Genomic DNA, 57,671 nt, shown 5'->3' with positions numbered 1-57,671 from the left:
TTCGTAAATTTATACTATGACAACGCAACAAGTTTGGAAAAAATACGCAGATGATGTAAAGCACTTTATTTTAAGTAAAGTGAAAGACACTACTGTGACTGATGATTTGCTACAAGAAACATTTATTAAAGTTCATACGAAACTTCATACCCTAAAGGATATTACTAAATTAAAACCGTGGATTTTTACAATTGCTCGTAATACTATGATGGATTACTTCAAAAGTACTAATCAAACTGTTGAATTAAACAATTTTGAAACTCAAATAGATGAAAAAGAGCACGAACATACCGAAAAAGATTGCTTACGCGGTATCTTACAAAGCTTACCCAAAAAATATAGAGATCCGCTATTTTTATCAGACATAAAAGGCTTAAAACAACAAGAAGTCGCTAATACTTTAAAACAAAATTTACCTACTACAAAATCTCAAATTCAACGTGCTCGAAAATTAATTGCACAAGGTTTTATGGATTGCTGTGGATTCTCACTTAACGAAGAAGGGAAATTAGTAGGTGAAATTCAAGATAAAGAAGACTGTAAAGTTTGTAAGTAAGTTATATATTAAGCCTTTCTTCTAACTTATTTTATTTCTATGATCTCATTCTTTATCAACTTTTATCGCTTTTGCAAACTTGTTTTTATAGGTATTAAAAAAGATACTGAATTTAGATATTTATTCTTTTTCCTTTCTATTCTACTAACGAGTTCTACCATATTTTATAACAAAATTGAACATTGGGAAGTTGTAGACTCCTTATACTTTTCTGTAATGACGATGGCTACCGTAGGTTATGGAGATTTTGTCCCTACTCATGATATTAGTAAAATATTTACAATAATATATACCTTTCTGTCTATCGGAACATTTGTAGCCTTTACTGCTAAAATTGTTCAATTTACCTTACAAAAAGACAATCAAAAAACACCTTTAGGTAAGCTAAAATCTAAGTTAAAAAATAAGGATGATTAGCCTTTATTTTGTCTTATTTAATTTTTTGAATATGTTTGAACAAAGAATCAACTAACTATGAAAAATAATCAATCTCGTTTTGAAATCCTCCAAGAAGAAATCGAGAAAATGTATCTATTAACTTCTTCTAGAAGTAAAGAAAATAAGAAAAAAGCTTTCAGAATATATATAACTATCGCTGTTTCTACAGCAATAGTCACCATTTTAGTTGCTATTGGTGATGACTTAACCAGCAACACTACAGCTATTAAAATACTAACGTTATTTTTTAGTGCTTTAAGTACTGTTTTAGCTGCTTGGGATGGTTTTTACAACCACAAGCAATTGTGGGTTAACTATGGTGAAAGTAGAGATAATTTAAAAGAACTTTTATTAAAAGTTAAATTAGTTTCTGACGAAGAAAAAAACAACACCGATTTCCTCATTAAAACTCATAAAGAATTTCAATCAATAATTGATAAGGGGAATTATAAATGGAAAGAACTTAGGCTTGATGAAACCAATGGCTAAATCCAATTTACAAACCTAAAAAACAACCAATTACAAAATAGTCAATTTGTTTAACTCTTGATTTTTTCATATATTATGAGAAATCAAAAATTAAAATTATGACAGATCAAGAACAAAAAAGACTCGATACGATGAACGCTGTTTTGGTAAAAATGGAAGACATTAAAAACACACAAAAAAGTTTAATCGAAAAAATCGGTGTGGTAGAAGTTCAATTATTTGACATACAATCAAAAGATCTTGATAAGGAACTAGAAAAAGTTATGGTAAGAGCTTCCGACACCTTAACTATTATAAAACAAGCTTCCGAAGCTTTTGAAATGAAAAGAAACCGTTTAGAAAACGAAGCATAAAAAAATCCGCTTTATAGCGGATTTTTCTTTTATCTTCTTTTCTTTTTAAAACCTTTGTTTTTTCTTCTCGAAGGCTTATCAGTCTTTTTATATGTTACTGTATCATCAAACGTATTTTTAGCTTTTCCTACTTTATTTTTACGCCAAGAAGTATCTTCTGGCAATAATTTTTTTAATAAATCGGTACGTCCAACTTTGCTCAAAGTATCTTTTATCCATTGCTTGTTTTCTTTTTTATACCAAAAGAAAAACTTGTGCTGATCTTCCTTCTCCTTTTTAGTTTTCGGAGTTTTTACTTCTTTTAAAGTATACGGATGGTATCCACTATAATAAATTACCGTAGCGACCGTCATAGGCGTTGGAGTGAACCCTTGAACTTGTTCTAACTGAAAGCCCATGTCTTTGGTTTCAGCTGCTAAATTTGCCATATCTTCTGCTTCACAAGCAGGGTGACTCGAAATAAAATACGGTATTAACTGAAGTTTTAATTTCTTTTTTACATTAATACGATCAAAACGTTCTTTAAATAAATGGAAGTATTTAAACGACGGTTTACGCATCAATTTTAATACTGGATCAGAAGTATGTTCTGGCGCAACTTTTAATCGCCCAGAAACGTGTTTGGTCATTACCTCTTCAGTATATGCGTCTAACTCTTTAGGATCTGCATTTTTATTGAATTCAGGAACTAACATATCGTGTCGAATTCCACTACCTATAAATGATTTTTTTACCTTCGGATGTGCATCAACAGCTTGATATAACTCCGTTAATGGTTTGTGTGATGTATCTAAATTGCTACAAATAACAGGTGATATACACGACGGTGCAACACATTTGTCACAAATCGATTGTACTTTACCTTTCATTTTGTACATATTCGCCGACGGTCCTCCAATATCTGATAAGTACCCTTTAAAGTCATCCATTTGGGCAACTTGATCCACTTCCTTTAAAACAGACTCTTGACTTCTACTTGCAATAAACTTTCCTTGATGAGCAGAAATAGTACAAAAGCTACAGCCTCCAAAACATCCACGGTGAATGTTGATAGAAAACTTAATCATTTCAAACGCAGGAATAGGCCCACGTTTGTTATATTTTGGATGTGGTAATCGTGTATAAGGTAAATCGAATGAAGCATCAATTTCTTCCTCCGTCATTGTTGGAAACGGCGGGTTGATCATCAACTTTTTATTTCCAACTTTTTGAAAAATACGACGTGCATATAGTTTGTTTGACTCCTGCTCTATCACTTTAAAGTTAGAAGCATACGCCTTCTTATCTTTCAAACAGGTTTCATGCGAACTAATTTCTACATCTTCCCAGTTCTTATTTTTTGGAGTCTTTTCATTACCATCTAATAAAACAGCTGTCTGCTTAATCGTTTTTAAACTCGAAAACGGAACACCTTTTTGTAATAGCTCTACAATTTCTCGCAACGGTTGCTCTCCCATTCCGTATACTAACATATCGGCTTTAGAAGTTTCTAAAATCGTTGGTAATAGTTTATCGGACCAGTAATCGTAATGTGTAACACGGCGAAGAGAAGCTTCAATTCCTCCAATTAATACTGGAACATCAGGAAACTTTTCTTTTAAAATTTTTGAATATACCGAAGTTGCATAATCAGGTCTGAACCCTTTATCTCCATTCGGAGTATAGGCATCTTTATCACGGCGACGTTTGCTTGCTGTATAATTACTTACCATCGGATCCATACAACCACCTGTTACCGCAAAGAATAACCTTGGCGTACCCAACTTCTCAAAATCTTGTAAATTATCATGTACACTTGGTTGCGGAACAATTGCCACACGCAAGCCGTAACTCTCTAAAATACGTCCAATTACTGCAGGTCCAAATGATGGATGATCTACATATGCATCTCCACTGAATAGAATTACATCCAATTCATCCCATCCACGTAACTTAACCTCCTTATTTGTAGTAGGTAACCAATCTGAAACTCGTCTTATTCTCATGCCGCTGCAAAGGTACGTTAATTATCAATTACTTTATATGTTTCACCTACAAACTCATCACAAGAAAATGCCCATTTTAGTTCATACAATCAAGTCAGTGGTATCCCAATTCCATCCTTTAACATATAATTAAGATTCATTAGGTAGCAATTTCACTAAATTTCGCTCTTTATCAATTAAATAACACACAATGACAAACAGATTACTCTCAACCTTATTAGTAATCTTTTTCTCTTTTGGAATTTCTTTAAATACTGAAGCTCAAAGAAAGAAGAAAAAAGACACTAAAAAAGAGGCTCCTAAAAAGAGTGAACCAAAAAAAGGAGAAATTCAACCTTACGAAAAAGTAGTTACTAAAGACCACAAAACTGACGAAGGTTTATTTAAAGTACACTCAAAAGACACTAACTTTTTATTTGAAATCCCAGATTCTTTATTAAATCGTGAAATGTTAATGGTTACCAGAATCGCCAAAACCGCTAGCGGAATTGGATTTGGTGGTGGTAAGCAAAACACACAAGTATTACGTTGGGTAAAAAACAAAAAACAAGTTTTATTAAAAGTTGTATCTCATAATGTTGTTGCAGATACTATTTTACCTGTGCACGAAGCTGTTGTAAACTCTAATTTTGAACCTATCTTATACGCTTTTCCAATCAAAGCATTTAGCAAAGACTCAACAGCTACTGTAATTGATGCTAGTCCTCTTTTTGAAGGTGATGTACAAGCAATCGGCTTCCCACAAAGAAGCAGAAAACAGTACAAAATTTCTAAAATGGATAAGACAAGATCTTATATAGATAGAATTAGCAGCTACCCTCAAAACATAGAAATTAGAAATGTTAAAACATATATTTCTGCAGCTCCTCCTTCTAATTCAAGTGTAGGTTCTGTTACTATGGAATTAAGTAACTCTATGATTTTACTTCCTAAAACACCTATGAAAAGACGCTATTTTGATGAGCGTGTTGGATGGTTTACAAGTTCTCAAACCGACTACGGATTAGATGCTCAAAAAAGCAAATCTGTTACCTATTTAGACAGATGGCGTTTAGAAGTAAAAGATGAAGATTTAGAAAAATTTAAAAGAGGTGAATTAGTAGAGCCTAAAAAACAAATCGTTTATTACATAGATAGAGCTACTCCTAAAAAGTGGCGTAAATACATAAAACAAGGTATTGAAGATTGGCAAGTTGCTTTTGAAGCTGCTGGATTTAAAAATGCTATCATCGCTAAAGATGCACCTACTAAAGAAGAAAACCCAGATTGGAGTCCTGAAGATGTACGTTATTCTGTAGTTCGCTACTTAGCTTCTCCAATTCCAAATGCAAACGGACCTCACGTTAGCGATCCTCGTTCAGGAGAAATTTTAGAATCAGATATTAACTGGTATCACAATGTAATGACTTTATTACACAACTGGTTTTTTGTACAAACAGCAGCTATCAATCCAGATGCAAGAAGTACTCAATTTAAAGATGAAGTTATGGGGCGCTTAATTCGTTTTGTTTCTTCTCACGAAGTTGGACATACTATCGGATTACCACACAACATGGGAAGTTCTGTTGCATATCCTGTAGATTCTTTACGTTCTGCTGAATTCACTAAAAAGAACGGAACCGCTCCTTCTATCATGGATTATGCTCGTTTTAACTACATAGCACAACCTGAAGATAAAGGTGTTGCTTTAATGCCTAATATTGGACCTTACGATAAATATGCTATCAATTGGGGATACAGACCCATCTTAGACAAATCGGCTAAGGATGAAAAAACTATCTTAAATCAATGGATTAAAGAAAAAGCTGGAGATCCAGTGTATAGATTCGGACATCAACAAGTTGGCAACATCATTGATCCTAGTTCTCAAACTGAAGATTTAGGTGATGACGCTATGAAAGCTAGTGCTTATGGTATTAAAAACTTACAACGCATTTTACCTCGTTTAGAAGAGTGGACTACTGAAGATGGTGAAACATATGAGGATTTAAAAACTATGTACGGACAAGTAGTTGGTCAGTTTAACAGATATATGGGACATGTAAGTTCAAACATTGGTGGTGTTTATGAGTATTTTAAAACTGCTGATCAAGATGGAGCTGTTTATGTACATGTGCCTAAAGAGCATCAAAAAAGAGCTTTACAATTTGTAAACAACGAATTATTTAAAACTCCTACTTGGTTAATTGATGAAAACATCATCAGTAAAACACAACATTCAGGAATTATTGAACGTATCAGAAGTTTACAAGTACAAACATTAAACAGAGTTTTAAAAACTGGAAGGTTAACTCGTATGATTGAGAATGAAACTTTAAACGGAACTAAAGCATACTCTCTTATTGAAATGATGGGTGATTTACGTAAAGGTATTTGGAGCGAAGTTTATGCTAACAAAACTATAGATCCTTACCGTAGAAACTTACAACGTGCTCATTTAGATCAATTAGACTTTTTATTAAATAAAGCGAAAGATCAAAAAGCACCAAGAAGTGATCGTGGTTATTTTAAACAAACCGCTGTTACAATTAATCAATCAGATATTAAACCTGTAGTTAGAGGAGAATTAAAACGTTTACAAAGAGATATTAAACGAAGTATTCCTTCTGCTCGTAACACGATAACTCGTTATCATTTACAAGATGCTGCTGACAGAATAGACAATATTCTGGAGCCAAACAAATAATACCTTCTTAATAACAGCAATCTACAATACTAGGTTGCTGTTATTTTTATATTTTTATTCGCTACATAATTAACTACCAACTATAATGAAAAAAGCTTTAGCCCTATTATTTATTGTCGTTTTTTCTTTTGCTAGTTGTAAAAAAACAACAACTAATAAAACTGCAACAACTGAAGACACGTATGTTAAAAATCATTACAACAAAAAAGAAGTAAAAATTACAATGAGAGATGGTGTTAAGTTACACGCTACCATATACTCACCAAAAGACACCAGTAAAACCTACCCTATTTTACTACAACGTACTCCGTATAGTTGTCAACCCTATGGAGAAGATAAATTCAGAAAAAAAATTGGACCAAATCCCGTTTTAATGAAAGAAGGAAATATTATTGTTTACCAAGATGTCCGCGGGCGTTGGATGAGTGAAGGTGTGTATGACAACATGCGTGCTTACATTCCTAACAAAACAGAAAAACAAACCGATGAAACTACCGATACTTACGATACGATTGATTGGTTAGTAAACAATGTACCTAACAATAATGGAAATGTAGGAACTTGGGGAATTTCATATCCTGGGCATTACGCTACTGTTTCTGCAATTGATGCACATCCAGCCTTAAAAGCAGCTTCTCCACAAGCATGTATCGGCGATTTCTTTTTTGACGATTTCCACCATAACGGAGCTTTTCTATTAAGCTATTTTAGAGCAATTTCTTTATTCGGAACTTATAAAGATCAACCTACCGATTCTGCTTGGTACTCATTTCCTGATATGAAAACTCAAGACCAATATCAATTTTTCTTAGATAAAGGTCCTTTAAAAAACTTAAACGAATATTTCCAGTACGATAAGTTAGATACTAAAGTTACTGAAAACAAAGAACGCATTGACGATTTCTTTTGGAAAGAAATTGTAGAGCATCCTAACTATGACTCAGTATGGCAAAGTAAAGGAATCATTCAACATTTAGATAAAGTTCCTTCTACCGTAGCAACAATGATTGTAGGTGGTTGGTTTGATGCTGAAGACCTATACGGACCGTTAGAAACTTACAAAGGGATTGAGAAAAATCAACCTAATAACTACAATACTATTGTGTTCGGTCCTTGGGATCATGGCGGATGGTCTAGAAATAAAGTAGCTAACAAAGTTGGTAACTATTACTTTGGAGATTCCATCTCTTTAAAATTCCAAAAAGAAGTAGAAACCAAATTCTTCAATCATTTCTTAAAAGAAGATGGAACTAAAAACTCTGGTTTACCAGAAGCTTATGTATTTGATACAGGTAAAAAAGCATGGAAATCATACGATGTATGGCCTCCTGAAAATGCTCAAAAACAAACGTTTTTCTTGTCTGAAAATCAAGAATTATCTACAGAGCAAAAAGGATATGATAAAATTAGTTTTATCAGTGATATTAAACGTCCAGTACCTTATTCAGAAGATATAAAAACGGTGTTTACGCCGCGTAAATATATGACTGATGACCAACGATTTGCCGCTCGTAGACCTGATGTATTAGTATTTGAAACTGATGTATTAGCTGAAGATTTCACACTTGCTGGTGATATTTTAGCAAAGCTACAAGTAGCAACTACAGGTTCAGCTGCCGATTGGATTGTTAAAGTTGTTGATGTACATCCACACGATTTGAAAAACGACAATAAAGAAATGCAAACACACTTAAAACTAAGCAACTATCATTTAATGGTACGTAGTGAGGTGATGCGTGGGCGTTTTAGAAACAGTTTTTCTAATCCAGAACCATTTACTCCAAATCAAAAAACAGCGGTAAATATTAAACTACAAGATGTTTTCCATACGTTTAAAAAAGGACACAAAGTACAAATACAAGTGCAAAGTACGTGGTTTCCTTTAATCGATTTGAATCCGCAAACCTACGTAGACAATATTTACAAAGCAGACGAAAAAGACTTTAAAACACAAACGCATTCGGTATTTACTGACTCTAGTATTGAGTTTACCGTGCTAAAATAAAAAACCTTTTTATCCATATAAAAACTCACAATACAACCTATGTCTTGTGAGTTTTTTGTTTTCCTTATTTATTTTACGCAACCTTTTTTCAATACATGCATCTATACTTTAAGTTGTATAACTTAAAATGATAAAAAGGCATCTACTTCTTCTAACCTTTGTTGAATTTTTGTCTTTAAAAACACGCAAAACAATAACATAAATTATCAAATGGTTTTCTCTACTTATTAAGTATTGAAATTCATCACTTTAAAATAAAACAGTATATTTAAGACACTGATAAACAAAAGTCTTAAATGAAAAAGAAAGCTAAAATTATTGGATTTTGTATTACTTGGTTTGCCATTATTACTCAGTTTGTTTTAATGATCATAAACAGACAAACTGATGTCCAAGAAGCAATTATTCGTTTTTTTAGCTTTTTAACCAACACACTAACCGCTTTATTCTTTATCTGTAAGATTACAAGAAAAATGAATATTTTCAATAATACTAATCGTTTCACTCATTCTTATGAGTTTTTTAATTTTAATCGAAAAAAAATAAATAAAACAATAAACCACTAATAATGAACAAAAACATTTTCATAGTACTACTTGTATTCTCTTTAATATCTTTTTCTTGCGCTTCGTTAAAAAATAAGAATAACAATAAACTTTACGAAGCTACTTGGGAGTTAGAATATATTTCAGGACCTCGAATTGCTTTTCAAGGGTTGTATCCAGACAAAAAACCTACCATTTCTTTTAACAAAGAAACTCAAAAGGTTGAAGGAAATAATAGCTGTAACGGATATTCAGCATCCTATACATTAGAGCGTGAATCTATTTCTTTCAGTGATCCAGGTCCAGCAACCATGATGTATTGTGGTCAAGGCGAACAAGTATTTTTAAATACTATTGAAAAAGTTAATAAATTTAGCATTGATGAAGAAGGAAAACTTAACTTACAAATTAATGAAGTACCAATAATGCGATTTAAAAAAACAGAATAACATGAAAAACTTCTTACCAATACTACTAAGTGTATGTTTAATAGCCGTCTCTTGTTCTAATAAAAAAGAGAAAAACAAAACACTAGAAAACACAGTATATTCCGATTCTGTAAACCAAGTAAAAGCTTCAAACAATAAGCAATTTGTAACTGATACTTACTTTAAAGCGTACGGAGTTGAACCTTTTTGGAATGTGACAATTTCTGACAAGATGATTACGTTCAAAACACCTACCGACTCTATTTTTACTCCGCATACAGAACCTATTTATGCGCAAGACAACAATGTAAAAATGTATTCTTTACACACAGAATTAGCTGCCATTAAAATAGAAATCATTCAAATGGAATGCATCAACGCTATGTCGGGTAAATCATTTCCTTATTCAGTAACTTTAAAATACAAAAAAGGCAATGAAACTGAGTTTACAACCTTAGAAGGATGCGGACAATACATTACCAATTATCGCCTACACGATATTTGGGCTTTAGAAGAATTGAATGGTGCAAAAGTTAACAAAGACGATTTTGGCAAAGAATTACCGTATATAGAAATAAATGCTGCTGAAAATAGCTTTATGGGAACTTCAGGTTGCAATAGAATTATGGGTAAACTGTTTTCAGAAAGAAATAAAATTAGATTTACAAATATTGCTTCAACAGAAATGTTATGTGCTAAGGGTAGCGATAAAGAACAAGAATTTACAAAAGCGTTGGCTAGTACTATTTCTTATACAATTAATAATAACCGCTTAACACTTTCTAATCCTGATAAAACATTATTAGTATTCAAAAAGGTTGATTAAGAATTACAAAAACTCTCAATAATTTATTGGGAGTTTTTTATTTTCTATATTTGAAATAAAAAGTGCTATTATACCTACCTTATAATTGTATAAAAACACCAAAAGTACTTATATAAACAAGTTGTACGCAATTTGAATAAAACGCAACTGATTAAAAACATTAATGGATAAAACTCTTAAAATTATTTCTCTGACTTCATATTCTCTCATAATTCTTATGGGACAAATGATTGGACTTCCATTTATTTTTTGGTTGATATTTACAAGTTTTGAATTTGGAAATAGCGACCAGATATTTGCGGTTTTTGGACTAATCGGGCTAGTCCTGAACTTTACCAAATATGGAAAATCGAGACTTGGAAAAATATTAAGTTTTATTCTTATGATTTTACCAATCGCAAGACGACTGACTGAAACATCGATTGAAAGATTTAATTATTGGGCTTTTCAGATTCCACTCTTGATTTTTGTAATTACTTATCTGATTTATATAATAAAACGGAATGAAAATAAAAAACTGCGTACAACAACGTGTAAGCGCAATAACGGCTGAATTTCCTAATAGGGAATTCGACTCGTTTTGCTAAATTAGTTGCGTCATTAACGGAAAAATGCGCGAGTATTTTCCCGTTAATAACACTTACACAAAACTGTTACAACCACTTCAAAAACTCCTCTCTAGGAATTTCTCTGGCACCTAAACTTGCTAGATGGTCGTTATACACTTGACAATCGATGAGTTTATAGCCTCCTTTTTGTGCTAAATGGATAAACGCTACTTTACTCATATTACTTACTTTGCTAAACATACTCTCACCACAAAACACCCCGTTTCCTAAATCTACTCCATACAAACCTGCAACTAATTTATCGTCCATCCATACCTCAATAGATTTTGCATAGCCTTTGTCGTGTAGGTTTATGTAAGCATCTTCCATTTCATCGGTAATCCAAGTACCTAATTGGTCAAAACGATCAATATGTCTGCAATTAAAAATAACATCGTCAAAAGCTTTGTTTTCCGTTATCGCAAAACCGCCTTTTCGCAATACCTGTTTCATCGATTTGGAAATCTTCACTTCCTCAGGAAACAACACCATACGCTCCCATGGAGAATACCAAACAATCGGTTCCCCTTCATTAAACCATGGAAAAATTCCATGTTGGTAGGCATACACCAATCGCTCAACTGACAAATCACCGCCCAAAGCCAGTAAACCATCATCAGTAGCCAACTCATACGGAGGAAACTCTATTTTTTCAGAAAGCCAAATCATTATTTTAGATAGTTAGATTATTGGATTATTAGAATAGTAATAATCCCAACAAATATATAGCACTTCCTACTACCATTGCAATAAGCGTATACGGTAAAATCTCTTTTGCTTTTAATTTTGTGATTCCCAGTAAAGGTAATGCCCAAAAAGGTTGTAACATGTTGGTTATTTGATCTCCATATGCCAGAGCCATAATTGCCTTAGGTAACGGAACCCCTAATTTTAACGCACTTTCTACCACAATAGGACCTTGTACAACCCATTGTCCTCCTCCACTCGGTACAAAAATATTGATCAAACCAGCACTAAAAAAAGTAAATATGGGTAAGGTAGTTGCGGTTGCTATCGACACAAAGAAGTCAGAAATTAAAGTAACCATTCCCGTACTTTTCATCACGCCCATAATACCAAAATATAACGGAAACTGAATTAAAATTCCAGATACATCACTAATTGACTCTCCCACAGCGTTGGTAAACTTTTTAAAACTTCCGTGTAGCATAATTCCCAACCCTAACATAAAAAAGTTGATTAGGTTAGGCGTAATTTTTAACTGCTGAATATCTGCCCAATAACGATAACCAAACGCTACTAAAATCAATACCCCAAAAGCAATAGCTAACCATTGAGAACTATCTAGTTTTTCTGCTTGGGTACTAACCTTTTCATCAGTATGCATTTTATATTCTGGTAAATTAATCGCTGTAGGAGTTGCTTTCTTCCCTAAAAAATAAAAGGTTGCCGATACCGCAGCTACTACCACGAAAAAAATCAGCAAATTCCACCAACTAAAAATCGTTTGAGAATAATCAATCACATCAGGTATTTGAGCTAAAACCTCATCTGAAGAAACCGATTGCATAATACTTTTTATATGCCCGCTCTCGTTAATTTTTATGGGTGCAGAACCTGAAATTCCACCATGCCAAACCATCAATCCCATATAACCCGCTGCTCCAATAATTGGATAGTTTAATTTGATATTATGTTGTTGCGCATGTTCTGCTACTTTACGTGCCAACAAAGCACCAAAAATGAGTCCTAATCCCCAATTAAAAAAAGCTACCAACATAGTAGTACAACTTACAATGGCTGCACTGTTTGCTGTGTTGGTACAGAATTTTGTTACTTTTAAAATTAAATTACTCACAGGCTTACTCAACACCAATACATGCCCTAATACCAAAATCAACATCATTTGGTAAGCAAAAACGAGTAATCCGTTAGACCAAATTCCATTTTCCCAAAATTGTAACACCTCTAAAGAATAGGTAACTACAGAGCTTTCTTCTGGTTTTGTGAAAAACAGTGCTAATAAAAGAGTTACCAGTGTTAATAATATAGCGATGGTAAAAGGTGAGGGTAAATATTTTTTAAAAACATTCTCTATAACCTGCGTAATTTTCATAGTATAGGGTTTGATTTGCTAAAATAATTAAATAGACTGAATCTTATTTTAACTAGTTTTGCAGTATGGTAAAAGAACTTCAATTACGTGTTAATTTAGTAGAAGAACGCAAAGACAATATTTTACAGCTAAAAGCTGCTAAGAAGCTAGGTATTAATATAGCTGATATTACTAGCGTAAAAGTGTTACGTAAATCGATAGATGCACGTAAAAAAGAAGTTATTTTTAACTATAAAGTAGCGGTATACATCAACGAACCGCAACCAAATACTCCTGATTATATTTTTGAGTATCAAGATGTATCGAATGCAAAAGAAATTCATATTGTAGGCTTTGGTCCTGCGGGAATGTATGCAGCACTTCGTTGTATTGAATTAGGATACAAACCTATCGTGTTAGAACGTGGTAAAAATGTACAAGATCGTCGTAGAGATTTACGTGCTATTAACCAGTTTCATGAAGTAAACCCTGACTCTAACTATTGTTTTGGTGAAGGTGGTGCCGGAACCTATTCTGACGGAAAGTTATATACAAGAAGTTTAAAGCGTGGTGATGTTCGTAAAATATTTGAAAACTTAGTATATCACGGTGCTACCGATCAAATTTTGGTAGATGCGCATCCACACATAGGAACTAACAAACTTCCGAAGATTATTCAAAATATTCGTGAAACGATTTTAAAACACGGTGGAGAAATTCATTTTGAAACTCGTGTTACTGATTTTATCGTTAAAAACAACAAGCTACAAGCTATACAACTCCAAAACGGAACGGAAATGGCTGTGAATGCTGTTGTTTTGGCTACAGGACATTCTGCAAGAGATATTTATGAACTGCTACATAAAAAAGATATTTTACTAAAAGCGAAATCGTTTGCTATGGGAGTTCGTGTAGAACACCCACAAGAAATTATCGATCAAATTCAATACAGTTGTTCAGGTCAACGTGATGAGTTACTGCCTGCTGCTGCGTATAGTTTAGTTCATCAAGTTGGAAATAGAGGAGTGTATTCTTTCTGTATGTGTCCTGGTGGGTTCATCGTTCCTGCGGCAACTGCCAATGGTGAGGTTGTGGTAAACGGAATGTCGCCTTCGCGTCGTAATAACAAGTTTGCCAACTCTGGTATTGTAGTTGAAATTAATGTAGATAAAGATTTACCAAAGTATGAGAAATATGGAGTTTTAAAAGGCTTACAATATCAAAAAGATTTAGAAAAGTTAGCATTTAACGCAGGCGGAAAAAGTCAAGTTGCCCCAGCGCAACGTTTAACTGATTTTGTTGAAGGTAGATTATCTTCTTCTTTAAATGATTGTTCATATCAACCAGGATTAAATTCTTCTCCGCTACACTCGTTACTTCCTAAATTAATTGGAGGTAAATTACGCAAAGGTTTTGCTGCTTTCGGGCAAAAAATGCATGGTTATTATACTGCAGAAGCCAATATTGTTGGAGTAGAATCTAGAACCTCATCACCTGTTAATATTCCAAGAAAAGAAAACCTTGAACATCCACAAATTGAAGGGCTCTTTCCTTGTGGTGAAGGTGGTGGTTATGCGGGTGGTATTATTTCGGCTGCTATGGACGGTGAACGCTGTGCTGAAGCTGCAATTGCTAACCTATAATAATTAACAAATATTTGTTGGCGTAATTTCTAATTACCTCGTACTTTTGCTATTCCTAAAAATTAGAGGCTTTTTAGCGATGAGTAAAAAAAGTAAAAGATATAATAAAAAGAAAATAAATAAGCCGCATTATAAACGTTTGCACAACTATTATAATCGCACTGGTTTTTACATGTTTATTTGGGTTAGCTTAAAAAAAGCTTTTTGGCCAATTGTTGGGGTGGTTATTGGATTATTATTATTTAATAAATACGTTTACAACATCAATGATGGTTTACAAACCATGACTGAAACCTTTTCTAGAACAGGGGTTTTAATTACTTTTTTCATATCTGAAACGATTTTAGGATTAATTCCGCCAGAAATTTTCATCGCTTGGTCTAAAAAAACAGAAGATCCTATTGTAAATATTTCTTTGTTAGCAACCCTTTCTTATCTGGGAGGTTTATGCGCTTATTTTATAGGAAGAACCTCTTTAAAAATTGATTCTGTAAGAAATTACTTAGAAGTTAAAATGGCTAAAAACCTTAAAAACACAAGTAAGTGGGGAGGTTTTTTAATTTTAGTAGGAGCTTTATTACCACTTCCTTTTGCTATTAGCTGTTTAACTGCTGGTATGATTAAATATCCATTTAAAAATGTAGTTTTTGTTGGCTTATTTCGTTTTGCACGTTTTGCCATTTATGCTTGGGCTATATTTTCTGTAGTAAACTAATATAATATGGCACTCAATAACAACGACATTTTTAAAAAGCTAAGAGTAGCACACAAATTAAGAGACACTGATATTATTGATATCTGTGCTTTGGTTGATTTTAAAGTTTCTAAATCTGAAATTAATGCTATTTTTAGAAAAGAAGATCACCCAAAGTATATGGAATGTGGCGATCAGTTTTTACGAAATTTTTTAAACGGGCTCATTATTCACCTACGAGGCCCAATGCCTAAAAAGAAACAATAAATTATAAAAAAACCTTCTGAACTCAATCAGAAGGTTTTTATTTTCCCCTTAAATTCCTCACTCAATCTTTTATCGAATGATTATGTTACAAATATATAGCTGTCTTTTGATATGGTAAAAGGTATATCCGTAAACAAAAATGTAGTTTTCCGCAAAACAAAAATGTAGTTTTCCGCAAAACAAAAAAGAGCGCAAAAATTGCGCTCTTCTTTTTTTATTTATAGTACCAGAATCAAACTCCTGACACCTTATACCTTAAAATGGTAAATCATCTGGTTCGTTAGCAGATAAATCTGGAGCTGGCTCAAATTGATCTGCTGGTGGAATATTTTGAGGTGCAGCCTGTGCCAAGTTTTCAATTCTCCATCCTTGTACTGAGTTAAAATACTTTGCTTCTCCTTGAGGGTTAATCCACTCTCTTCCTCTTAAATTAATAGAAACCTTAACATCTTGTCCTACTTGATAACTGTTTAACAAATCACATTTATCTTGAAGAAATTCAATTAAAATCATTTGAGGATATTGCTCATCGGTCGTAACTACCATTTCACGCTTTCTAAATCCGTTAGATCCAAATGTTTGTGTTTCGTTAATTAATTTGATTTTCCCTATTACTTCCATTTCTTATCTATTTAATTAAAAGTACCTTCCAAGCACTTTCTACATCATTATTTTGTAAATACTCTTGTGCAAAAATATGTTTTTTTTCAGTTGGAATACCCACAAGCTGTGTATGTTCTTTCGCAAAGTTATTAACAGCTTCATCGCTAGGTAACTGTTCAACATTCCCTAACATTCCAAGATTATTACCTGTTAACACATTACTGTTTCTTATTTCTTCAGGAATTTGGTCTACTCCAATTCCTAGAGTTGTTAAAGGTTTCGGAATTTCAAAAAAACCATCTCTAGCTCTACTGTAATAACTTCCTCCTGCTCTTGCTACTAAATCTATTTTGTATTGATCTATGCTTCCATCTTCTGCTAATACATCTTCATTTATGTGAAGTTTTACTACCTCACAAACAATTAAGTTTCCTGCTCCGCCTTCTTCTCCTGTATAAATAATGTCTTTAACTTTACACTCAAACTGTACTGGTGATTCTGCTACTCTAAATGGCTTTACTTCATCCGAAGGTAACATTGTAAATCCTGCTTTAACAAACTCATTTACTCCCTTAGGGTACATCGTACTACTTAACGACATTTGTTGTACAATATCATAATTTACTATATTAATAACAACTTCTTTAGTCGCTTCAGCATTATCTAACGTATGTTTGGTTGTGTTATCTCGTACACTTCGTGCCGGAGAGAAAATCATAATTGGCGGGTTTGCACCAAACACATTAAAAAAACTAAATGGTGATAAATTAGGGTTTCCTTCTTTATCAATGGTGCTTGCAAAAGCAATTGGTCTCGGAGCCACAGCTCCTAATAAATATCCATGGAGTTTTGAAGTTGGTATATCTTTAGGGTTTATTGATAACATTCTCTAATATTTTAGTGTAAATATACTACAGTTTTACTTAACTTTATTTTTACTATTTTTACTTTATGAAAAACAAGTATGACCAACTTAATATTGAATATATAGAAACGAAAAATGTTTCTCTTTTTATTAAATTAATATCTGTTTTTTTGATTCTAATTTTTGCTTTTATCCCTTTAGCAGAATTAATTGATACACTAGACTATAATTACGCTGCCCCAAATACAATAGATACTTGTATCTTTGAATGGCATCATTAACCTTTACAGTTTAAATCGCTTTCACAACAAAATTAACAATAGTTTTAATTGAGCTAAAATTTCAATTATCATATTATCCTACAGAATAGTTTATATTTGATTGATGGCATTTTTTAAAAACACTTACTGGGTAAAACGTATTGCTATTAGCATTTCTTTACTTCTCGTTTTATTTATTTTATGGAACACCTATGTGTTCTTTCAAAAATTTAAAAAAGATGAACGCTCTAAAATGGAGATTTATGCTACTGCCATTAAAGAAGCTACCGCTAATTCTGACTCTAATGGTAGCTTTAACTTAGTAACAAAAGTTTATCAAACGATAGAAAACATTCCTACCATTTCAGTTCATGAGAATGGTGATATTAAAGAATTTAACAATCTAGATTCTATTAAGTCAAAAGACCCCAAATACCTTCAACAGCAATTGAACATTATGAAAAATCAAAATGAGCCAATTGTAATCGAATATTTAGGAGTTAAAGAATACATTTATTATAGAAATTCCGACCTTTTATACAGACTAAAATATTACCCACTTGCATTAGTACTTATTTTAGGACTTTTTTTAACCATAATTTACATGGTTTATAAATCGAATAAAGTTGCCGAACAAAATAAGTTATGGACAGGTATGGCCAAAGAAACGGCACACCAAATAGGAACCCCACTCTCTTCCTTATTGGGTTGGATAGCTATTTTACGTGCTGAAAATGTAAGTAGCGATTATGTTGATGAAATTGAAAAAGATGTTCGCCGTTTAAACACTATTGCCAACCGTTTTTCTAAAATAGGTTCGTTGCCTGAACTAAAGCAGCATAATATTGTTACTATAACCAAAACGGCTTTCGATTACTTAGAAAACAGAAGTTCAAAACAAATTTCTTTTTCTTTTATTACTGAAAAAGACGAGTTCTTTTGCAACTTGAATACAGAACTTTATGGTTGGGTAATTGAAAACCTTATTAAAAATGCTATTGACGCTATGCAAGGTAAAGGTAAAGTTACCGTAACCATCGCTGAAACATCAAAAAGCATTAAAGTATTAGTTTCTGATACTGGAAAAGGAATTCCTAAATCACAGTTTACACAAATATTTAATCCTGGATTCACCACAAAAAAACGCGGTTGGGGACTCGGGTTATCGCTCTCTAAACGAATTATTGAGGATTACCACAACGGAAAAATACATGTATTAAAATCAGAACTAGGAAAAGGAACTACGTTTGAAATCTTATTGAATAAAGTTTAGTTTTTTTCTTCAAATCTTTTTCTCATTGTAAAACCAAAAAGAATACCTCCTATCCCCCATAAAATTATTCCTACAACAACACTTTTAACTGTTATTTCTTTACCTTGAAACCAAGGAAAAACAATGACTATCATTAAAAACATAGTCACTCCCCAAGTTAAACCTGTTTTCACCCACTTTTTCATAGCTTTTTATTTATTTAAAATTCTTGGCAATTCCTTCTGCTACTGCTACAAACTCTTCTTTTGTTAATTTCTCTTTCTTTACAAAACGAATATCTTCCATCGTATGTAACGGAATTAAATGCACATGCACATGAGGCACTTCTAAACCAATTACACTCATCCCAATACGTTCACATGGAATAGTTTTTTCAATAGCTTTTGCTACTCTGTACGAAAAAGACATTAATCCGTTATACTCTTCTTTCGATAAATCAAATAGTTTATTTTCTTCTCGTTTCGGAATTACCAACGTATGCCCTTTTGTATTTGGATTGATATCTAAAAAAGCAAAATAGTTATCATCTTCTGCTATTTTGTACGATGGAATTTCTCCGTTGATTATTTTAGTAAAAATACTTGCCATTTTATGCTATTTTGTGTTTAGTAAAAATAAAAAAAGCGCTGCATAAGCAACGCTTTTACAATAATTATTTTAAAAAAATCTATCTAGAAATTTCAACTATTTCAAACTTCATTATTCCATTAGGAACTTGAATCTCAGCTATTTCACCTACTTTTTTACCCAATAACCCCTTACCTATAGGTGAGTTTACAGATAATTTTCCGTTTCTTACATCGCTCTCACTATCAGCCACTAAAGTATAAGTAAACTCCATACCGTTAGTGGTATTTTTAATTTTAACTATTGAATGAATTAAAATCTTAGACGTATCTAACTGACTCTCATCTATAACACGAGCACTAGCTACTACATTTTTTAGTTTTGCAATTTTTGTTTCTAATAGCGATTGCTCTTCTTTAGCTGCATGGTATTCTGCATTCTCACTTAAATCTCCTTTATCGCGAGCATCAGCAATTTCTTGAGAGACTCTTGGTCTTTCAACTTGCTCTAAATGCGCTAATTCTTCCTTAAGTTTTTTTAATCCTTCCTCCGTATAATATGATACATTACTCATCTTTTCTCCTTTTTTTAAATTATAAACAAAATTCTATATGCTTTACTCAACATTTAGCCAAGAAGCATATAAATTTTCTACCTAAAACCCTGTGGGTTAAATTTAAAAATCCCACGCCGTAAGGAATGAGATTGTCACACAAATATACAAAATATTTGTAACTTCGTCACGTTATGATATCAACTCTGTACTAAAAACAATGAAAAAATTCTTTTACTTATTTTTTGTTATAATATGTTTCAACTGTAGCGATAACACTCCAATAAATAATTGTTTTTCTGGAATAACAATGGATGTTGTTATAGACATAACTTCCCCTGAGTTTAATGTTGAACCATATAATTTACTTGTTCCAGGAGGTTATTCTATTAATTATATCGCAGGAAGAGATATTTTAATTTTAAATTTGAACAACAATGATTTTCGTGCTTTTGACCTACAGTGCCCTGAAAGAGATTGTAGTTCTCCTATGACTTATGATGGACTCCTTATAGAATGTCAGTGTGATGGTAAATTATACAACCGTTTACATGGAGGGGCTCCTGAAGATGGAAAAGGTTGCTCAGCATTAATGTATTTTGCTACTCCTTTAAGTGGAAATCGATTAAGAATATCTCGTTAATACTATTTGTACTAACAATTAGATTCTTATTTTTGCAGCAACAACAACACAATTAACACATTTATCGTGAAAAACTACTTTTCTTCAAACTTTAAATTGGGTGTTCTAGGAGGCGGCCAATTAGGAAGAATGTTACTTACCGAAACGCAAAAATTCGATATCTATACTGTTATTTTAGACGGAAATGCTGACGCTCCTTGTGCTCAGATATGTAACGAATTTCATCAAGGAGATTTATTGGATTATGATACTGTTTACAATTTTGGAAAACAAGTAGATTTGTTAACCATAGAAATTGAAAACGTAAATATTGATGCTTTAGATGCTTTAGAAGCTGAAGGGGTAACCATTTTTCCAAAGCCTAAAAACTTAAGAACTATTCAAAATAAAGCACACCAAAAGGTGTTTTATCACGACAATAATATCCCTACGGCTGACTTTTCTAGGTTTACTTCTTTAGAAGAGTTAAAACACGCTATTAGTAACGATGCTGTTACGTTTCCTTTTGTATGGAAATCTGCTCGATTTGGATATGATGGTAATGGGGTAAAAATTGTTCGTGCCATCAGCGATTTAGAAAACCTACCTACTGGTGAGTGTATTTCTGAAAAACTAGTTCCTTTTAAAAATGAATTAGCTGTTATTGTTGCAAGAAATGCAAGCAGGGAAACCAAAACCTATCCTGTAGTTGAAATGGAATTTCATCCAGAAGCTAATCAAGTAGAATATGTAATTTGTCCTGCAAGAATTGAGGATGCAGTTGCCAAAAAAGCGCGCGAAGTTGCTTTAAAAGTTGCTGATGCTTTTGATTTTGTTGGCTTGTTAGCTGTGGAAATGTTTCAAACTAAAGATGACAACATCTTAGTAAACGAAGCTGCCCCTAGAACTCACAATTCAGGGCATTATTCAATTGAAGCAAGTTATACTAGTCAATTTGAACAACATTTACGTAGTATTTTAAACCTTCCATTAGGAAATACCGAAAGTAAAGTAGCCGGAATCATGGTGAACTTAGTTGGTGCTGAAGGCTATACTGGTGATGTAGTATATGAAAACATCGAAGAAATTTTAAAGATTGACGGAGTTACCCCTCACATCTACGGAAAAAAGACAACCAAACCTTTCCGTAAAATGGGACACGTAACTATTGTTAATGAAGATATAAATGAAGCGAGAAAAGTCGCTCAACAAGTAAAAGAAACTATTAAGGTAATAGCAAAATAAACACTCGACTACGCTCGAGATGACAAAAACATAAAATTATGGTAGGAATTATCATGGGAAGCGATTCAGATCTTCCAATTATGCAAGAAGCAATTGATATTTTAGAGAGTTTTGATATTCAAGTAGAAGTAGATATTGTATCTGCACACAGAACTCCTGAAAAATTATTCGATTACGCTAATAATGCACACAAGCGTGGCGTACAAGTTATTGTTGCTGGTGCTGGAGGTGCTGCTCATTTACCTGGAATGGTAGCTAGTATGAGTCCGTTACCAGTAATTGGAGTTCCTGTAAAAAGTAGAAACTCTATTGATGGTTGGGATTCTGTTTTATCTATTCTTCAAATGCCAGGAGGTGTTCCTGTGGCTACAGTTGCTTTAGATGGAGCTAAAAATGCGGGTATCTTAGCTGCTCAAATTATTGGAGCTTCAGACAAATGTGTATTAGACAAAATAATCGCTTATAAAGAAGGCTTAAAACTGAAAGTTGAACAAGCTTCTGAAAGAGTAAAAAAATAAGTACCTTAGTACAATATTAACTTGAAGACCTCACAGATTTATTATTTGTGAGGTTTCTTCAATTTTTTAAACTAAATTTTCATGACTAAAAATCCACTTTTACAAGATTTTAATACTCCCCCTTTTTCTCAAATTAAAGAAGAAGATTATAAACCCGCTATAAAGGAAGCTATACAAATAGCAACAAATGAAATTAATGCTATTGTAGAGAATCCTGAAGCTCCAACTTTTGAAAACACTACGGTTGCTTTAGATAATACTGGTAATACGTTGGATAGAGCTACTTCTATCTTTTTCAACTTAAACTCTGCTGAAACAAATGAAGAAATTCAAAAAATAGCGAAAGATATTTCGCCTTGGTTAAGTGAGTTTAGAAACGACATGATTTTAAATGAAGAATTGTTTAAACGTGTAAAAAACGTATACGATCAATTATCTGATTTAAACCTGACTCCTGAACAAGAAATGCTGCTAGATAAGCAATACAAAAGTTTTGCGCGTAACGGAGCGAATTTAAATGAAGATGATAAAGCTGAACTTCGCAAAATTGATGCTGAGTTAGCAAAATTATCACTACAGTTTGGAGAACATGTATTGGCTGAAACCAATGCTTTTGAATTATTAATTACCAATGAAGATAATTTAGCTGGTTTACCAGAAAGCGCTAAAGAAGCTGCTAAAGAACTTGCTAATTCGAAAGGTAAAGAGGGTTGGATGATTACCTTAGATTATCCAAGCTATATTCCTTTTATGACCTATGCTGATAATAGAGAGTTGAGAAAAAAGTTAGCAATAGCTTTTGGTAAAAAAGGGTTTCAGCAAAATGAATATAACAATGAACAAGTTGTAAAAGACATTGTAACCCTACGTCATAAACGTGCCAATCTATTAGGTTATAAAACCCACGCTCATTTTGTATTAGAAGAGCGTATGGCTGAAACTCCTGAAAAAGTAATGGAGTTTTTAAATGAGCTATTAGAAAAGGCCAAACCTGCTGCACAACGTGAGTTTAAAAACTTAGAAGCGTATGCTAAAAAATTGGATGGAATTGACCAACTGCAAAAATGGGACGGTGCTTACTATTCTGAAAAACTAAAAAAAGAGTTATTTAACTTAGATCAAGAGTTACTAAAACCTTACTTTAAGTTAGAAAATGTAATTGATGGTGTGTTTACTGTTGCTAACAAATTGTATAATTTACAGTTTGAAGAAATTGACACTATTGACAAGTATCATGAAGATGTAAAAACGTATGCTGTAACAGATACTGATGGTAATTTTGTTTCGTATTTCTATGCAGATTTTCATCCAAGACCAGGAAAACGTAATGGTGCGTGGATGACTTCTTATAAATCACAATACATGAGTAACGATACTAACGAAAGACCACAAGTCTCTATCGTTTGTAACTTTACCAAACCTACGCAGACTAAACCTTCTTTATTAACTTTTAACGAGGTTACTACCTTATTCCACGAGTTTGGTCACGCCTTACACGGAATGCTTGCAAATACGACATATAAAAGCTTATCAGGAACTTCTGTTTCTTGGGATTTTGTAGAGTTACCTAGCCAAGTTTTAGAAAACTGGTGTTACGAAAAAGAAGCGTTGGAGTTATTTGCAAAACATTATGAGACAGGTGAGGTTATTCCTATGGAATATGTTGAGAAAATTAAAGAATCTGCAAGTTTCCATGAAGGAATGCAAACCCTGCGTCAATTAAGCTTCGGATTATTAGATATGTCTTGGCACTCTGGAGATTCTCCTGAAACAATTACTAATGTTAAAGAATTTGAAACGAATGCTTTCGCAGAAACTAAATTATATCCTGATGTAGCAGAAAACTGTATGAGTACTTCTTTTTCTCATATTTTTCAAGGCGGATACTCAGCTGGATATTACTCTTACAAATGGGCAGAAGTGTTAGATGCTGATGCTTTTGAATATTTTAAAGAGGAAGGTATTTTTAACAAAGAGGTTGCAGATAAATTTAAAAACAACGTATTATCTAAAGGAGGAACAGAAGAGCCTATGGAATTATACAAACGTTTTAGAGGAAGAGAGCCAAAACCAGATGCTTTATTAAGACGCGCTGGACTCTTAAAATAATTTTAAATTCATAATTCGTAATTATTTATTCTTTTCCTCAATCCACTTGCTCATAAATTTTGTAGCCTGTAAGGTTTGATGTTGTAACAAACTTCCAAGAAAATTTTGTGTACGATGTGTTTCAAGGTTTTCTTGGATTTCTTTTATTTTGTTTACAAAAGAAAAAGCTAATTTTTCTTTATCATATATCGAATTGATAATTGCAATTCCTTTTTGTTGAGACTTTTTCCAAAGAATATCATAAGTATATAACTCTATAGCTTTGTTGGCAAACTTCTCAAAATCATTTTCTATAAATCCGTTCCAAGGTAAATTTCCATGCATGCCTTCTGCACCTATTGAAGTAGTAACACTTGGAGTACCACATTCCATTGCTTCTGTTAATTTCCCTTTAATTCCAGCTCCAAAACGAATTGGCGCTAAAACTACTCTAGCATTTTTAACTACTTCGAGCGCATCTTCTGCAAAACCTTTTATAATAAATCCTTCTTTTGGTTTATGCAATTGCTGAATTTGCTGCGTAGCATAGGCTCCGTAAATATGTAATTCTGCCTCTGGTAATTGCTTTCTTATCGTTTTCCAAATTGTTTTTAATTGTAAAACAGCATCGACATTTGGAGCATGAAAAAAGTTACCTATAAACACAAAATGTTTTCGTTCTTCAAACGACTTCCATTTTTTCACTACTTTTTCATCAATTGAATTCAACAAAAAAGGTAAATGATATAGTATAGATTCATCAACTTTAAAAACGTCTTTCAATAACTGCATTTCGTAAGTTGAAATAATCAAACTCATATCACAACGTAAAATAGCAGCGATTTCTCGTTTTGCTTCATCCGAATTCAACAATGCTTCTATAGAAAATTGTTTTCCTTTTTTTAATTGTTGATGGCGTGTTTTACGTAAAAAATGTAAATCTTCTGTATCTAAAACTCGTAAAGCTTCCGGGCAATGTTCAGCTACACGCCAACCAAATTGTTCTTCCATCATAAAACGATCGAACAACACAACATCTGGTTGCTGTTCTTTAATAAAATCATCAAAAGAACTTGAATTCAATTCAATCGATTTCTCCTCAACTCCCAACTCTGCTAAATTTAAAGAGTTTTCAGTTTTTTGGGCAGGTGTTGCAAAAGTAATGGCATAGTTTTGGTTTTTAAAAACATTAAGTAACTGTAACATTCGGTTACCAGCTCCTGTAGTTTTTTCTATCCAAACATATCCAATTATTAAAAGTTGTTGCATTAATTTAGTTCGCTAGCTGCATTTTGTAATCACCTTGTACACTTTTAGCCCAGTTAATTACTTGCTCAACTTCTTCTTTAGTTAAACGAGCATCGGCATGTGTCCAAGTATAAGAATCTAATGGCATTTTTCCTTTTTCTACTTCCTCCCAAACTTCTTCCATTTTATGTTCTTTTCTTTTTAAGGAATAAGTAGCCCATTCAGAAAAATTCAATTCTTCTTTTCCATGGTTTACGTGGTCAGCTAACCAATAGTTAACTGGTGTAATACTACTATACCAAGGATAACGAGTTGAATTACTGTGACAATCAAAACATGCTGTTTTTAATATTTTGTGCACCTGATCATTTGGTTTGGTTTCTTTTATAAAAGCTTCAACTGTAGTTATTTCTCCTTGATTTTTTTCTGGTTGAAAAAACTGCGCTATTACCAATAGTATTAATAATAGTCCTATAATTTTTTTGAAAACTTTCATACAACGAATTTAAGTTTTAAAGATATGAAAACTAAATTTATCGACAAATAATTGTATTTTTGTGCTTCATTATTTATGAAAAAATAAAACACAACTCATGAAATACGATTTAATCGTTATTGGTTCTGGTCCAGGAGGGTACATTGCTGCTATCAGAGCCGCTCAATTAGGTTCTAAAGTTGCTATTATCGAAAAGTACTCAACTTTAGGTGGAACTTGTTTAAATGTTGGATGTATTCCTTCAAAAGCTTTATTAGATTCTTCGCACCATTACTATGATGCAGTAAATCATTTCGAAGAGCATGGTATCTCTGTTGAGAAGCCTTCTTTTGACTTCGGAAAAATGGTAGCTCGTAAAGCAAATGTAGTAGAAACTACTACTGGAGGTATCAAATATTTAATGGATAAAAACAATATTGAGGTTTACGAAGGTTTAGGTTCTTTTGAAGATGCTACACACGTAAAAATCACAAAAAATGATGGTACTGAAGAAGTAATTGAAGGTACTAACATTATAATAGCTACTGGTTCTAAACCATCTTCTTTACCTTTTATTACTATTGATAAAGAGCGTGTAATAACTTCTACTGAAGCTTTAAAACTTCCTGAAGTTCCTAAGCACTTATTAGTTATTGGTGGTGGTGTTATTGGTTTAGAGTTAGGTTCAGTTTATAAGCGTTTAGGTGCTGATGTAACTGTTATCGAGTATGCTCCAACAATTACCCCTACTATGGATAAAGATGTTTCTAAAGAACTTACTAAGGTTTTAAAGAAACAAGGTATGAAAATTAATGCTAGCCACGGTGTAACTTCTGTTGAAAGAAATGGTGACAAAGTTGTGGTAAAAGCTACTAATAAAAAAGGCGAAGAGGTTACTTTTACTGGTGATTACTGTTTAGTTTCAGTAGGTCGTCGTCCGTATACTGAAGGATTAGCTTTAGAAAAAGCGGGTGTTAAAGTTACTGAAAGAGGAATGGTTGAAGTAAATGATCATTTACAAACTAACGTTTCTAATATTTATGCTATTGGTGATGTTGTTCGCGGAGCAATGCTAGCACACAAAGCAGAAGAAGAAGGTGTTGTGGTTGCTGAATATTTAGCTGGACAAAAGCCTCATATCGATTATAACTTAATTCCTGGTATTGTTTACACTTGGCCAGAAGTAGCGGCTGTTGGTAAAACAGAAGATGAATTAAAAGAAGCTAAGGTTGATTACAAAGTTGGAAAATTCTCTATGCGTGCATTAGGTCGTTCTCGTGCAAGTGGAGATTTAGATGGATTTGTAAAAGTATTAGCTGATAAAAATACAGATGAAGTATTAGGAGTTCACATGGTAGGTGCTCGTGTTGCTGACTTAATTATGGAAGCTGCCGTTGCAATGGAATACAGAGCTTCTTCGGAAGATTTAGCTCGTATTTGTCATGGACACCCAACATACTCTGAAGCTATAAAAGAAGCAGCTAAAGCAGCTTGGGATGGTAAACCATTAAACGCTTAATAAAAAGCTTTAAAATATACTTAAAAAGGCAATCTCGTTTGAGGTTGCTTTTTTGTTTTACTTCAATTAACTTCGTTAATATAAAAAACAAGAATTATTCTCTTAAAAGGTATTATAAATTTGACATTGGAAACTATTCATAAATATTTAAAATATATTTCTAACGAATGTGACAGGCACTTAAGAGATAAAGAGGTTAGTTACGATGAAATCAATCAATTGAGTATTGAACTAGAAAGGTTTATTAATATGGTAAATGAGAGTGAACTTCCAAAAGAAACTAAATCTCAAATTAATAAACTATCATTTAAGACTGATAATAAAGATGTTCGGAAAAGCTGGTTTAAAATTTTAATAAATAGTTTGTTATTAAACGATGAATCTCCAACTAATATATCATACTACAATATTCAAAAAAATAGAACAAAAGATCTCAAAAAGTTGAAAAACGATGTTTCTAATTTAAGTTTAAAATTAAAGATGGAATAATATAAAAAAATCCCGAACTAAATAGTTCGGGATTTTTTATTTGTATGACGTTATTTCTTATTGAATTCCGTAGAAAGAACTCATGTTATCTTCAATATCAGACGCTTTTTTAACCGCCTCATACATTTGGAATACTTTGTTTTGTCTTTCAGCAGCAATACGCTTTCTAAAAGTATCGTAGTTAGGTAATGCTGTTGGCTCTTCTTTCTTTTCTACTACAAAAGCAAACACACCTTTATCACCCGCTACATTTTTAACAACTTCATTTTCTTTAGCGTTAATCATTGCTCCTACTACTTTAGGTTCAAAACCTACACCAGAAATAGTTGGTGATTGTAAGTTAACATCAGTTGCTACTCTTACTGATTGACTTGCAGATTTAGCGATTTCTTCTAAAGTAGATCCGCTCATCTTATCTTCAATCATCTTAGCTTTTCTTTCGTTTGTTAAAATAGGACGAACTGTAGCAATTGCCTTATCAACCGGCATTAAGCCTTTCGCTGTTTTAGCTGTTAATACCGCTACGATGTATCCTCCTTCAACATCAAAACGTTTATAGCTTCCTTCTTCAGTTTCTGGTTCAAAAGCCCAAGTAATAATTTGTCTTTCGTTGCCAACACCTGGTACATTTTCATCTAAAGACTTTAACCCTACAGCTGGTAATGAAGTTAAGTTTTTCTCTTTAACTACTTCTTCAAAAGCTTTTCCATTTGCTAATTCTAATGCAAATGTTTCAGCTTTTTGGAATACAGCATCTTCAGTTTCTTCTGAAGCTTCAATCTTACGTCCATAAGTAGCTAATTTTACTACTGGCTGGAAGTTCTTTTGTCCATCTATTTTAATTACGTGGAATCCGAATTGAGACTTTACCACTCCCATATCTCCTGTTTTTCCTTCAAAAACAAAATCTCTAAAAGAAGGTACCATTCTGTTATAAGCAAACCAATCGTAGAATCCACCTTTTTCAGCTGAACCTTGATCTGACGACATTTCTTTAGCTAAATCTGCAAACTTAGACTTATTCGCTTTAACTACCGCTAATAAACTATCAGCCGTTGCCTTTGCTTCTTCTTCTGATTTTACTACTGTAGCATCAGCAGCAGCAGATCCCATAAAAGGAATTAAAATATGACTTGCTTGTGCAGAATCTGGTAATTGTTTTACTTCTGTAATTTTAGATAACTTGAAAAAACCTGCATCTTTGTATGGACCGAAAACATCTCCTTCTTTTCCGTTAAAAATATCCTCAGCGATTACTTGTGGAACTTGAACCTTGAATTTATAGTTAGTATCTAAACCTAAGTCAGAGTTATTTTCTTCTAAAAATTCGTGGTAGTTCGTAGCATTTTTTAATCCTTTTACTGAAGTATTATTTACTTCTGAATCTTCAATTAAACTTGCTACTTCTGCTTTAAGAGCTTCTTCATCTTCAGTTGTTGGCTCAATATTAAACTTAACGAAGTTAATATCTCTTGAAGCCTCTACTTGATAAGCATCTTGATGTTTATTGATATAGTTTTCTATATCACTTTTCTTTAATGTTACTAAACTATCAGCTATAGTTGAATACGGTACGTAAACATACTTTCCTGAAACTTTAGTATTTTCAGTTAGGTATTGAGCCTCTCCTTCTTTTAAAGAAGCACCTAAACCAGCAGCTACTAATTTATCATATGTAGTTTTTTCTATATTGCTTTTTAAAGAAGCCATGTAGTTCTGCCATGCAGCCCATTCTTGACCATTTTCTTCTCTAATGGTAGCTAAATGTTCTTTTAACTTATTTTTATCGAAAATACCCGAAGTTAAAAATCTTGGGTCATTTTGTACATTAGGAGTCTCATATAAAGCATTCATAATATCAGCTTCTCCAACTGTAATTCCTGCTTCTTCTAATTGCTTCTCATAAATTTTTTGACGAATCAAGCTTTCCCAAACTATTTTGGCAGCTTGCATTTCAGAAATTCTATTACCATTTTGTGCTTTATAAGCTTCCAAGGCTTCTGCAAACTCCTGACGAGAAATACTTTCGCCGTTTACTGCACCTATTTCGTTTACCTTATTTGCACTAAAAAAATCTGATATTGTAGAAGGGTCTAATACAAAAGCGAAAAGTGCTAAACCAATTACAAGAATTAAGAACATTGAGCGTTCTCTAATTTTCGATAAAATTGCCATACGTCATTTATTTTATTAACAGTGTGCGAAAATACAATTTCAAAGTAAATAATGCAATGTTTTTTTACGCTGTTTTTGAGGGAGTTCTCTAGAGAAATACTGATATGTTAATCTCCTTTATTCATTACCTTAAAGTAAATATCATCAATTTTAGTGGCACTTACTTTTAGTATTTTTATTTGAAAGTTTTCAATATGTAAAATTTCGTCTTGTTGAGGAATGGTTTCTGTATAATTTAAAATAAAACCTCCTAAAGTCTCATAGGCTTCTTCTTTAGGAATATTTAACCCATACTCTTCGTTTAAATAATCTACTTCTAAACGTGCTGAAAAGTTATATTCGTTTTCACTAATTTTTTCTTCTAACAACTGTTGTGTATCGTGTTCATCCTCTATCTCACCAAACAATTCTTCAACAATATCTTCTACTGTAATAATACCTGAAGTTCCTCCATATTCATCTACAACCACAGCTATGCTTTTACGTTTTTTTATTAAGCCGTTAAGCACATCGTTTATAATCATAGACTCAGGCACAAACTCTACTGGTAATAAAATAGATTTAATTGTTCTCGGTTTTTTAAACAACTCAAAAGCGTTTACATACCCTAAAATATCGTCTAATGAATTCTTATAAACTAATATTTTTGACAAACCAGTGGCAATGAACATTTTTTTCAAATTACTAACTGATTCATGCAAATCTACCGCAACAATTTCTGTTCTAGGTACCATAATTTCACGAGCTTTTACCTTATGAAACTCTAATGCATTTTGAAATATTTGTATTTCTGAATCTACTTCTTCATCATCACTCCCTGCATCTAACTGTTCAGAAATATAATTTCCTAGTTCTTCTTTACTAAACTCAGTTTGAATTTCATCTTCATTTGTTCTGAAAAAAACACGTAAACAAAAATCAGACACTTTGGTAATTACCCATGTAATTCCGTAAAAAAACACATAAAAAACGTATGCAGGAACAGCAAAAAACTTCAAGATTTCATTCGCATAAATTCTAAAAATAGCTTTTGGTAAAAACTCTGCTGTTACTAATATAATTATTGTTGAAATTAGCGTTTGAGTAAGCAAACTAATATCAGATAACACATAATTTACTACTGTATAATCCGAAGGTAAAAACGATTGAAACCATCCCATTAACAACTCTCCCATAAAGTAACTGTACACTACTAAAGCTACATTGTTACCCACGAGCATAGTGGTAATAAACTTGGAAGATTTCTCGGTTAGTTTTGTTAAGATTGTAGGTACTATACCCTCTCGTTTCTTTTCTAACTCTATATGAAGTTTATTTGCCGATATAAAGGCTATTTCCATCCCAGAAAAAAAGGCTGAAAATAGAATAGACACAAAAATAATTACGACCTCAGGCTGCATTAACGTTGTTTATTTCTTTCTTGTACTTTTCTTCTAAAATGTCTTTTAAAAAAGAAAATTAATATGATAAAGATAGCAAAACCAAACATAATAAACGCTTGCTCTTTATCTGAATTCCATTTTAAAATTCCTTCAACAAAAAAGATGATTCCTACAACAAGATATCCGTATTGTAAATATTTCCAAAGTGTGTTCATTATATGTCTTTTTGTGTTGTTTCTATATCTCCTGTAATATCTTTAGCCATCCATTTAGTTAAATCTTCATTAGATTCAAACCCGAAACCGTTAATTATACTTTCAGGTGTAGTAAAACGAAAACCATCTTCGGTAAAGAAATAATGTTCATTTTGATCCCAAAACAACTGATTGGTTTCTAGTTTTGTTTGTTTTGAATGGTTCATAATCACTACATTCCCTCTAATTTCAGACACCTTAGTTTTGTCGAAAGTTAATGCATAATTTCCTGAAATAGTAGTGGAGTCTGTTCCTGTTTTATCAATTGTGATAATTTCTATTCCTTTTGGAAATTCTTTATAAGGATGATCTTTTCTATTAGAAAAATCATAAAACACAGGAGCTTTAGTTTTTGATGTTATTCTACCTGAATCTTTATGCACATGATAAATGTCTACGGCAGAACCTACAGGTAAATTTTTATCAGCTAAAAAATCTCGTACCTCTTTTTTTGAATTAGTACAAGAAAAAAACATTGCCACCAAACAAATGGTAGCAATGTTATTATATATATGTTTTGCTTTTTTAAGCATTACAGTTTATTAAGGTACACGAACAGTTTCTCCAATCCAACATCCTACTCTATAGCTTGCTCCAGAAGCCATACCTTTTTGGAAAATTAATTTTTTAGATGGTACATTCTTTTTATAACTAGAAATATATCTTCCTGCACCACATCCTGGATCTACTTGGTTTGCTTTAATTGCTTTGTTTAAAGCTGCCACATATACCATTCTTTTCTCGAACTCATCACTACCACAAGAGTTTGCACTTCTTTGATATAAGCTTGCAATGAATAAATATGCTTTACCCATATTAGGATTATACTTTAATGCCTCATAAGCTAAAGCTCTTGCTCTGCTTCCGCTAGCACTTTGTGCTTCTCTTAACTTGTACTTAGCCTTTTTAAATGGATCTGTTTCTAAATCGAAAGCTTTCTTTCTCATTTCAGCAGCTCCACTCTTATCTCCATGCTTAGCTAAAACTCCTGCTAAGAAGTTATAAGCATCTGCAGATTGAGTTACTTTAGCATATTCGTTAGCTAACTTTTCAAATAATGGATCAGCTGTACACTCTTTATTATACATTCTTGATACTGCTCTTTTTAACCAAACACCATCTGCTTTCTTAGACTCAAAATCTCTAGAATAGATTGGAATTAATCTTTCACAAGTAGCGATTTTAGAAATTTTAGCATCTAAACCTCCTTCAACTTGACCCAATAATCCTGAGTTAATCGTATAAGCTCTTAAGTTTTTTTTCTCTCTAGCAGTAATAGTCCCTACAGAATCCTTCTCTTGTAATTTTGCTATCTTCTTACTGTAATCTTCTAACTTCTCATCTACAGATTCCATCACATCATCATAGGTATCAAAAACTTTTTGAGGATTTGTATCTTGGTACTTATCTGCTATCATTTGGAAATATCTGAAGATATTTTTTACTCCCATATCTTTAGCTCCAGCCTTATATCCTTTTTCTAAGATTTTAAAGACTTCTTCATCTGACGCCAATTTATTTTCAATTAAAAAATCTGCATAGTCACTGTGTGCTTTTGCTGGATCTGTATCAGGAAAGTTAACTAACCTTGTTTCGTATACTTTCTTAGCTAAAACAGGATCCTTTAAGTTTTCAGCTACTTTAGCCCCATACTTGTAAATATTAATAGATAAACCAGCACAGTTATCTAACAAATATTCTAAATTAGGTTTAGCTTGTGCATATTTTTTGGTAGTCGCATCACCTTTAAAAAGATTGTACTTAATATGGCACTCTTGACTTGCTTGTGCTTTAACTCCATTTACGGCTACAAACAAAAATAATCCTGTTAGTAAATACGTAATTTTTTTCATCATTATCGGTTTTTGTTAATCTATTTTATTCTTGTGGAACCAATTAATATCGTTCAAAGATAAACTTAATCTTACGTTAAAATAGTTCTCTTTTATTAAGTTATTGTTAGTTGTTCCTCTTTGACCATACTCAAAGCCTAGGTTTAGGTTTGATAACTGTCTTGGTAATGGTAACCCTAAACCAACATTTATGCCAAAGTCTTTTACTGCTTCAAAATTATCTGTTGTTTTCACTAATAGTCCAGTGTCTTCTATACGCAAACCTGCTCTGTACGTTACTCTATCCCAGTAACTCGAAATAGAATTTATTTTTGGAATATAATACCCTCCTATAGAAAACTTGCTTGAATCATCATATTTATGAGATTGGCCATCTGCTATAAAAACACTATTACTTCCTAAGGCACTTTGAAATTGTTGATTAACTCCTACATACCATTTATTTTCTTTTCCTAAACCTATGCCATATACACTTTTTAATGGCACATTAATATTTCCTGTTAAAGACCTATTAAAAATTTCTTCTCTAGGTACTTCTTGATTTGAATTATTAAATGATAATGAATACATTTTTTCAGAACCTTTAACAGATAAATCTGTCGACAATGTAAAAGAAGCCCCTGCAGACAACTGCAATTTGTTTTTTAATTCCGTTTTATATTGTGTTCCTAACTTAAACTGTCCACCTCTTACATTAAAAGATTCTTCATGCTTAGTTGCTAATGCTACATTGGCTCTCTGATTTAAAACACTATTTTCTATGTTTCCAAAAATAAAACCTGCTTCTACACCTAAAGACAAACCTTTATATGCATAAATACCGTAACTAGCATATATTTTGTTAGCTCCTCCTTCTCCGTTAAACAATGTAACATCTTCTAGATTACTATCATCAAACAAAGAATACCCTACAGATGAAAACGGTTGTAACCCAACAGAAACACCGGCTTTCTTTCCTACAGGAAAACCAAGTGCTATATACCTTAAATTCGTTGAATTCCCTGTTTGAGACTCATTTCCTTCTTTTACTGTTAAAAATGTCAAACTACCTCCTATTGCATAAGTAGCTGCTCTTAAATCAGCATTTGCTGCTGGGTTTATAAAATTTAAGTGTTGATTGTTTTTCATCGCTACACCAATTCCCCCCATAGAAGCTTGCTCAACTGTTACTGCTTCAAAATTCTCTCCTATTCCAAAGTAAGAGTATGGTGAAGCACTGTTTTTTTGTGCTAGTATTGCTGTTGTAGTAAATACAAAAGCTCCTAATATTAATCTCTTAATCATTCGCTAAGTTATGTGTCAAAATAGTATGTAATCCTTCCAAAACAAAATTTGGATGGGCAAATATGACACTTTTTAATTGTTTTGACAAAAAATATGTATCCCCTCCTGTTAAAACTACTGTTAAATCTGAATACTTTTTTTGATATTGTTTAATTATTCCGTCAATTTCTTTAGATATTCCATTAATAACCCCCGAATGTATTGAAGTATTTGTATCAACTCCAATAAAACTTTCAAGTTTACTAGGTTCTAACAAAGGTAATTTAGCCGTAAATTCATGTAATGCTTTGTACCTCATTTGGATACCTGGTGAGATAGCTCCTCCTAAATATTCTCCTTTTTTTGTAACAAAATCATAAGTAATACAAGTACCTGCATCTAGCACCAATACATTTTTATTAGGATACATTTTTACCGCTGCAGAAGCTAATGCAATTCTATCTACTCCTAATGTTTTTGGTGTTTTATATTTATTAACAAAGGGAACTTTTGTTTCAGAATTTAAAAAAACAGGATTCAATAATGCTTCAACTCTTGTCTTCACTTTTTCAGAAAAAGTAGTTACTGATGACACAATACTATTAGATATTGAATATTTTGAAATTATTTTTTCGAGTTCAGGAATAATATTAGTTTTCTCAAAAACAAAAACCTCTTTTAGGGTATCTATTTCAAAGACAGCTACTTTAACTCGTGTATTACCAGCATCAATGATTAAGTACATATTACATTTCTTAGAGGACGTAAATTTACGTTACATTTTTTTAAAGTTTTTACTTTGTATAATTAAAAAACGATTGTATATTTGCATCCGCTTAACGAAAGTAGCAACTGGTGCCTTAGCTCAGTTGGTAGAGCAAAGGACTGAAAATCCTTGTGTCCCTGGTTCGATTCCTGGAGGCACCACAATAAAACTCGTAGCGCAAGTTGCGAGTTTTATTTTAAAGATGTTACTTTTAAAAGCAAACTGGTGCCTTAGCTCAGTTGGTAGAGCAAAGGACTGAAAATCCTTGTGTCCCTGGTTCGATTCCTGGAGGCACCACGATAAAAACCCGAACAAATTTGTTCGGGTTTTTTAGTATTATTAATCTTAATTTCAATTACACAACTTATAAAGCCCCTAATTTATCTATTAACTCTTCTCTTTTACTTATGTGTAATTTTTCGTAGATGTTACGTGTATGTGTTTTAATTGTATTAATCGACAAGCTTAAATCTTCTGCAATCATTGCATAACTTTTTCCTTTAGCTAATAATTTCACAACTTCGTTCTCTCTCACTGTCAATTCTTTATACTTAGGAACTTGAAAATATGCTATCACCTTTCGAGCTATATTTCCACTCATGGGCGAACCTCCATTTTTAATTTGTTTTAGAGCGTTTATCAATTCTTCTGGACTTGTATTTTTTGTCAAGTAACCAATCGCTCCAGCTGATAATGCCTCAAAAATATAATCAGAGTCTTCATACACAGAAATTACCATACTTTTTGCTTCTGGATTTTGATAGTGAAATCTTTTTACTCCTTCAATACCATTAATCCCTGGTAACTTTATATCGATTAAAACAATATCTGGTTCATTAGTTTTACAATACAAAAGCGCATCCTCACAATTAGAAAAGGCACCTATTACAGCAAACTCATTAGAAGAGTTCACTATTTCTTTAAAAGAAATTAATAAACTTTCATTATCCTCAATAATTACTACTTTTTTCATCTTATCTATCAATATTCCCTTTAAACCAAACATTAAAACCATTTATTGTTTTAAAACTCAATTCTCCATTAATTAACTTAATTCTCTCTTGCATATTTCGCAAGCCATTCTTCCTAATAACAGATTCTAAATCAACTCCAACACCATTATCTTCTAATTTAATTTCTAACATATTCTGATTTAAATGTACTGAAAACAAAACTTCAGTAGCCTTGCTATGCTTTAAGGTATTTGTCATGGCTTCTTTAAACACTAGCACCAATTGTTTATTCCAATAATGTGGTAGTGTTACATCTAATTTTGCAACATTGTTTGTACTCTTAAAATTGATACTAGAATATTCAAATAGTTTTTCGCCAAAGTCATTCAAATACATTTGAACTTCTCTTAACCTGTTATTCTTATAATCTAAAGACCACACAAAATCTCGCATTCCTAAATATAAGAAGTTAGCATCTTTATTAATTTGATGTAAACTAGGATATAAATTACTTTCTTTTTCTGTTTTTTTAAGTGATAAATTAGACAACATAGAGATACTTGCTAATTTATTCCCTAGATCATCATGAAAATCTTGCGCTATTTGATGGCGTACATTTCTCAAATCTTCTTGTAATTTTTCTCTTTCATGAATTGTTTTTTGAAAAATTTTATTCTTTTTTCGAGCTTTCACAAGCTGATTATAAACCAATAATACTATGATACTTGAGCTACTAAGAATACATAAAACATAAAACCACAATTGCTTATACCAAGCTTTTGCTATTTTAAATTTATATGGTTGTGTATAGCTCCAATCACTTAAACCATCTTTATATCTAAAAACTAGATTATAGTTATCTTCATTTAAATTTTTAAACTCTAATTTAGAATCCGAAGTTTCTTTCCATTTATCTTCATTTAATTTATATTGAATTTTAACTGTACTAGGATTTACAAAGTTTATCGTTTCTACATTAAAACCTGTATATTGTTGACTTACTTTCAAATAAGTATATGATTGCTTTTTGAAAGGATGTAAATTATCAAACATAAATAACCCTTTATTACCGGCAGCATATAGATAATTATTAAACTCTGTTATTTTTTTTACCGAAAGCGATTTTTGTCCTAAGTTCTTATCAATACTGTAAAAATTGCCATCTTTTAAAACATTTAATCCTTTTTGAGTTGCTACCCAAAGAATATTATGCACATCTACAAAAAGGTCGTTTATATGATTACTTAACAACCCATTTCTTACGGTGTATTGAATAACATCATTATTTGATACTTTATACACTCCATTATTGGCTGCTACCCAAAGAGAATTTCCCTTTTCTTCTATATCAATAAACATATTAGCATCAATCCCTAAGCTTTTAGTCCAGTTTATTAATTCACCTGTTATCACATTTAACCTAAAGATTCCTAAACGTCCAAATACAGCATAAATGTAATTTTTATGCTGAATTGCATTATGTATAAATGATTCTTTTAATGTATGAAACTCTCCTTTATTAATTATTTTATTATTTTCTTTTATAACAAAAGAAAAACCAGTTATAGCAACTGTTTTATTAGAAAACTTAAAATAAAACTGATTATGACTTTTATTAACCACATTGTAAAGCCCTAATCTTTCCTTGTAACTTTCATCTAATTTATTAGGAATTATTACGCTTATTTCTTTTTCATTTTGAATCTGGAAAGTTTCTGTATGAAAAGGAATTCTTTTTGAAATAACTACAGTATCATTTTCAATAGCATATATAATGTTAGGTGCTATAGTTATTATATTATCACCTAAAAAAGCTATATCTCTTAAATCTGGATTAAAAAAATAACTAGCATCGTAAAAACTATTATTTGTATTTAGTATTTGATACACCCCACTTCCATATGTAGTAAACCAAAGATTCCCTTTTTTATCAAACAAAAAGTCTGATATGGAACTTTTTATTGTTAACTTATCAGAAATATTTGTTATAAAATTATTTCGAATATCATAAGTATACAACTCTCTTAAACCATTATCTTTATTTATGAAAACAAAATACAGTTTACCTTGATGCAACTGCATTTGTATTATTTTTCCTTTTGGTAATTTTAGTTTTCTTTTTTCAAGGAACTTAGTCCCATCATAAAAAAATAGAGTAGTATAAGAGGCTAGCACAAAATAATCGTTCTTTTCAGTAATGGAATGTAGGCAAAGATTATCTGTTCCGTTAAAACTTACTTTTTTATAATTCTTACCATCAAAAGTATAAAGTCCTTTTACTTGATTTTCTGTAGCAATATTCAACTCAGAATCAAACACGTATAATTTATCTTTAATAAACTCACAATTAACATCGCGAATTTGCTTTTTAAAGTTGTTGGTATCTTTTAAAACTAATTGTTGGTTCTCATAACCTAAAAAACGAGAATATGTTTTATGAGTATTTAAATTATATAACACTTGCCTGTTCGATACACTAACAGAATACACTAACGTATCATTTAGCTTGTAAAGTTTATTTATTTTTGAATAATCTTTAGCTAAAAGTTCCTTTTTAAAAACGCTATCGTTTTTCAATACATGCATTCCTCTACCCCAAGTAGCTATTAAAAATTGTTTGTTTTTTACATCTTCAACAACATCAATAACAAAGTTTGAGTTTAACCCTTTCTCACTTCCAAAAGTTGTAAATGTTTCACCATTAAACTTTACCAAGCCATCATCGGTACCAATCCAAATATAACCCTGAGAATCTTGAATAATTTGGTACGTTGTATCGTGCGGTAAACCTTGTTCTGTAGTATAATGCTTATAAACATTGTTTTGGGCACTAAGTTTCATTCCCAAAAAAAGAGAAAACACAAAACACCAAACAAAACAACTTTTTACAGCTTTCATTTCACAAAAATAGGAAGGCAAATATCGATAAAAATAACGTTTTAAAAATCACCCTTTTTGGGTGAACTCTAGCCTAACCAACAAAATTTCACTAATTAATACTTATGTTAATTCAATTATTTAGCACAATTTACTATCCTTATAACTAGTTTGACTAAATAAATTCAAAATCTAATGAATTGAATAGAATTTATAAAAAATACTTTTTAATCTAAATTAAAAACAAAAAAGAGGTGATTAAATCACCTCTTTTTACTTTTAAATAATTATTTTTTTTATGGACAAGCAGTATAACTATAACTAGCAGTATCGTCTTTATACCATTTTGTGGTATCTATTAAAAAACGAGCTTCTACTTGAATACATGTTAAATTAGGACATGTCTGACTGTTAAAACTAGAAATATTACCATTATTACCGTTCGCTAAGTTTACTTTTTCTAGCTTACTATTATTATAAATAATCACATCAACTAATAACGGGTTTTTAGATAAATCTATAGAAGTTATTTCGCTATTCTCAGTAAATCTAAATACCTTCAATTTATCAATTTTTGAAACATCTATTGTTGCTAATTTGTTTTGAGATAAGTATATCCCTTCTAAACTAGAGCTTGTTGGAAAGGTAACAGATGTAAGTTGATTATTAGCTGCTTTTAAAGTTTTTAACAATTCATTGTTACTAAGACTTAAGCTTGTTAAAAAGTTAGCACCACAAGACAAATAAATCATTTTTAAGTTATTTGAAACATCTAATGATGTTAGTTTGTTATTTAAAAGCTCTAAACTAATTAACTCTGTATTGTTATTAAGGTTTAATGATGTAAGTTTATTAGTTCTAACATAAAGTAACTCTAATAGTGAATTTTTAGTTACATCAAGTTCGCTAATACTGTTTCTTCTTAATACCAAACTTTTTAAGTTTACATTTTGAGTAACATCTATACTTGTTAAGTTATTATCTGATAAATCTATATATTCTAATTCAACATTATTTGCAACATTAATACTCGTAATAGCGTTGTTGTAACCAACAAGTTTTTTCAATTTAGTACAAGTTGTAATATTCAAATTTTCTATACCACTATAGTGAATAAGTAGCTCTTCTAGAAGAATATTTTTAGATACATCTAAGTTTTTTAATGTATTACCATAAATAGCTAGCTTTTTTAGTTTTACATTTTTAGACAAATCGACACTTGTTAGTTTATTATCAAAAGCCCATAACGCAGATATATTGGTGAAATACTCAATACCAGTTAAGTCTCCAATATTTTTTCCACCTACGTTTAACAACTCACTATAAGCCTCTGCTTCACTTACCTGAATTTCAGAATCTCTGTTAGTATTTATTAAATTGTTTCTTACTAAGGCTTGTTTAAAATTAGCATCTGGTATATTTACTACTGTATCTTCAACAACATCGGTAACTTTAATGGTAATTTCTGCTGATGCCGTCATAGCCCCGTCAGAAACTTCAACTGTTAGTTTATGTTCGATTTTAGTCTCATAATCTAACTTTTTCCCTTCTTTTAAGTATAAGTCTCCACCTGCAGACAAGCTGAATAAATTATCAGTATCTTCTTTTATAACAAAACTTAAACTTGTTCCTGCATTTGAATCTGTAGCTACAACTTTTCCTATAAGATTTGCATAGGTAATATCTTCTGCTACTGTAAATGTTTGGCTTTCTATTACTGGTGCCTCATTTTCATATACATCGGTAATATTAATTGTAATTTCTGCTGTGGCAGATTTATCTCCATCTGTTACTTCTACCGTAATTTTATGACTCGTTTTTGTTTCATAATCTAAACTTTTATCTGCAGCTACACTTAAAGCTCCACTTTCTGAAATTTGAAACAAATTAGCATCGTTTTCTTTAATACTAAAAACCAATTCGTCTTCATCAACATCGGTAGCAACTACATCCGCAAACTTTTGGCTACTAGTAGTGTTTTCTGGAATATGAAAAACTTGATTTTTAATAACAGGAGCTATGTTTATTTCTTCTTCCTTTTTATCGCATGAGGTTAACATTATTAGTGCTAACGGCAATACTTTTACGTAATTTTTAATTCTCATTTTATTTTATTGCTTTTAACTTAAAAATTTGAGCGCAAAACTAAATGTTAAAATAAAGTAGTACTTCACCCAAAAAGGGTGATATTTTTAAGTTTTATAAAAGCTCTAAAAATCAATCTATAAAAAATCACCCTTTTTGGGTGAATGCTAATTAAACCAACGAATATAGTTTTGTAAAAAATATTTTAATTCAATAAAAATGAAAAAACTAACATCGTTATTAGCAATATTATTTTTCGCCACTTACTACTCATGTAGCAAAGACACTACCGAAGATTTAACACCTAAAACTGATGATATTTACATATTACAAAACACTTACAAAGGCCCTAAAGAAAATGGTGTAATTCAACTATATAAAAACGGTGCCTTTACTGATATTACTAATAAAGAAAATGACTCTTGGGGCATCGGAATGTATATAAACAATAACGATGTTTATATTTTGGGAACCGAAAAAGTTGAAGGCAGTGAAGAAAAAACTAAAGTTTGGAAAAACGGACAAGAACTATCGTTACCAATAAACTCAAATATACATGACATAGCTATTTCTGGTTCAGACGTATATCTATTATACAGAGAGTATATTAATAAAACATCTAAAATAGTATTATATAAAAACAACCAACCTATAAACATAACTGATGGTACAAACGATGCCACACCTACAAAAATAAAAGTTGTTGGATCTGACATCTACATTTTAGGGACTGTATTTGATGGCAACCATTATGTAGTAACAGTCTGGAAAAACGGTGTGGCAACTAATATAACCGATGGTAGTTATAATGCTTTTTCTAACGATTTAGTTGTTAACAATAACGAAGTTTATGTGTTAGGTCGTGAATACAACGGAACTACTTACTTACCAAAACTGTGGAAAAATGGAAATGAAGTACCTAACTTTATAAACGATCAATTTTTTAGACCTGTTAGCTTGTTTGTAAAGAATGATAACATGTATGTAACTGGTAATTTTGTAAAAGATGCTATTAGAACAGCAGAACTATGGAAAAATGGCGAGGTAATTAACATAGGAGGCGCCATTAATCATTCGTTCGTCAGTAATGTTTTTGTAAAAAACAACAAAGTATATGTAAGTTATCATGAAGCTAATCAATTTAAAAAGTTTGCTTCTAAACTTTGGCTTGACGGTGAAAAAACAGACATATCTGATGGAAGTACTGATACATATTCTCAAAAAATTATAGTAAAATAACCTGCTTTATTTTAACTATTTCATAAATCATCTCTGTTGTATTTTATTAAATTGTGATTAATTAGCCGTAATACTTTATAAGGGTAAAAGTATTACAATTTTTAAAGCTCATTTCTTTAACAGAATGAGCTTTATTTATTTTAAAATCACCCTTTTAAGGTGAGTTTCAACATTTAAAAATCAAGTATTTTTGCTACAAAAATAATACCCAACAAAAAATGATTTTTATAAAAAACACCTTATTTTTTTGCTCTTTAACTTTAATTTTTTCAAGTTGTACTAAACAAGAAATAATACAAAAAATTAATTATACACTACCTTATAAATTTAATTATGAGATAGAAGACAAACTAGCCAAAGATTCTTTACCATGGAGATTCCAAATTGCAGCTTCTGATTATGCTTCAAAAGGAAATTATAAAGATGCCTTAAGGGTATGGGATTCCATTTTTCCTATAAGAGAAAGAACCTATACCTCAACTGAAATAGATTCTATAAAGAACTCTTTTACTCCAACTAATGCTCTAAATTTTATTACTTCTGAAGCTACAAAAACTCAAATTACCATTATTAACGAAGCTCATCATAGTTCGTTACACAGAAACTTTACCAAGCAGCTATTACAAAAACTATATAATCATGGATATAAACATTTAGGTTTAGAAGCTTTAGCTAATGGTAACGAAAAAGACATTGAACTCAACACTAGAAAATATCCTATTCAAACAACTGGTTACTATACTAAAGATCCACAATTCGGAGAACTAATTAGAGAAGCCTTATCTATAGGATTTCATGTTTTTGCATACGAACAAACCGCAGATAAAAATGGTAAAGAAAGAGAAATAGTGCAAGCAAAAAACATACAACAAGTAATTAACAAGTTTCCTAATGAAAAAATATTAATTCACTGTGGTTTTGATCACGCTTTAGAAGGTATTCATCAATCTTGGGAAAAAGCACTTGCCGAAAGATTAAAAGAATATACCAATATTGATCCGCTTACTATAAATCAAGTTTTTTATAGCGAGAAAAGCAATCCAAAATTCAATCACCCATTACTTAAAGTATTTAACATAAACGAGGCTACAGTTCTTATTAACAAAAAAGATAGAAAGCCTATGCCTTACATAAAAAAAGATTCTTGGAGCGACATTGCAGTACTACACCCTAACACAACTTTTGTTAACGAAAAAGCTAATTGGTTAAACAATCAAGTATCCTTAAACTTAAGTAACTACCAATTAACATACCCTATAATGGTTCTTGCTTACCTTAAAAACGAAGATATTTCTACTGCTGTTCCTGTAGACATCGTTGAATTAAAAGATAAAAACTCTTCTTGTTTTTTAAACTTAAAAAAGGGTGAATACAACATTGTAATTACCAATTCTAAAGATAGTTTTTTACTTCATAAAAAAATCAAATGAATTTTTTAAAAAATATTTTTATCGTTTTATTCTTAGTTAAAGTTAATTTTAGTTTTTCACAAAGTTTAAAAGAGAAAACTATAAATAGGTTTCATTTTAAAGAATACAAACTTTACAAACAAGAAGATACAATTCGTTTTTTACTCCATAAAAAAGAAAAATCAACTCCTAAAAATCTAGTTTTTTACCTACAAGGAACCTCTCCAATTCCCCAGTCCTTTTTCGGCATAAAAAAAACTAAAAAAGGATATAATTACATGCAGTATTTTCCTTCAGATTATGAATTATTGGACGAAAATTATGCTTTTGTTATAATAGGTTTACCAGGGGTACCATTAGTTGAGCACACAAAAAAAATGAATATTAAAAAGTATCACACTTTAAATTCTTTAAATTATCGAGTTTTTTTAGCCAATGAAGTAATTAATTATTTAACTAAAAACAATTCTAATTTAGAAAAAATAATTGTGTATGGTCATTCAGAAGGAGCTCCTGTCGCTGCGAAATTAGCTACAGTAAATAATAAAATAACTCACTTAGGTTTTTGGGGAGGAAATGCACTTCCTGATTTTTATGATTTCATTCTGTTTGAAAGTAGAAACATGCAAGCTAACAAAACCTCCTTAAAAAGATCTAACGATACTATTATGAAGATTATAAGTTCTTTTAAAAACATTGCCAGCGATTCTACAAACACCATCCCTTCTAATAAAAATGAAATATCAGAATATACTAATAAAAGATGGTGGAGTTATGCAGAACCACCCATTAACAACCTCATAAAATTAAATATCCCTATTTATGTACAAGCTGCCACAAATGATGAAAGCGTTGCTATTGAAAGTAATTATCTTATTCCTTTAGAATTTATACGACTTGGTAAAAACAACTTAACATTTAACATTTGTATAGGGTGCGATCATGGTTTTAATAAAACTATAAAAAATAAAAAAATTGATAAATGGTCTGGTATCTTTTTAAACTTTATTCAATGGACTAAACAAACACAATAAAAAACTAAATATCACCCTTTTTGGGTGAGAACAAAATCTTTAAAAAGGTTAATCTTTGTAAAAAATTTAACTCTTTAAAAATGAAAAAATTAATTTTAATTTCTTTTATAGCTTTAGGCTTGTTTTCTTGTAGTAAAGGTGATGATTCTCCAGAACAACCTAAAAATGTATATGTTGCAGGAGCTCAATTAGACAGTAATAATATTGCTGTTGCTAAAATATGGAAAAACGGAGTAGCTCAAAACCTTACTAATGGCACTAAACAAGCAAACGTTAGTTCTGTATATGTAACTAATACAGATATATATGCCGTTGGTTATCATACTAATGAAAACAACATATACGTTGCTACAGTATGGAAAAATGGAGTACCACAAAACCTTACCAATGGGGCTACATCTGCATATGCAAGCTCTGTTTATGTAGCTGGTACAGATGTGTATATTTCTGGTTACGAATTCAATGGAAACAAAGACGTTGCTAAAGTATGGAAAAACGGGGTAGCACAAAACCTTACTAATGGCACTAAAGCTGCATTTGCACGTTCTGTTTATGTAGCTGATTCTGATGTATATATTGTTGGTAGTGAAGAAAATGAAAGTTACACAAAAGTTGCTAAAGTATGGAAAAACGGAGTAGCACAAAACCTTACCAGTGGATCTAAACCTGCTGATGCTACTTCTGTTTATGTATCAGGCTCTGATGTATATGTTGTTGGTTTTGAGCGAAATGAAAGTAATATAACCATTGCTAAAGTATGGAAAAACGGAGTACCTCAAAACCTTACTAATGGCACTAAAGCTGCATTTGCAAGCTCTGTTTATGTATCAGGTTCTGATGTATATGTTGGGGGTTATGAACGTACTGAAAGTGGTAATTTTATTGCTAAGCTATGGAAAAACGGAGTAGCTCAAGACATTACAAATGGAGAAAACAGTGCTTCTTGTGAATCTATATATGTCTCAGGTTCAGATATATACGTTACATATACTGAATACATAGATGGTATAGGTATAATTAAACTATGGAAAAACGGTACAGTTACTGATATAACAGGTAGTACAGATGCTTATGCTTCTGCTGTTTTTGTTAAGTAAGTTTTGATACTATATATCAAATAAAAAGCTCGGTTTAAAACCGAGCTTTTTATTTTAATCTAAACTTTATTCTATAAGCTAAACAACCACAATAAAAACTAAATATCACCCTTTTTGGGTGAGAACAAAATCTTTAAAAAGGTTAATCTTTGTAAAAAATTTAACTCTTTAAAAATGAAAAAATTAATTTTAATTTCTTTTATAGCTTTAGGCTTGTTTTCTTGTAGTAAAGATGATGATTCTCCAGAACAACCTAAAAATGTATATATAGTAGGAGGGCAACATAACAGTAATAATACATCTATTGCCAAAATATGGAGAGATGGGGAAGCCCAAGACCTTACTGATGGTACGAGTTCTGCTCAGGCCACATCCATATATGTAACTGACACAGACACCTATGCAGCTGGTTATGAACGTAATGAAAACAACATAACCGTTGCTAAAGTATGGAAAAATGGTGTAGTACAAAACCTTACGAATGGAACTAGACAAGCTAGAGCTTATTCCATTTATGTGTCAGGAACTGATGTATATGTTGCTGGCAATGAATATAATGATACTAAAAGCGTTGCTACATTATGGAAAAATGGTGTAGCACAAAACCTTACGGATGGAACTAATCACTCATTTGCATACTCTGTTTACGTATCAGGTTCTGATGTATATGTAACTGGATATGAAGTGAACTCTAATGGCATAAGTATCGCTAAATTATGGAAAAACGGAGTAGCACAAAACCTTACCAATGGCACAAAATCTGCCAACGCTATTAGTGTTCATATAGCAGGCACAGATATATATGTTGCTGGTTATGAATCAAAAGAAAATTACACAACCGTTGCTACAGTATGGAAAAATGGCGTAGCACAAAACCTTACGGATGGTACTGAAAATGCACAAGCAAGATCTGTTTATGTATCAGGTTCAGACGTATATGTTGTTGGTAGAGAACACAACAATGATAACTATTCTATTAAATTATGGAAAAATGGAGTAGTTCAAAACATTACAAATGGAGAAAACAATGCTACCTTAGGTCAAAACTCTTTATATGTTTTAAAATCAGATATTTACATAACTTACAATGAAAATAACATAGATGGTATGGGTACTGTTAAGCTATGGAAAAATGGTACAGTAACTGATATAACAAATAATATAGATGCTTCTGCTTCTGGTATTTTTGTTAAGTAAGTTTTGGGTTAATTAAAAATAAAAAAACTCGAAGTTTTCACTTCGAGTTTTTTCTATTCTATTTTAACCTAAATTTCATTTCAATAGGAAAATGGTCTGATGCTTGTCCAAATTCATTCAGCACACTACCATCTACATATTCTATGGTATTTTCTGTATAAAAAATATAATCAATACGTTCTACCGGATCTTTAGTATCAAATGTGTTTTCTGGATTTTCAGTTAAAAATGCAGCATTTCCTACTCCACTCATTGTAAACATTTTCTGAATAATTGCTTTGTTATCTCTTGCTTTTGAATTAAAATCACCCAATAAAATTGTAGGGTACTCTTCTTTATATTTATTGAATAAACTCAACACATATTCAAACTGACGCACTCGTGTTGATTTATCAAAAGCCTCTAAATGTAGGTTTATCACAACCACTTCTTTTCCTTCTAAAACTACTTTTGTTATCTGTAGCAATCTATCTAAATACAAGGCGTCTCTATAAAAAGGATTATCAGCAACACGTTCTAATACTATTCGTTGGTAATCCTTGAGTTCATATTTACTTAAAATCGATTGTCCTGAAACTATTTTACCAAAATGCATACTTGGTGGCCAATAAGGAAAAGGCACATAGTGTTCATCCCAATTTACTCCTCTTGCAACATAATTATATCCTAGTTTAGCTATTTCTTCTTCCTGATTTACTTCATACGACCTTGCTGCATTATAATCTATCTCTTGGAAAGCCAATATATCAGGATTTACCTTTTGAATTTCTTTCACTACCTTCTTCAAATTTCCATCAAACAGTTCTTTAGGTTTTGCAACTGCTCGGTTATTGGTCATTCCACTTAAATAACCAATGTTATAAGTTACAATACTATAAATCGAATCATTATCAATTGTTGTATTATAATTATGAGTGATTATTTTAGCATATTCAGCTTCATCCATTGTCGGTGAAGAAGCCCAGAAAAAAAATACTGTAGCCAAACTAACGACTAACAATAAAATTCTTAAAACAACTCTAAAAATTGACTTCATCTAAATAAAAAAAATGTTAAAAATACTTTCAAATTTAAACTTTTTTAATCCAGAAAGGTCTTAGAGATGTAAATAATTACAAAAAATTAAATTTTAATAAACATGAAGAAATTACTAACAGTATTGGTTTTAGCGGTTGGATTTACCGTTACTACTCAAGCACAACAAGGAGATAAAGGTAAGCGTGAACAATTAACAGTAGAACAACAAACAGAGTTAAGGTTGAAAAAAATGACCTTAAAATTAGATTTAACTGATGCTCAACAAAAACAAATAAAACCTTTAATTGCAAAGCAAATTGCCGAAAGACAAGAAATGAGGGCTAAAAGAAAGGCAACAAAAGTAAGCGATAGCAAACCTACTACCGAAGAGCGCTATGCCATGAAAAACAAAATGCTAGATAAGCAGATTGCTTACAAAGCTGAAATGAAACGTATTTTAAATGAGCAACAATACGAACGTTTTGAGAAAATGGCTGCTAGAAAAATGAACAGACATAAAAAGAAGGGTGAGCATAAAAAGCACCGAATGAATAAAGCTCAAAAAGAAAATAATAACGATAAATAAATCGTTTATTAGTAGATTAGTTTTGATTGAAAAACCCCTGTTTTAAACATAAAACAGGGGTTTTGCTTTTTATTTATTCTTCCTTAAACCAACTTGAATATTTTACATAGTTATTGGCTATTCTATCAATTTCTCCTGAAATCAATTCTTGCGAGATATCTTTTACTTTTTTTGCAGGAACCCCAGCATACACACTTCCACTTTCAATATGAGTGTTTTTAGTTACGACAGCTCCTGCTGCTATAATAGAATTTGATTCTACCACACAATCATCCATAATAATACTTCCCATGCCTACCAATACATTATCATGAATCGTACATCCATGCACTAATGCATTATGCCCTATTGATACATTATTACCTATAGTGGTTGGTGATTTTTGATACGTAGCATGTATTACTGCACCGTCTTGTACATTTACTTTATCTCCCATTTTTATATAATGTACATCTCCACGAATTACCGCATTAAACCATACACTACACTCTTTTCCCATTTGCACATCCCCCACAATAGTAGCATTTTCTGCTACATAACAATCTTCTGGTATCTGTGGATGTTTTCCGTTTACTGGTTTTATTATTGGCATAAGTTTTTTTATTTAAAAAATGATAATAAATTGGCTTTTTTGGATGATGAAACTATAATTTCCTTTCCGTTTGACAGTATTACGCTTCCACCTTTCCCTTTCTTGTATTTTGTTATTTCATTTACGTTTACTAAAAACGATTTATGAATACGTGCAAAGGAATTATCTTTTAAGATATCTTCAAAATATTTAAGTGTTTTACTTACTAGTTTTTTAGAGTCTTTAAAATGTACTTCAGTGTAATTATCATCCGCCTTACAAAACACGATATCATAAATATTTACCACCTCAAAACCATCCTGTTGTGGTATGGTTATTTTACCATTAACAGCTGTAGTTTTGGGTGTTAAAATCGTATTCTCTAACTCATTTTCCTTTTCTTTAATTTCTGTAACTAAACTCACTGCTTTTATCAACTCATCAATTGAAATAGGTTTCAACAAATAATAGGTTGCTTGATTATTTAACGCTTCAATAGCATAATGATCGTATGCCGTTACAAACACTACTTCAAAAGTTTTATTTTCTACTTTTTCTAGCAAATCAAAAGCATTACCAAAAGGCATTTCTACATCTAAAAACACCAAGTCTAATTCGTGTTTTTCAATTAATTTTTGTGCTTCTTCAATATTACTTGCCTCCCCTAATAATTCAACATTTGGGCAATATTTAGCAATATAGTTTCGTAGAATATCTCTACTTATTTGTTCATCCTCAACAATAATTGCACTTATTTTCATAGTCTTATTTGTTTCTTTTTAAAATCAACTCAACCTTTGTTCCACTTCCATTTTCAAAAGCATTAGACACAGCAACAGTTATTCTATCTTGATACATATCATTTAAAATAGCTACTCTTTTTTTGATGGTACTCATTCCTTTTGATTTTTGCTTCAATTGATTTTTAGTTTTCATCTCTATTGATTTTTCTCTTCCAACACCATCATCTTCAATTAAAATTCTAATAGCATCGTTATCCTTTTTCGCCATAGAAATATTTAATTTTCCTTTTTCCTCCTTATATCTCAATCCATGCCAAATAGCATTTTCTATATACGGTTGTAATAACATAGGCGGAATCGAATATTCATCAAGCGGTATGCTTTTATCGATATCAATACTATAATCGAACTTATCTTTAAATCGGTTATGTTCTAATTTTACATACAACTCTAGCAATTCAATCTCTTTGGTTAACGGAATGAAATCTTCATCCGAATTTTCTAACACAGCACGCATCAGTGTCGAAAACTCCGATAAATATCTGTTAGCGCTTCGCTCATCACTTACTGCGATAAAGCTGTTTACTGAATTTAACGCATTAAAAATAAAATGCGGATTCATTTGTGAACGCATCGATTTTAATGCTAACAAATTATTGGCTAATTTTTGTTGCCTGTTGGTTCTAAACATAAAATACACCAACAAAATCATTAAGAAAAAACCTGCTATCAATGAATAAATAACCCATTGTTGACGCTTGTTACTCTCTTGAATCAATTGCTGGTCTTTATAGGCTAAACTAATTTTACTATCGGCTAACTCTTTATCTTTTTCTAAACTTGCTATTCTATTCTGATTATCTAAAATTCGTTTACTAAAGCGTTTTACTTGTTGAATTTCCTGTTCTTTTCGTGAATACAACGTATCTACTAGCGTAACATAATCTTGGTACGTTTTTAACGCTTTTGTATAATCTCCAACGGTTTCATATACTTCCGAAAGCCTTTTGGTTGCGTCTTTTTGAATGATGAGATCTTCATTTTTATCGGCATCTTCAATACTCTTTTTTAAATACGGAATCGCCTGATTGTACTCTGCTTTTTGCATGTACGCATTTCCTATTTTATAATTGATTTTTTGCGAGGTTATTGAATCTACCAAAGACTCATTATTTTCAGCTTCAACAGGTGGTATATCTTCTGCTTCTTTCAAACTCTCTTTTCGAAGTTGAATTTCTTCATCATATCGCTGAGACTGATTGTAAAAATCAGCTACTTTTTGCTGTTCCTTTAACGATCTTTTTTTGTTTTCTTCTGATGCCAGTCTTAATGAATTTTGATAGTAGCCATCTGCTTTTTGAGTATTTCCTTGCGCAGCATATACTTCTGCTAGCTTAGAATTTAAATCTGTTATTTTAGGTGTTATTAAATTCGCTTTAGCTATCTCTAAAGCTTTTTGATAGTTATTTTTAGCTTGATCAAAGTTTTTTTGAATCATGTACACATCTCCCAACCCTTGATATGCTGTTAATTGCTGATAACTGTTCAACTTACCATTCAAAGTCCTTTTATAGTTTTCTTCACTATCCTTATAATTTTTAGCTAAATAGGCTGTTTTAGCTAGTTGTAATCGAACAACAGGGTTGTTAACTTGACGTAAAGACGTTTGATAATTCTCAATAGCTAAATCATACTGTTTCCAATAAAAATATACATCTGCCAGTTCTTTATAAGTGATAGCTTGTCTATTTTTGGAAGAAGCATCTAGCAGCATTTTCTCTATAAATGACAAGCTCTTATCAATGTCTTTCTTTTTGTAAAATTGAACAGAATCTAAATATTGAGGATACAAACTCACTCGCTCTTTTTGACTATAGGGGCTTAATTTCGTTTTTTTCTTAGGGACAAAACCTTCTACTTGCACCTTTATATCTTCATCATCTTTAATCGTATACAAAATTGTTTCAAAACCAGAATGCGACACCATTAATTGATCTCCTGCTCTGGCTTTAACAGTATAGTCTCCTTTAATGTTTGAATAATAAAATACTCGTCCGTTAACTTCAACTCTCGCATCTTTAATGGGTTGCTGCGTTTCATTATTAACCACTTGGACTTTTACCGAAAATTCTTTCGATGTTTTACTCTCTATTTGAGAGAATGCAGTTGAAAAACTCAGTAAAAAAACTACAAATACTATGTAATAAATCTTATTCATTCTTTATTTCTTACTGTAAACATACTCACAAAAAGCCATACAAAAAAACGTGTTCCCTATCAAAATACTATAAAAAACAATCAAAAAACACCCTTTACTCATTTGCTTAATCATTTTACTAAATCAAACTAATAGTTTACTCATTCTCGATTTTTTAAGAAAAAAGTTGGAAGTAGTTTTGAATAGAAATTAACCACAATCAAACTTTAAAATCCAATGAATAACTAAAAACAAAAAATTATGAAAACGCAAGCTTTAAAAGTATTCTTCATTTGCTTATTATTAGCAACAAACACCTACGCAAATGATTATCAACCTACAAGAAAAGTAAAAAAACAAACTGTTAAAGTTGCCCTATTACTAGATACGAGTAATAGTATGGACGGACTTATTAACCAAGCAAAAGCTCAGTTATGGGAAATTGTAAACGAACTATCATACGCTAAGAGCAACGGAGTTACACCAAATTTAGAAATCGCATTGTATGAATATGGAAATTCAAACTTATCTTCTAGAGAAGGATATATTCGACAGGTCTTACAATTCACCAGTGATTTAGATGAAATTTCTGAAAACTTATTTTCTTTAAGTACAAATGGAGGAAGTGAGTATTGCGGACAAGTAATTCAAACTTCATTAAACGAATTAGACTGGGGAGCTAACAACCGTGATTTAAAAATGATTTTTATTGCCGGAAATGAACCTTTTACACAAGGAAAAGTTAATTACAAAGACGCTATTACCGATGCCAAAGAAAAAGATATTATAGTAAACACCATTTTTTGTGGTGATTATAACCAAGGAATTTCAGGAATGTGGCAAGATGGAGCTTTTTATGGTGGTGGAGACTATATGACCATTAATCAAAATAAACATATTGTGCACATTGTTACTCCGTACGATAACGATATTATCATTTTAAACAAACGATTAAACGATACTTACATTCACTATGGTTCTTACGGATACTCTAAATACAGCAATCAAGCAAAGCAAGACATGAATGCAGAAAGTTTAGATGAAGCAGTAGTAGTAAAGCGTGCAGTAACTAAAAGCTCAAAATTGTACAATAATGCTGAATGGGATTTGGTAGATGCTTCAGAGGAAAAAGAAATTGACTACAGCACATTAAAAAAGAAACAACTTCCTAAACAGTTACAAAACAAATCTGCCAAAGAAATTAAAGTATATGTTGAAAAGAAACGTAAAGAACGTACTGAAATTCAACAAAAAATTCAAGAATTAAATAAGAAAAGAAAAGTATATGTTACTAAAAAGCAACAAGAAAACACTAAGAAAAATGAATTAGAAAGTGTAATGATTAACGCTATTAAAAAGCAAGCGAAAAAGAAAAATTACTCTTGGTAATTTGATTGGGGTTTAGTTTGATTGAAGCGGAGCATTGCTCCGCTTTTTTATTTTACCAACAAGTCTTGACCAACACTAATAGTGTTATCGCTTAACCCGTTTACCTCTTTTAATCGTTGTACTGAAATGTTATATCTTCTTGAAATAGAATACAATGTATCTCCTTTTTGTACTTTATGAGATTCTTCTTTGTAGCTTGGTGTTTTAGAAGCTAGTGATCCATCAGGTTTAACTCTATCATATTGAGATAAATTGTATTTATTAATAATAGAAATCAACTTTTGCGGATATCTTTTATCCGTAGCATAGCCTGCTTTTTTCAAACCATACGCCCAACCTTTGTAATCGGTGTGTCTAAGTTTAAACAAACTTGCGTAACGGCTACGCGTTAATAAAAACTGTGAATGATCTTCGTACGATGTTTCTGGATATTTATATTTTCTAAAACATTCTCCTTTTTCATCATCATCGTGAGTTACACTATGCCCTTGCCAACCTCTATGACATTTAATTCCGAAGTGATTGTTAGAACGAAGTGCTAATGCGCTTCTACCACTTCCTGATTCTAATACTCCTTGTGCTAACGTAATACTAGCAGGAATACCGTGTTCGTGCATTTTTTTAACCGCAATCGGTGCAAACTTTTGAATATACGTTTCTGTATGATTTGTAGTTGTTGCTACTGGTCGCTTAATCTGCTCTAATTGTGGTAACTCAGGAGCCTTTTCTTCTTTAGTCTCCAATACTACTTGATTAGGTGTAGATCTTGCTACATTTTTACCTGAACCACAACTTGCCAATACCGCAGCGCATGCCGCTAAAAAAACTACTCTTACTTTCATTAAACCTTGATTAACTCTTGATTTTTATTCTTTAATTTCTGATTTACTCCGTCAATTCCTTGTAAACCTCCTGTATGGATTGCCAAAACTTTGCTGTTTACAGGAAATTCATCTTTCGAAACCAAATCTATAATTCCATATAGCAGTTTTCCTGTATAAATTGGATCTAACGGAATATCTGTTTGCTCTTTAAATTCGTTTACAAAACGAATTAATTCCGGAGTATATTTTCCATAACCTCCAAAATGATAGTCAGTTTGCAAATTCCAATTTGTATTCCCTTTTACAAAAGGCTTAATCTCATCTACTAAAAAATCACCTTTCAATGCAGGAAAACCTATCACTTTTTGATGTTTCTTAGCTGAATTTATCAATCCAGAAATGGTTCCACCAGTACCAACTGCACAACAAATATAATTGAATTTTTCATCTTCATTTGTTAAAATCTCTTCACAGCCTTGTACCGCTAATACATTCGTTCCTCCTTCTGGAACTAAGTAAAAATCACCAAACTCATTTTTTAATTGATTGATAAAATCTTCGGAAGTTTTGTTTCGATAGGTATCTCTTGACACAAACTGGAACTCCATTCCGTTGTCGTGTGCATTTTTCAACGTTGCATTTTGAGAAAGTGTTTTCATCAAATCCTTCCCTAATTCATCACCTCTAATAATTCCGATGGTTTTAAATCCAGCTATTTTTCCTGCAGCTGCAGTAGCAGCAATATGGTTTGAAAAAGCGCCTCCAAAGGTTAATAAAACCTCTTTTCCTTGTCGTTCTGCTTCTTCAATATTGTATTTGAGTTTTCTGAATTTATTCCCTGAAACAAACGGATGAATGGTGTCTTCTCTTTTTAGAAACAATTCAATTCCTTTTGAAGCTAAAATAGGTAAGTGAATTTGTTGATTTACTGGTATGGGAATTTCTAATTGAAAAAGCATTGTAAAAAGTTATCAGCACAAAAATAAGGCTTTAATCTATTTCTAACTTATATCCTACCCCGTGAATATTGGTTATTTTTATAGAAGTATCGTCTTTTAATTTTTTTCTGAGTTTAGAAATATAGGTATCTAAACTTCTTCCTACCACAACGCCGTTTTCTTCCCAAACCTTTTTCATCAACTCTTCCCTTTTAATTACTTCGTTGGGTCTGTGAATAAAAATAGTTAATAACTCACACTCTTTATTAGATAACGGAATTTCTTCTGCTTCCTTAAGCAACTTATTTTGTTCAGGATAAAACATAAATTTCCCCAAGCTTTGCGAATTGTTAGAACCTGTGTCGACAACTGCTTTTCTTTTCTTTTTTTGATACACCCCAAAGCCTAAAACCGAAATTATAAGCAAAAATCCGTAGAAAAAATATTGAGTATTATTTTCATTTTTAAAAAACTGAACTTCTATAAAATAACAATTGGTAGGCAACACTCTTCCTTTACAAGGCACAATAGCATTTTCTTCACTCTGCAACATTTCGTAGCTGTAAGCTACTTCATCATTTAAACATTCTTTTACCTCTATACGATAGTTAGCAGGTAATTCTGATTGAGAAAAACTTCTTTTTACAATCGACACCAAACTATCGGGTGTTACCTGTAAATTACTTTGAAAAGTTAACTGATGTTTATACTTACTTAGTTCATTTATAGGCAGCACCAGTGAGGTAGAATCTTGATTGGTTAACAACAATTGATGCCCTACATTTCGAAGCGAAACTTTTACTTTTTCGGTAAAACCTTCATTCTTTTTACAAGAAATAAATTGTGTTGCAATTAAAAATATACTTATGTAAAAAATAACTCTCTTGCTCATACAACTTACAAATAACACATTTTTTCTCTTTATTTTAAGAGAATTGACATTTCTTTTACACTTTTTGACATTTTTTACCACTCGTCATTCCGACTAGAGGAAAACACTTACTGTTATTTCAACTGCAAGGAGAAATCTCATTAATAAAAGTAACTCACAACCTTAAGATTTCTCAGTCGCTCATAAAATCGCTTATTCGAAATGACATTATTTTACTATATTTAAACTCGAAAATTGAAATGGAATAAAATTGCTGAAATCTCCTCTTATCACATTATAATACAGGGATAACAAAACTTTTATTTCTTATATAACGAGTTGGCAAACATATGAAAAGACACCTACTTACTTCGATATTTGTTCTGATTTTGATAGTTTCTTGTAAACAAAAAGAAAATAAAAAAGCGGTATCAATTGAACAAAAACCGACAACTGAATTAAAAGCTGAACCAAAAAAGCCGATTGAGGAAATTAATATTTCTGAACAGTATTTTGAAAATGATAGTTTGCGGAATATACTGGAATCTGAATTAGATGAATTAGCTCTGAATCCAAAGTTTGAATTAAAAACTGAACCGAAAATAAACACGCACGACCAGACAATAACTGACACGATTAAAACTCGGACTTTTGAGCAGAATAAAATCTATTCTTATAAATATCAAGAAAGAGAATGGGTTTATTCAGCGAAAATTAGAAGTTCGGAATTTAAGTTTTTGGATTCCATCAAAATTGGAGTAAAAAAACAGGCTCTTGAAAACATATTAAAATCGGAATTGGAGTCTGATTTAATAAAAATCGGAGATTTAGAAAACACTTCCGTTTTCATTTTTACATTTGAAAACGACACGTTAAAAACAATTGATTATCAAGGCTACGTGGATTAAAAATACGTTTGCCAACACCGTGTAAAAACAATTGCTTGGTTCTAGCCTACTCGGAAAATCCTACGGATTTTCCTCTGGTTTGTTCCATTTTTAGTAAGTTAGTTGCTCGCACACGCAACTATCCTTACACATAAACGTT

Annotated in this window: 54 protein-coding genes and 2 tRNA genes; 29 read left to right on the top strand and 27 right to left on the bottom strand. The window is 31.7% G+C overall.

Features of this window, described 5'->3' with window-relative positions; genetic code table 11:
• Positions 1 to 16: 16 nt before the first annotated feature.
• From N534_RS0100325 to N534_RS0100310, 4 genes are all read left to right on the top strand, one after another.
• Positions 17 to 556 (top strand): sigma-70 family RNA polymerase sigma factor, encoded by a 540-nt coding sequence (locus N534_RS0100325; RefSeq protein ID WP_028890574.1) that lies wholly within the window; start codon positions 17 to 19, stop codon positions 554 to 556.
• Between the two features lie 39 nt (positions 557 to 595).
• On the top strand, positions 596 to 973 hold the full coding sequence (locus N534_RS14170) for a potassium channel family protein (protein ID WP_051435800.1): 378 nt from the start codon (positions 596 to 598) through the stop codon (positions 971 to 973).
• 57 nt (positions 974 to 1,030) lie between these two features.
• Positions 1,031 to 1,483: a DUF4231 domain-containing protein gene (locus N534_RS0100315; protein ID WP_028890573.1), complete on the top strand. Its 453-nt coding sequence runs from the start codon at positions 1,031 to 1,033 to the stop codon at positions 1,481 to 1,483.
• A gap of 98 nt (positions 1,484 to 1,581) precedes the next feature.
• The gene (locus N534_RS0100310) at positions 1,582 to 1,836 is read left to right on the top strand and encodes a hypothetical protein (protein ID WP_038005130.1); all 255 of its coding nucleotides are present in this window, start codon (positions 1,582 to 1,584) and stop codon (positions 1,834 to 1,836) included.
• A 29-nt stretch (positions 1,837 to 1,865) separates the two neighbouring features.
• On the opposite strand, the gene N534_RS0100305 is transcribed toward N534_RS0100310, so the two are convergent.
• Positions 1,866 to 3,821: a YgiQ family radical SAM protein gene (locus N534_RS0100305; RefSeq protein WP_028890571.1), complete on the bottom strand. Its 1,956-nt coding sequence runs from the start codon at positions 3,819 to 3,821 to the stop codon at positions 1,866 to 1,868.
• Between the two features lie 190 nt (positions 3,822 to 4,011).
• Between N534_RS0100305 and N534_RS0100300 the strand changes: the two genes are divergently transcribed.
• The 5 genes from N534_RS0100300 to N534_RS0100280 all read left to right on the top strand — a co-directional run bounded on the left by N534_RS0100300 (position 4,012) and on the right by N534_RS0100280 (position 10,311).
• Entirely contained in the window at positions 4,012 to 6,507 is a 2,496-nt protein-coding gene (locus N534_RS0100300) for a zinc-dependent metalloprotease (protein WP_028890570.1), read from the top strand.
• An 85-nt stretch (positions 6,508 to 6,592) separates the two neighbouring features.
• Positions 6,593 to 8,512 carry a CocE/NonD family hydrolase gene (locus N534_RS0100295; RefSeq protein ID WP_028890569.1) on the top strand — a complete coding sequence of 640 codons (1,920 nt, stop codon included), beginning with the start codon at positions 6,593 to 6,595 and terminating at the stop codon, positions 8,510 to 8,512.
• Positions 8,513 to 8,808: 296 nt separating this feature from the next.
• Positions 8,809 to 9,078 carry a hypothetical protein gene (locus tag N534_RS0100290; protein WP_028890568.1) on the top strand — a complete coding sequence of 90 codons (270 nt, stop codon included), beginning with the start codon at positions 8,809 to 8,811 and terminating at the stop codon, positions 9,076 to 9,078.
• Positions 9,079 to 9,080: 2 nt separating this feature from the next.
• Positions 9,081 to 9,506, top strand: coding sequence for an META domain-containing protein (locus N534_RS0100285; RefSeq protein WP_028890567.1), 426 nt, complete (start codon positions 9,081 to 9,083; stop codon positions 9,504 to 9,506).
• Between the two features lies 1 nt (position 9,507).
• Positions 9,508 to 10,311 (top strand): META domain-containing protein, encoded by an 804-nt coding sequence (locus N534_RS0100280; RefSeq protein WP_028890566.1) that lies wholly within the window; start codon positions 9,508 to 9,510, stop codon positions 10,309 to 10,311.
• Positions 10,312 to 10,964: 653 nt separating this feature from the next.
• Here N534_RS0100280 and aat read toward each other — a convergent pair.
• Positions 10,965 to 11,588, bottom strand: a complete 624-nt coding sequence (gene aat, locus N534_RS0100270; RefSeq protein WP_028890564.1) for a leucyl/phenylalanyl-tRNA--protein transferase — start codon at positions 11,586 to 11,588, stop codon at positions 10,965 to 10,967.
• Between the two features lie 28 nt (positions 11,589 to 11,616).
• Positions 11,617 to 12,996 (bottom strand): short-chain fatty acid transporter, encoded by a 1,380-nt coding sequence (locus N534_RS0100265; protein ID WP_028890563.1) that lies wholly within the window; start codon positions 12,994 to 12,996, stop codon positions 11,617 to 11,619.
• A gap of 65 nt (positions 12,997 to 13,061) precedes the next feature.
• Here N534_RS0100265 and N534_RS0100260 point away from each other — a divergent pair, with 65 nt between their 5' ends.
• The 3 genes from N534_RS0100260 (at position 13,062) to N534_RS0100250 (ending at position 15,579) form a co-directional block, all read left to right on the top strand.
• On the top strand, positions 13,062 to 14,618 hold the full coding sequence (locus tag N534_RS0100260) for an NAD(P)/FAD-dependent oxidoreductase (protein ID WP_028890562.1): 1,557 nt from the start codon (positions 13,062 to 13,064) through the stop codon (positions 14,616 to 14,618).
• A 79-nt stretch (positions 14,619 to 14,697) separates the two neighbouring features.
• Complete coding sequence (locus tag N534_RS0100255; RefSeq protein WP_028890561.1) at positions 14,698 to 15,333, top strand: YqaA family protein; 636 nt, start codon at positions 14,698 to 14,700, stop codon at positions 15,331 to 15,333.
• A gap of 6 nt (positions 15,334 to 15,339) precedes the next feature.
• On the top strand, positions 15,340 to 15,579 hold the full coding sequence (locus N534_RS0100250; RefSeq protein ID WP_028890560.1) for a DUF1456 family protein: 240 nt from the start codon (positions 15,340 to 15,342) through the stop codon (positions 15,577 to 15,579).
• 255 nt (positions 15,580 to 15,834) lie between these two features.
• Here N534_RS0100250 and N534_RS0100245 read toward each other — a convergent pair whose 3' ends face one another.
• Positions 15,835 to 16,200 carry a DUF3127 domain-containing protein gene (locus N534_RS0100245; RefSeq protein WP_028890559.1) on the bottom strand — a complete coding sequence of 122 codons (366 nt, stop codon included), beginning with the start codon at positions 16,198 to 16,200 and terminating at the stop codon, positions 15,835 to 15,837.
• 7 nt (positions 16,201 to 16,207) lie between these two features.
• Positions 16,208 to 17,068: a flavin reductase family protein gene (locus tag N534_RS0100240; RefSeq protein ID WP_028890558.1), complete on the bottom strand. Its 861-nt coding sequence runs from the start codon at positions 17,066 to 17,068 to the stop codon at positions 16,208 to 16,210.
• 363 nt (positions 17,069 to 17,431) lie between these two features.
• On the opposite strand from N534_RS0100240, the gene N534_RS0100230 reads away from it, so the two are divergent.
• Positions 17,432 to 18,580, top strand: a complete 1,149-nt coding sequence (locus N534_RS0100230; RefSeq protein ID WP_028890556.1) for a HAMP domain-containing sensor histidine kinase — start codon at positions 17,432 to 17,434, stop codon at positions 18,578 to 18,580.
• Here the strand turns inward: N534_RS0100230 and N534_RS0100225 are convergent.
• From N534_RS0100225 to greA, 3 genes are all read right to left on the bottom strand, one after another.
• Entirely contained in the window at positions 18,577 to 18,765 is a 189-nt protein-coding gene (locus tag N534_RS0100225) for a hypothetical protein (protein WP_028890555.1), read from the bottom strand. The genes N534_RS0100230 and N534_RS0100225 overlap by 4 nt on opposite strands.
• 10 nt (positions 18,766 to 18,775) lie before the next feature.
• Positions 18,776 to 19,168, bottom strand: a complete 393-nt coding sequence (locus N534_RS0100220) for an HIT family protein (protein WP_028890554.1) — start codon at positions 19,166 to 19,168, stop codon at positions 18,776 to 18,778.
• A 79-nt stretch (positions 19,169 to 19,247) separates the two neighbouring features.
• Positions 19,248 to 19,721: a transcription elongation factor GreA gene (gene greA, locus N534_RS0100215; protein ID WP_028890553.1), complete on the bottom strand. Its 474-nt coding sequence runs from the start codon at positions 19,719 to 19,721 to the stop codon at positions 19,248 to 19,250.
• A 199-nt stretch (positions 19,722 to 19,920) separates the two neighbouring features.
• Between greA and N534_RS0100210 the strand changes: the two genes are divergently transcribed.
• The 4 genes from N534_RS0100210 (at position 19,921) to N534_RS0100195 (ending at position 24,194) form a co-directional block, all read left to right on the top strand.
• Positions 19,921 to 20,343 (top strand): hypothetical protein, encoded by a 423-nt coding sequence (locus N534_RS0100210; RefSeq protein ID WP_156025509.1) that lies wholly within the window; start codon positions 19,921 to 19,923, stop codon positions 20,341 to 20,343.
• A gap of 66 nt (positions 20,344 to 20,409) precedes the next feature.
• A complete protein-coding gene (locus N534_RS0100205; RefSeq protein WP_028890551.1) occupies positions 20,410 to 21,567 on the top strand; it encodes a 5-(carboxyamino)imidazole ribonucleotide synthase in 1,158 nt (385 codons plus the stop codon).
• 38 nt (positions 21,568 to 21,605) lie between these two features.
• Positions 21,606 to 22,085: a 5-(carboxyamino)imidazole ribonucleotide mutase gene (purE, locus tag N534_RS0100200; RefSeq protein WP_028890550.1), complete on the top strand. Its 480-nt coding sequence runs from the start codon at positions 21,606 to 21,608 to the stop codon at positions 22,083 to 22,085.
• An 81-nt stretch (positions 22,086 to 22,166) separates the two neighbouring features.
• Entirely contained in the window at positions 22,167 to 24,194 is a 2,028-nt protein-coding gene (locus N534_RS0100195) for a M3 family metallopeptidase (RefSeq protein WP_028890549.1), read from the top strand.
• Positions 24,195 to 24,215: 21 nt separating this feature from the next.
• On the opposite strand, the gene N534_RS0100190 is transcribed toward N534_RS0100195, so the two are convergent.
• A complete protein-coding gene (locus N534_RS0100190) occupies positions 24,216 to 25,442 on the bottom strand; it encodes a glycosyltransferase (RefSeq protein WP_028890548.1) in 1,227 nt (408 codons plus the stop codon).
• Between the two features lie 4 nt (positions 25,443 to 25,446).
• Complete coding sequence (locus N534_RS0100185) at positions 25,447 to 25,917, bottom strand: heme-binding domain-containing protein (protein ID WP_028890547.1); 471 nt, start codon at positions 25,915 to 25,917, stop codon at positions 25,447 to 25,449.
• 97 nt (positions 25,918 to 26,014) lie between these two features.
• Between N534_RS0100185 and lpdA the strand changes: the two genes are divergently transcribed.
• Positions 26,015 to 27,415 (top strand): dihydrolipoyl dehydrogenase, encoded by a 1,401-nt coding sequence (gene lpdA / locus N534_RS0100180; RefSeq protein ID WP_028890546.1) that lies wholly within the window; start codon positions 26,015 to 26,017, stop codon positions 27,413 to 27,415.
• A gap of 126 nt (positions 27,416 to 27,541) precedes the next feature.
• Positions 27,542 to 27,904, top strand: coding sequence for a hypothetical protein (locus N534_RS0100175; protein ID WP_028890545.1), 363 nt, complete (start codon positions 27,542 to 27,544; stop codon positions 27,902 to 27,904).
• 57 nt (positions 27,905 to 27,961) lie between these two features.
• On the opposite strand, the gene N534_RS0100170 is transcribed toward N534_RS0100175, so the two are convergent.
• The 7 genes from N534_RS0100170 to N534_RS0100140 all read right to left on the bottom strand — a co-directional run bounded on the left by N534_RS0100170 (position 27,962) and on the right by N534_RS0100140 (position 35,576).
• On the bottom strand, positions 27,962 to 30,079 hold the full coding sequence (locus N534_RS0100170; RefSeq protein WP_028890544.1) for a peptidylprolyl isomerase: 2,118 nt from the start codon (positions 30,077 to 30,079) through the stop codon (positions 27,962 to 27,964).
• 107 nt (positions 30,080 to 30,186) lie between these two features.
• Complete coding sequence (locus N534_RS0100165) at positions 30,187 to 31,479, bottom strand: hemolysin family protein (protein ID WP_028890543.1); 1,293 nt, start codon at positions 31,477 to 31,479, stop codon at positions 30,187 to 30,189.
• Positions 31,479 to 31,676, bottom strand: a complete 198-nt coding sequence (locus N534_RS0100160; RefSeq protein WP_028890542.1) for a hypothetical protein — start codon at positions 31,674 to 31,676, stop codon at positions 31,479 to 31,481. Before N534_RS0100160 ends, N534_RS0100165 begins: the two co-directional genes overlap by 1 nt.
• Positions 31,676 to 32,248 (bottom strand): LPS export ABC transporter periplasmic protein LptC, encoded by a 573-nt coding sequence (gene lptC / locus N534_RS0100155; RefSeq protein ID WP_038005123.1) that lies wholly within the window; start codon positions 32,246 to 32,248, stop codon positions 31,676 to 31,678. Before lptC ends, N534_RS0100160 begins: the two co-directional genes overlap by 1 nt.
• 9 nt (positions 32,249 to 32,257) lie before the next feature.
• Positions 32,258 to 33,571 carry a M48 family metallopeptidase gene (locus tag N534_RS0100150; RefSeq protein WP_231517287.1) on the bottom strand — a complete coding sequence of 438 codons (1,314 nt, stop codon included), beginning with the start codon at positions 33,569 to 33,571 and terminating at the stop codon, positions 32,258 to 32,260.
• Between the two features lie 12 nt (positions 33,572 to 33,583).
• Positions 33,584 to 34,852, bottom strand: a complete 1,269-nt coding sequence (locus N534_RS0100145; RefSeq protein ID WP_028890539.1) for a hypothetical protein — start codon at positions 34,850 to 34,852, stop codon at positions 33,584 to 33,586.
• On the bottom strand, positions 34,845 to 35,576 hold the full coding sequence (locus tag N534_RS0100140) for a type III pantothenate kinase (protein WP_028890538.1): 732 nt from the start codon (positions 35,574 to 35,576) through the stop codon (positions 34,845 to 34,847). Before N534_RS0100140 ends, N534_RS0100145 begins: the two co-directional genes overlap by 8 nt.
• 109 nt (positions 35,577 to 35,685) lie before the next feature.
• On the opposite strand from N534_RS0100140, the gene N534_RS0100135 reads away from it, so the two are divergent.
• Together N534_RS0100135 and N534_RS0100130 are read left to right on the top strand one after the other, a co-directional pair.
• A tRNA-Phe gene (locus tag N534_RS0100135) sits at positions 35,686 to 35,758 on the top strand.
• Positions 35,759 to 35,821: 63 nt separating this feature from the next.
• Positions 35,822 to 35,894 (top strand) — tRNA-Phe (locus tag N534_RS0100130).
• Positions 35,895 to 35,961: 67 nt separating this feature from the next.
• On the opposite strand, the gene N534_RS0100125 is transcribed toward N534_RS0100130, so the two are convergent.
• From N534_RS0100125 to N534_RS0100115, 3 genes are all read right to left on the bottom strand, one after another.
• Entirely contained in the window at positions 35,962 to 36,570 is a 609-nt protein-coding gene (locus N534_RS0100125; RefSeq protein ID WP_038005301.1) for a response regulator transcription factor, read from the bottom strand.
• Position 36,571: 1 nt separating this feature from the next.
• On the bottom strand, positions 36,572 to 39,391 hold the full coding sequence (locus N534_RS0100120) for a two-component regulator propeller domain-containing protein (RefSeq protein ID WP_197017686.1): 2,820 nt from the start codon (positions 39,389 to 39,391) through the stop codon (positions 36,572 to 36,574).
• A gap of 332 nt (positions 39,392 to 39,723) precedes the next feature.
• A complete protein-coding gene (locus N534_RS0100115) occupies positions 39,724 to 41,532 on the bottom strand; it encodes a cadherin repeat domain-containing protein (RefSeq protein WP_028890535.1) in 1,809 nt (602 codons plus the stop codon).
• Positions 41,533 to 41,731: 199 nt separating this feature from the next.
• Between N534_RS0100115 and N534_RS0100110 the strand changes: the two genes are divergently transcribed.
• The 5 genes from N534_RS0100110 to N534_RS0100090 all read left to right on the top strand — a co-directional run bounded on the left by N534_RS0100110 (position 41,732) and on the right by N534_RS0100090 (position 47,488).
• Positions 41,732 to 42,751: a hypothetical protein gene (locus tag N534_RS0100110; protein ID WP_028890534.1), complete on the top strand. Its 1,020-nt coding sequence runs from the start codon at positions 41,732 to 41,734 to the stop codon at positions 42,749 to 42,751.
• Positions 42,752 to 42,969: 218 nt separating this feature from the next.
• On the top strand, positions 42,970 to 44,181 hold the full coding sequence (locus N534_RS0100105; protein ID WP_028890533.1) for a hypothetical protein: 1,212 nt from the start codon (positions 42,970 to 42,972) through the stop codon (positions 44,179 to 44,181).
• Positions 44,178 to 45,194, top strand: a complete 1,017-nt coding sequence (locus N534_RS14165) for an alpha/beta hydrolase (RefSeq protein WP_051435798.1) — start codon at positions 44,178 to 44,180, stop codon at positions 45,192 to 45,194. Before N534_RS0100105 ends, N534_RS14165 begins: the two co-directional genes overlap by 4 nt.
• 80 nt (positions 45,195 to 45,274) lie before the next feature.
• Positions 45,275 to 46,291 (top strand): hypothetical protein, encoded by a 1,017-nt coding sequence (locus tag N534_RS0100095; RefSeq protein WP_028890532.1) that lies wholly within the window; start codon positions 45,275 to 45,277, stop codon positions 46,289 to 46,291.
• A 174-nt stretch (positions 46,292 to 46,465) separates the two neighbouring features.
• A complete protein-coding gene (locus tag N534_RS0100090) occupies positions 46,466 to 47,488 on the top strand; it encodes a hypothetical protein (RefSeq protein ID WP_028890531.1) in 1,023 nt (340 codons plus the stop codon).
• A gap of 58 nt (positions 47,489 to 47,546) precedes the next feature.
• On the opposite strand, the gene N534_RS0100085 is transcribed toward N534_RS0100090, so the two are convergent.
• Positions 47,547 to 48,524 (bottom strand): endonuclease/exonuclease/phosphatase family protein, encoded by a 978-nt coding sequence (locus N534_RS0100085; protein ID WP_028890530.1) that lies wholly within the window; start codon positions 48,522 to 48,524, stop codon positions 47,547 to 47,549.
• A gap of 102 nt (positions 48,525 to 48,626) precedes the next feature.
• On the opposite strand from N534_RS0100085, the gene N534_RS0100080 reads away from it, so the two are divergent.
• The gene (locus N534_RS0100080; protein ID WP_028890529.1) at positions 48,627 to 49,091 is read left to right on the top strand and encodes a Spy/CpxP family protein refolding chaperone; all 465 of its coding nucleotides are present in this window, start codon (positions 48,627 to 48,629) and stop codon (positions 49,089 to 49,091) included.
• 73 nt (positions 49,092 to 49,164) lie between these two features.
• Here the strand turns inward: N534_RS0100080 and N534_RS0100075 are convergent, their stop codons facing one another.
• From N534_RS0100075 to N534_RS0100065, 3 genes are read right to left on the bottom strand one after another with little or no spacing between them, the layout of a single operon-like run.
• Complete coding sequence (locus tag N534_RS0100075; RefSeq protein ID WP_028890528.1) at positions 49,165 to 49,683, bottom strand: gamma carbonic anhydrase family protein; 519 nt, start codon at positions 49,681 to 49,683, stop codon at positions 49,165 to 49,167.
• A gap of 8 nt (positions 49,684 to 49,691) precedes the next feature.
• On the bottom strand, positions 49,692 to 50,423 hold the full coding sequence (locus tag N534_RS0100070; protein WP_028890527.1) for a LytTR family DNA-binding domain-containing protein: 732 nt from the start codon (positions 50,421 to 50,423) through the stop codon (positions 49,692 to 49,694).
• A gap of 4 nt (positions 50,424 to 50,427) precedes the next feature.
• A complete protein-coding gene (locus N534_RS0100065; RefSeq protein ID WP_028890526.1) occupies positions 50,428 to 52,623 on the bottom strand; it encodes a tetratricopeptide repeat protein in 2,196 nt (731 codons plus the stop codon).
• A gap of 240 nt (positions 52,624 to 52,863) precedes the next feature.
• Here N534_RS0100065 and N534_RS14160 point away from each other — a divergent pair, with 240 nt between their 5' ends.
• Positions 52,864 to 53,991, top strand: a complete 1,128-nt coding sequence (locus tag N534_RS14160) for a hypothetical protein (RefSeq protein WP_051435797.1) — start codon at positions 52,864 to 52,866, stop codon at positions 53,989 to 53,991.
• A gap of 47 nt (positions 53,992 to 54,038) precedes the next feature.
• Here the strand turns inward: N534_RS14160 and N534_RS0100055 are convergent, their stop codons facing one another.
• From N534_RS0100055 to N534_RS0100045, 3 genes are read right to left on the bottom strand one after another with little or no spacing between them, the layout of a single operon-like run.
• Positions 54,039 to 54,833: a glucosaminidase domain-containing protein gene (locus tag N534_RS0100055; protein WP_028890525.1), complete on the bottom strand. Its 795-nt coding sequence runs from the start codon at positions 54,831 to 54,833 to the stop codon at positions 54,039 to 54,041.
• The gene (locus tag N534_RS0100050) at positions 54,833 to 55,774 is read right to left on the bottom strand and encodes a 1-aminocyclopropane-1-carboxylate deaminase/D-cysteine desulfhydrase (RefSeq protein WP_028890524.1); all 942 of its coding nucleotides are present in this window, start codon (positions 55,772 to 55,774) and stop codon (positions 54,833 to 54,835) included. The genes N534_RS0100055 and N534_RS0100050 overlap by 1 nt, the downstream gene beginning before the upstream one ends.
• 31 nt (positions 55,775 to 55,805) lie before the next feature.
• Positions 55,806 to 56,645, bottom strand: a complete 840-nt coding sequence (locus N534_RS0100045; RefSeq protein WP_038005119.1) for a winged helix-turn-helix domain-containing protein — start codon at positions 56,643 to 56,645, stop codon at positions 55,806 to 55,808.
• Between the two features lie 329 nt (positions 56,646 to 56,974).
• Here N534_RS0100045 and N534_RS0100040 point away from each other — a divergent pair, with 329 nt between their 5' ends.
• Positions 56,975 to 57,532 (top strand): hypothetical protein, encoded by a 558-nt coding sequence (locus tag N534_RS0100040; protein WP_028890522.1) that lies wholly within the window; start codon positions 56,975 to 56,977, stop codon positions 57,530 to 57,532.
• Positions 57,533 to 57,671: the final 139 nt, after the last annotated feature.

Source organism: Tenacibaculum sp. 47A_GOM-205m (genome assembly GCF_000518405.1).
Lineage (GTDB): Bacteria > Bacteroidota > Bacteroidia > Flavobacteriales > Flavobacteriaceae > Polaribacter > Polaribacter lutimaris.
Note: the sequence above shows the minus strand (reverse complement) of the source record. Positions and strands in the feature narration are given on the sequence as shown.

Bases quoted from the DNA above. Each gene is read 5' to 3' on its own strand.
- N534_RS0100040 (WP_028890522.1), top strand. From the start codon at position 56,975: ATGAAAAGACACCTACTTACTTCGATATTTGTTCTGATTTTGATAGTT.
- N534_RS0100045 (WP_038005119.1), bottom strand. From the start codon at position 56,645: ATGAGCAAGAGAGTTATTTTTTACATAAGTATATTTTTAATTGCAACA.
- greA (WP_028890553.1), bottom strand. From the start codon at position 19,721: ATGAGTAATGTATCATATTATACGGAGGAAGGATTAAAAAAACTTAAG.
- N534_RS0100285 (WP_028890567.1), top strand. From the start codon at position 9,081: ATGAACAAAAACATTTTCATAGTACTACTTGTATTCTCTTTAATATCT.
- N534_RS0100115 (WP_028890535.1), bottom strand. From the start codon at position 41,532: ATGAGAATTAAAAATTACGTAAAAGTATTGCCGTTAGCACTAATAATG.
- N534_RS0100120 (WP_197017686.1), bottom strand. From the start codon at position 39,391: ATGAAACTTAGTGCCCAAAACAATGTTTATAAGCATTATACTACAGAA.
- N534_RS14170 (WP_051435800.1), top strand. From the start codon at position 596: ATGATCTCATTCTTTATCAACTTTTATCGCTTTTGCAAACTTGTTTTT.
- N534_RS0100145 (WP_028890539.1), bottom strand. From the start codon at position 34,852: ATGATTAAGAGATTAATATTAGGAGCTTTTGTATTTACTACAACAGCA.
- N534_RS0100255 (WP_028890561.1), top strand. From the start codon at position 14,698: ATGAGTAAAAAAAGTAAAAGATATAATAAAAAGAAAATAAATAAGCCG.
- N534_RS0100210 (WP_156025509.1), top strand. From the start codon at position 19,921: ATGAAAAAATTCTTTTACTTATTTTTTGTTATAATATGTTTCAACTGT.
- N534_RS0100325 (WP_028890574.1), top strand. From the start codon at position 17: ATGACAACGCAACAAGTTTGGAAAAAATACGCAGATGATGTAAAGCAC.
- N534_RS0100295 (WP_028890569.1), top strand. From the start codon at position 6,593: ATGAAAAAAGCTTTAGCCCTATTATTTATTGTCGTTTTTTCTTTTGCT.
- N534_RS0100225 (WP_028890555.1), bottom strand. From the start codon at position 18,765: ATGAAAAAGTGGGTGAAAACAGGTTTAACTTGGGGAGTGACTATGTTT.
- N534_RS14165 (WP_051435798.1), top strand. From the start codon at position 44,178: ATGAATTTTTTAAAAAATATTTTTATCGTTTTATTCTTAGTTAAAGTT.
- N534_RS0100150 (WP_231517287.1), bottom strand. From the start codon at position 33,571: ATGATGAAAAAAATTACGTATTTACTAACAGGATTATTTTTGTTTGTA.
- N534_RS0100315 (WP_028890573.1), top strand. From the start codon at position 1,031: ATGAAAAATAATCAATCTCGTTTTGAAATCCTCCAAGAAGAAATCGAG.
- N534_RS0100280 (WP_028890566.1), top strand. From the start codon at position 9,508: ATGAAAAACTTCTTACCAATACTACTAAGTGTATGTTTAATAGCCGTC.
- N534_RS0100250 (WP_028890560.1), top strand. From the start codon at position 15,340: ATGGCACTCAATAACAACGACATTTTTAAAAAGCTAAGAGTAGCACAC.
- N534_RS0100245 (WP_028890559.1), bottom strand. From the start codon at position 16,200: ATGGAAGTAATAGGGAAAATCAAATTAATTAACGAAACACAAACATTT.
- N534_RS0100110 (WP_028890534.1), top strand. From the start codon at position 41,732: ATGAAAAAACTAACATCGTTATTAGCAATATTATTTTTCGCCACTTAC.
- N534_RS0100240 (WP_028890558.1), bottom strand. From the start codon at position 17,068: ATGTTATCAATAAACCCTAAAGATATACCAACTTCAAAACTCCATGGA.
- N534_RS0100050 (WP_028890524.1), bottom strand. From the start codon at position 55,774: ATGCTTTTTCAATTAGAAATTCCCATACCAGTAAATCAACAAATTCAC.
- lptC (WP_038005123.1), bottom strand. From the start codon at position 32,248: ATGCTTAAAAAAGCAAAACATATATATAATAACATTGCTACCATTTGT.
- N534_RS0100165 (WP_028890543.1), bottom strand. From the start codon at position 31,479: ATGCAGCCTGAGGTCGTAATTATTTTTGTGTCTATTCTATTTTCAGCC.
- N534_RS0100090 (WP_028890531.1), top strand. From the start codon at position 46,466: ATGAAAAAATTAATTTTAATTTCTTTTATAGCTTTAGGCTTGTTTTCT.
- N534_RS0100075 (WP_028890528.1), bottom strand. From the start codon at position 49,683: ATGCCAATAATAAAACCAGTAAACGGAAAACATCCACAGATACCAGAA.
- N534_RS0100170 (WP_028890544.1), bottom strand. From the start codon at position 30,079: ATGGCAATTTTATCGAAAATTAGAGAACGCTCAATGTTCTTAATTCTT.
- N534_RS0100195 (WP_028890549.1), top strand. From the start codon at position 22,167: ATGACTAAAAATCCACTTTTACAAGATTTTAATACTCCCCCTTTTTCT.
- N534_RS0100085 (WP_028890530.1), bottom strand. From the start codon at position 48,524: ATGAAGTCAATTTTTAGAGTTGTTTTAAGAATTTTATTGTTAGTCGTT.
- purE (WP_028890550.1), top strand. From the start codon at position 21,606: ATGGTAGGAATTATCATGGGAAGCGATTCAGATCTTCCAATTATGCAA.
- N534_RS0100125 (WP_038005301.1), bottom strand. From the start codon at position 36,570: ATGAAAAAAGTAGTAATTATTGAGGATAATGAAAGTTTATTAATTTCT.
- N534_RS0100070 (WP_028890527.1), bottom strand. From the start codon at position 50,423: ATGAAAATAAGTGCAATTATTGTTGAGGATGAACAAATAAGTAGAGAT.
- N534_RS0100140 (WP_028890538.1), bottom strand. From the start codon at position 35,576: ATGTACTTAATCATTGATGCTGGTAATACACGAGTTAAAGTAGCTGTC.
- N534_RS0100265 (WP_028890563.1), bottom strand. From the start codon at position 12,996: ATGAAAATTACGCAGGTTATAGAGAATGTTTTTAAAAAATATTTACCC.
- N534_RS0100160 (WP_028890542.1), bottom strand. From the start codon at position 31,676: ATGAACACACTTTGGAAATATTTACAATACGGATATCTTGTTGTAGGA.
- N534_RS14160 (WP_051435797.1), top strand. From the start codon at position 52,864: ATGAAAACGCAAGCTTTAAAAGTATTCTTCATTTGCTTATTATTAGCA.
- lpdA (WP_028890546.1), top strand. From the start codon at position 26,015: ATGAAATACGATTTAATCGTTATTGGTTCTGGTCCAGGAGGGTACATT.
- N534_RS0100305 (WP_028890571.1), bottom strand. From the start codon at position 3,821: ATGAGAATAAGACGAGTTTCAGATTGGTTACCTACTACAAATAAGGAG.
- N534_RS0100260 (WP_028890562.1), top strand. From the start codon at position 13,062: ATGGTAAAAGAACTTCAATTACGTGTTAATTTAGTAGAAGAACGCAAA.
- N534_RS0100310 (WP_038005130.1), top strand. From the start codon at position 1,582: ATGACAGATCAAGAACAAAAAAGACTCGATACGATGAACGCTGTTTTG.
- N534_RS0100190 (WP_028890548.1), bottom strand. From the start codon at position 25,442: ATGCAACAACTTTTAATAATTGGATATGTTTGGATAGAAAAAACTACA.
- N534_RS0100065 (WP_028890526.1), bottom strand. From the start codon at position 52,623: ATGAATAAGATTTATTACATAGTATTTGTAGTTTTTTTACTGAGTTTT.
- N534_RS0100300 (WP_028890570.1), top strand. From the start codon at position 4,012: ATGACAAACAGATTACTCTCAACCTTATTAGTAATCTTTTTCTCTTTT.
- N534_RS0100230 (WP_028890556.1), top strand. From the start codon at position 17,432: ATGGCATTTTTTAAAAACACTTACTGGGTAAAACGTATTGCTATTAGC.
- N534_RS0100095 (WP_028890532.1), top strand. From the start codon at position 45,275: ATGAAAAAATTAATTTTAATTTCTTTTATAGCTTTAGGCTTGTTTTCT.
- N534_RS0100290 (WP_028890568.1), top strand. From the start codon at position 8,809: ATGAAAAAGAAAGCTAAAATTATTGGATTTTGTATTACTTGGTTTGCC.
- N534_RS0100185 (WP_028890547.1), bottom strand. From the start codon at position 25,917: ATGAAAGTTTTCAAAAAAATTATAGGACTATTATTAATACTATTGGTA.
- aat (WP_028890564.1), bottom strand. From the start codon at position 11,588: ATGATTTGGCTTTCTGAAAAAATAGAGTTTCCTCCGTATGAGTTGGCT.
- N534_RS0100220 (WP_028890554.1), bottom strand. From the start codon at position 19,168: ATGGCAAGTATTTTTACTAAAATAATCAACGGAGAAATTCCATCGTAC.
- N534_RS0100055 (WP_028890525.1), bottom strand. From the start codon at position 54,833: ATGAAAGTAAGAGTAGTTTTTTTAGCGGCATGCGCTGCGGTATTGGCA.
- N534_RS0100105 (WP_028890533.1), top strand. From the start codon at position 42,970: ATGATTTTTATAAAAAACACCTTATTTTTTTGCTCTTTAACTTTAATT.
- N534_RS0100080 (WP_028890529.1), top strand. From the start codon at position 48,627: ATGAAGAAATTACTAACAGTATTGGTTTTAGCGGTTGGATTTACCGTT.